Source organism: Pseudarthrobacter sp. NS4 (assembly GCF_024758005.1).
Classification (GTDB): domain Bacteria; phylum Actinomycetota; class Actinomycetes; order Actinomycetales; family Micrococcaceae; genus Arthrobacter.
Genome location: NZ_CP103288.1, coordinates 1,711,440 through 1,769,110 on the forward strand (window position 1 = coordinate 1,711,440; position 57,671 = coordinate 1,769,110).

Here is a 57,671-nt window from a genome sequence, read left to right on the forward strand (position 1 = left end):
GATTGAAGTCGAGATCGTAGGCGTTCGGATTGAACTGCCTTCCAACCAGCCCCTGGTCCTGCTCCGGGAAATGCATGGGGAACGGCACGTCCCCATTTGGATCGGCACTCCGGAAGCCAGCGCCATCGCGCTGGCCCAGCAGGGCGTGGTCCCGCCCCGGCCCATGACCCACGATCTCCTGGTGGATGTGGTGGAGTCCCTGGGCCACTCCGTGGTGAGCGTCAACATCGTGGCTGTTGAAGACAACATCTTCTATGGGCAGCTGCAGTTTGAAAACGGCACCACTGTGAGTTCCAGGGCATCCGATGCCCTGGCAATAGCACTCCGCGCGAAGTGCCGCATCTGGTGCGCAGATTCGGTTATGGATGAAGCCGGCGTCCGCATCACCGAGCACGACGAGGGTGAGGACGCGGAGCCGGGCCCCACCGTTGACGAGGAGCGCGAGTTGCGCCGGTTCCGGGAGTTCCTGGACGACGTCGAACCCGAGGATTTCGACGGCTAAGGTCACGTTAAGGTTAAAGTTGAGGATGAAAGTTTCGACACGCCTCAGTTAAGCCGTCAGGGTCTTTGACCTTGGGTCCCGCCGGGCCTAACGTCGAAGTATCAAGTTCCCATTGCTTACGGCAGCCGCGCAAGTCACACTGGAAAGTGCGCCCCGCGAAAATTACATGCATGGTCTTCATGCCAAGGCTGCTGCAGTTGTTAAACCGGGAGCTACGACAAGGAGGATCCAGGTGAGTCCCAAAGGCGAAGCAGGCGGGCTGAAACAGCCCACGGCTGGTGTTGCTGTGCCCGCGAGTGGTGCCCAGGGCCTCCTGTTTACCGAGGACCTCCCGGTGCTGGATGAGGACGCCGGCTACCGCGGACCCACTGCCTGCAAGGCTGCCGGCATCACGTACCGGCAGCTGGACTACTGGGCACGTACCGGACTGGTGGAACCCGCAGTCCGCGGCGCTGCCGGCTCCGGGTCCCAACGGTTGTACGGATTCCGCGACATCCTTGTCCTCAAGGTGGTGAAACGCCTCCTGGACACCGGAGTTTCCCTTCAGCAGATCCGCACCGCCGTCGAACACCTGCGTGAACGCGGTGTGGAGGACCTGGCCCAGATCACGCTCATGAGCGACGGCGCCAGCGTTTACGAATGCACCTCGGCTGATGAGGTTATCGACCTGGTCCAGGGCGGACAGGGCGTGTTCGGCATTGCTGTGGGCCGGGTGTGGCGCGAAGTTGAAGGCAGCCTCGCCTCCCTTCCCAGCGAGCATGCAGCGGAGCAGCCCTTTCCGGACGACGAACTGAGCAAGCGGCGGGCAGCACGAAAGATCAGCTGACGCCCTGGCAGACCTGACAGCAGAGGCCGCTCTCCCTAGGGGGAGCGGCCTCTGCTCTTAATCCAGGCTGCTTAGCGGGCACGGCTGCGCAACCCGCTGCCCACCGCCATCAGGTTGGTCAACAGGTCGTCGAAAAGCGCCGCAGCAGACTTGGCCGAATCACCGGGCCAATGGTGCACCGGGTGGGCGGCGCCCTGGATCTGCTGCCAGTTGGCCTGTTCGGGTATGCGTGGACTCAGGAGGAGTTCGCCGAACATGGACTCCATCTCAGCCAGCCGGTACGTGTGTTCGGATGAACCCGTCCGGACCCGGTTGGCCACGATGCCTGCAGGGGAAAGGTTGGGTGCAAATTCCTGCCGGAACAGCTGGATTGCCCTCATGGTGCGTTCCGTTCCGGCCACCGAAAACAAGCCGGGCTCGGCAACGAGTGCCACCTTGTCGCTCGCGGACCAGGCCATCCGGGTAAGCCCGTTGAGCGACGGCGGGCAGTCGATCAGGACGAGATCATAGGTGTCCGCGCCTGCCAGGACGGACGAGAGCCGCCGGAGGTCACGGCGGCCAAGGTCCGGGCGGTCGTAGATGCCCGTGTAGGCAGAGCCGACGGCGACGTCCAGGACAGCGGGCCCGGAACCGTTGGCCTGGGCGTACGCCGTCCAGCTGCTGCCCACGACGTTCTCGGCCAGCTTGGCGCGGCGGGGGCTCTTCAGCATCCTGCCGATATCGAGCTGGTCACCGGGCTGCACGCCGAGGGCCGTGGTCGCGTCCGCGTGGGGGTCAAGATCCACCACAAGCGTGCGGACGCCCGCGGCCAGCGCCGCAGACGCCAATCCTGTGGTGACGGAAGTCTTGCCGACTCCACCCTTAAGGCTGCTGATGCTGACTACTTGCACTTGAGAGACCAAAACCTAACGCCGGATGCCGTGTTGGGAGTAATGTTTGCTCCGGCAGAGCCGAAGCCGGACGGTCCTGCCGCCCTACTCATCATATGTGGATGCGCCGTTGAATCCTGCTTTCCGGGGACTCGGCATGGCATCGGCTGTGCTGCCGGGGCGGATTCCGCCGGGCCGGCTAAAGCAATCGGGACATGACGGGGAAATCTGTGACAGTCGACACAAAGATTTGTGTTTGTCCTTGTAGGTCCTAGACACTGTGACCACTCACCGATCCACCCGCAATGATGCAGGAGAAGTATGTTTTCCAAAGTTCTGGTGGCCAACCGCGGCGAAATCGCGATCAGGGCCTTCCGCGCCGGCTACGAGCTGGGCGCCAAGACCGTTGCCGTTTTTCCAAATGAGGATAGAAACTCGATCCACCGCCAGAAAGCGGACGAGGCCTACCTGATTGGCGAGGAAGGGCACCCCGTCCGGGCATACCTGGACGTCGCCGAGGTCATCCGGGTGGCGAAGGAGTCCGGTGCGGACGCCATCTACCCCGGTTACGGCTTCCTCTCCGAGAACCCCGACCTGGCACGCGCGGCCAAGGACGCCGGGATCACTTTCGTTGGGCCGCCGGCGGAAGTGCTGGAGCTTGCAGGCAATAAGGTTGCCGCGCTTAAGGCTGCCCGTGATGCCGGTGTTCCGGTCCTGAAATCCAGTCAGCCCTCCAAGGACCTGGACGAGCTGCTGGCAGCGGCAGACGAGATCGGCTTCCCCATTTTCGCCAAGGCCGTGGCCGGCGGCGGAGGCCGCGGCATGCGCCGGGTGGACACCCGCGAAGCACTTCCTGAGGCCCTGAAGTCAGCCATGCGCGAAGCGGACGCGGCGTTCGGTGACCCCACCATGTTCCTGGAACAGGCAGTACTGCGCCCGCGGCACATCGAGGTGCAGATTCTCGCGGATGCCGAAGGCAACGTCATGCACCTGTTCGAGCGCGACTGCTCCATTCAGCGCCGGCACCAGAAGGTCATTGAGATCGCCCCCGCCCCGAACCTGGACGAGAACATCCGGCAGGCCCTTTACCGGGACGCCGTCAAGTTCGCCCAGGCGCTGAACTACGTTAACGCGGGCACCGTCGAGTTCCTCGTGGACACTGTGGGTGAGCGGGCCGGGCAGCACGTGTTCATCGAGATGAACCCGCGCATCCAGGTGGAGCACACAGTCACGGAGGAAGTCACCGACGTCGACCTGGTGCAGGCACAGATGAGGATCGCCGCCGGTGAGACTTTGGCGGACCTTGGCCTTTCCCAGGAAACGGTGCACCTCAAGGGCGCAGCCCTGCAGAGCCGCATCACCACCGAGGACCCCGCCAACGGCTTCCGGCCCGACGTCGGAAAGATCAGCGGCTACCGGTCCGCCGGTGGTGCAGGCGTACGGCTCGACGGCGGTACGGTCTACTCGGGTGCCGAGATCAGCCCGCACTTCGACTCCATGCTGGTCAAGCTCACCTGCCGGGGCAGGGACTACCCTGCGGCAGTGGCACGGGCCCGCCGCGCCCTCGCGGAGTTCCGCATTCGCGGGGTGTCCACTAACATCTCCTTCCTGCAGGCGGTGCTTGACGATCCGGACTTCATCGCCGGCAACGTTGCCACCAACTTCATCGATGAGCGCCCGCAGCTGCTGAAGGCGAGGGTGTCCGCGGACCGTGGCACCAAACTCCTGACCTGGCTGGCAGAGGTCACCGTCAACAAGCCCAACGGCGAGTTGACAGTCCACTCCAACCCGGCGGACAAGCTTCCGTCCGTGAAGGGAAAGCAGGCGGCCCCCGGTTCGCGGCAGAAGCTCCTTGAGCTGGGACCCGAAGGGTTTGCCAGGGCGCTCCGCGAACAGAACCCCGTGGCGGTTACGGACACCACGTTCCGGGACGCACACCAGTCGCTCCTGGCTACCCGTGTCCGCACCCGCGACCTTGTGGCCGCCGGCCCGGCCGTCAGTGCGCTGATGCCGGAGCTGCTGTCCGTCGAAGCCTGGGGCGGTGCCACGTATGACGTCGCACTTCGCTTCCTGGGCGAAGATCCCTGGGACCGTCTGGCGGCGCTGCGCAAGGCTCTGCCGAATGTCTGCCTGCAGATGCTGCTCCGCGGCCGCAACACCGTCGGTTACACGCCTTACCCCGAAGAGGTCACCGAGGCATTCGTCAACGAGGCCGCAGCGACCGGCATCGATATCTTCCGCATCTTCGATGCGCTCAACGACGTCAGCCAGATGGCGCCCGCCATCCGCGCTGTCCGGGCTACGGGCACCGCCGTCGCAGAAGTGGCGCTCTGCTACACCGGGGACATGCTGGACCCCGAAGAGACGCTGTACACGCTGGACTACTACCTGGAGCTCGCGCAGAAGATCGTCGACGCCGGCGCGCACATCCTCGCCATCAAGGACATGGCAGGCCTGCTGCGTCCCGCCGCTGCCGCCAAGCTAGTTGCGGCCCTCCGGGAACGCTTCGACCTGCCGGTCCACCTGCACACCCATGACACCGCAGGCGGCCAGCTGGCCACCTTGCTCGCGGCTGTGGACGCCGGTGTCGATGCCGTGGATGTGGCCGCCGCATCCCTGGCCGGAACCACCAGCCAGCCGTCGGCGTCGGCCCTGGTCGCAGCACTGGCACACACCCCCCGGGACACCGGCCTCAGCCTCGCTGCTGTCAGCTCCATGGAGCCGTACTGGGAGGCTGTCCGCCGCGTCTACGCGCCGTTCGAGTCGGGGCTCCCGGGCCCAACAGGCCGTGTCTACCAGCACGAGATCCCGGGTGGCCAGCTGTCCAACCTCCGCCAGCAGGCAATGGCGCTGGGGCTGGGGGAGCGGTTCGAGGCAATCGAGGACATGTACACGGCCGCTGACCGCATCCTGGGCCGCCTGGTGAAGGTGACACCGTCCTCCAAGGTGGTGGGCGACCTCGCCCTGCACCTGGTGGGCCTTAACGCAGACCCGGCGGACTTCAACGAGAACCCCCAGAACTACGACATCCCCGATTCAGTTATCGGTTTCCTGTCCGGTGAACTGGGTGACCCTCCCGGCGGCTGGCCGGAACCCTTCCGTACCAAGGCGCTCCAGGGCAGGAGCGTGAAGGTCCGCGACGCAGAGCTCAGCGCCGAGGACAGCGCTGCGCTGAAGGCTGACTCCAAGACCCGCCAGCACACGCTGAACCGGCTGCTTTTCGACGGGCCCACGAAGGACTACCTCAAGAGCGTCGAAACCTACGGCAACATCTCTGTCCTGGATACCCGCGACTACCTCTACGGCCTCCAGCGCGGCATGGAGCACGAAATCCAGCTGGAGCGCGGCGTCCGGCTGATCGCTTCGCTGGAAGCCGTCTCCGAGCCGGATGAAAAGGGCATGCGCACCGTCATGTGTACGCTCAACGGCCAGTCCCGGCCCGTGGTGGTGCGCGACCGCTCCGTGGTCAGCAACGTCAAGGCCGCCGAAAAGGCAGATCCGGCGCAGCCGGGACACGTGGCTGCCCCGTTTGCCGGCGCCGTTACGGTCACCGTCAAGGCCGGCGACACCGTCAGCGCCGGCGACACCGTGGCCACCATCGAGGCCATGAAGATGGAGGCATCCATCACGACGCCGGTGGACGGCAAGGTTTCCCGGCTCGCCATCTCCTCAGTGGAGCAGGTGCAGGGCGGGGACCTGCTCCTCGTCGTGGAGCAATAGCCGCAAGGCATTAGCGACAACGAAAGGGTCCTCCCGGCGGGAGGACCCTTTCGTTGTCTCTGGCCTAGGACCGGGGAGCGGCGTACATTTCCTCGATGACGGTCTCGAAGTCCTTCATCACCTGTGCCCGCTTCACCTTCATGGAGGGGGTCAGGTGACCGGAGGCTTCAGTGAAGTCCGCGGGGACGATCCGGAACGACTTGATGGCCTCGGCCTGGGACACGGACCCATTTGCGGCGGTGATCAGGTCCTGGACCGCTGCCTTGACCACCGGGTTGGCGGCAGCGTCAGCGAGGGATGTGTCGGCGGGGAGGCCGTGGCGCTGAAGCCACCCCGGCAGGGCCTCCTGGTCCAGCGTGACAAGGGCACCGATGAACGGCCGGTTGTCACCGACCACCAGGACCTGCGAGACGAGGGCGTCAGCGCGGATCTGGTCCTCAAGCAGGGCGGGGATAACGTTCTTGCCGCCGGCGGTGACGATGATCTCCTTCTTGCGGCCCGTGATCCACACGAAGCCGTCCTCGTCCAGCCGGCCAATGTCGCCGGTGCGGAACCAGCCGTCGGAGAACGTTTCCGCTGTCAGGTCCTCCCGCTTGTAGTAGCCGCGCATGACGCAGACGCCCTTTGCCAGGATCTCGCCGTCGTCGGCAATCTTGACGGCGTTGCCGGGCAGGGGTTTGCCCACAGAACCGATCTTGATCCGGGATGGTGTGTTGACGGAGATGGGGGCTGTGGTTTCGGTCAGCCCATAGCCCTCCAGCACCTGCAGGCCGATGCCCTGGAAGAAGTGGCCCAAACGTTCGCCGAGGGGACCGCCGCCGGACACCGCGTGGGCAACCTGTCCACCCATTGCCGCGCGGAGCTTGCTGTAGACCAGCCTGTCGAACAGGGCGTGGCGCAGCTTCAGTCCAAGGCCTACATGTCCCGCCTGCCGTGCCTTGGAGTAGGCGATGGCGGTATCGGCTGCCTTGTGGAAGATGGCGCCCTTGCCGCCGTCCTCCGCCTTGGTCAGTGCCGAGTTGTACACCTTCTCGAACACCCTTGGTACGGCAAGGATGAACGTAGGCTCGTAGCTCTTCAGGTCGGCGAGCAGGTTCTTGATGTCCGGTGTATGCGCCACCGTGGTTCCGGCAGCCATGGCGAGGACCGAGATGAACCTGGCGAAGACGTGGGCCATGGGCAGGAACATGATGGTCCTGGCGTTCTCGTGGACGATCTCGCCGATGATGGCCAGGGCGTTGTCCGACAGCTCCACGAAGTTGCCGTGGGTCAGTTCACAGCCCTTTGGACGGCCCGTGGTTCCCGACGTGTAGATGATCGTGGCAATGTCCGTAAGCTTTGCCGATTTCCGCCGGGACTCCAGCTCGTCGTCGCTGACGCTGCGGCCGGCATCCCGAAGGGCATCCAGTCCTGCGCCCTCCAACTGCCAGACATGCTGGAGCGCGGTGAGGCCTTCAGCTGAGACCGCCTGGCGGATGACATTCTCGTGGTGGGCGGCCTCGCCGAAAGCGCCAACAGCGCCGGAGTCGCCGAGGTTCCACGCCACCTGCGACGGCGAGGAGGTTTCGTAGATGGGAACGGAGACGCCGCCGGCAAACCAGATGGCAAAGTCCACAAGCGCCCATTCATAACGGGTGCGGGACATAATGCCCACCCGGTCCCCGGCCCCAACGCCACTGGCCATCAGGCCCTTCGCCAGAGCCCTGACGTCCGCAAGGAATTCGGTGGCGGAAACGTCCTGCCAGGCGCCGGCTGGATCCAGCCGCGAAAACAATGCCGGGTTGCTGGCCTTTTCCGCCTGCCGCAGCACCAGGTCGGTGATATTGGTTTCCGGTGGAACAACAACGAGAGGCGGAACACTGAATTCGCGCACTATAGCTCCTTTGATATCCGAAGTCCCGCTCAGGGGTATGCCTAAAGACTAGTACGCCGCCGCGGGGTCATGCAGTATCTAAAGCTACTGATGGGTAACTTGGCCGTCAATGGCGCTTCTGCCCGGGACGCGGCGAACGTCCCGCCACCGGTGCGGCTGAAAACCTAGAATGGGGAATTATGTACGCACAGCCCTCCGGCGAGCAGGCCGGTTCCCTCAGAAGACCCGCCCCGTGGAGGCGGCGGTCCGCCTCCTACCGGGCCGGAATAAGGCAGGGCAACGGCTTTCGCGAACAGATTCGCCTTGGCCGCAAAGGGCTCGCCATCGGAATCGATATCGGCGGCACCAAGGTGGCGGCCGGTGTGGTCGATGGCGACGGCAGGATCCTGAGCGAATCCCGCCGGTCCACTCCAGGCACGGACCCCCGGGCTGTGGAACAGGTCATCGTGGAACTGGTTGAAGAGCTTGGCAGGGGGCACCGGATCCGGTCTGTGGGAATCGGCGCGGCCGGCTGGATGGACCTCGACGGCGGCACCGTGCTTTTCAGTCCGCACCTGGCCTGGCGCAATGAACCTTTGAGGGCCAACCTGCAGCAACTCCTCCGGCGGCCGGTGCTGCTGGCCAACGATGCCGACGCAGCTGCCTGGGCGGAATGGCGCTTCGGGGCAGGGCAGCGCGAGGACCGGCTGGTCTGCATCACCCTGGGCACAGGGATCGGCGGGGCGATGGTCATGGACGGCAGGGTGGAGCGCGGGCGGTTCGGCGTGGCCGGCGAGTTCGGGCACCAGGTCATCATGCCAGGCGGGCACCGCTGCGAGTGCGGCAACCGCGGGTGCTGGGAGCAATATGCATCGGGCAACGCCTTGGGGCGTGAGGCGAGGATTCTCGCCAGGAGCAACTCGCCGATGGCCCAGGACCTGCTGGCCGCTGTGGCCGGGCATACCGAGACCATCACCGGGACTGTTGTCACCGAACTTGCGTTGGCGGGCGACGCCGCCTCCCGGGAACTGATTGAGGAAGTGGGCGAATGGCTCGGCCTCGGGCTCGCCAATCTGGCCGCAGCGCTGGACCCGGGACTATTCGTTATCGGTGGCGGGCTGTGCTCGGCGGGAGACCTTCTGGTGGAACCGGCACGGAAGGCGTTCGCCCGGAACCTTACCGGCCGCGGCTTCCGTCCGGCGGCCGGCATCCAGCTTGCCGCCCTCGGACCCAACGCCGGCCTGATTGGTGCGGCAGACCTGTCCAGGGTGAGCAGCAGGGTCCGCAGCTGACAGATCCGCCATTCCGCGCCGGCCGGCAGGAAGGGTGCCCGGCCGGGCTGGAACCGGTGGGCCCGCGCTAAACCCTGGCCCCGTCGTCGTCCTCGTCTTTTTCCTGCGGAAGCTTCATGATGAGGTACACCGTTCCCAGCACGAACGCAGCCACAATGCCCAGGACGGCCAGCAGCGGCGCGGAGCGCCAGAACATCGCTGAGAGCAGCAGCGCCACCGGGCCGCCCACCGCAGCCAGCCAGGCGAGCATGGTCAGCGGGTCCGTACCGGCCAGGCTGGGCGGTTCCTCCGGCACGAAGGTGCCCTCGTCGTCGTCCACCTCATAATCCCGCGGACCCGCCGGTGGTCCGTCCGCATCAGCGCCACGGGCGCTTGCGCCGGCTGTCCGGGAAGCCTCACGGTCCGCCGCGGACAGTTCGGTGGGCGCCGCGGAGGCCAGGCCCAGCGGGTCGAAGTCCCGGAATGAAGCCCCCTGCCCCGGGCGGGCTGCCGGTATACCGGGTTCAGCGGTCACGCCGGGTTCCGTTGTGCCGGAGCGGGGGTCAGTTGTTCGGGCGCGCGGTTCAGTGAACGGGGGTTCCGATTCCAGGCGCGCCACCAGGTCCAGCCATACGGCATCGTCGTGGTTCGAGCCCTGGTCGGGGGAGTCGGAGGGGCCGGAGTCATGCCTGTTCATGCCGGACCTCCTGCCCTGTCACTGCCGGCGCTCCGGTGCCCAATGGTGCGGAATCAGAAAGCACCCGGCGAATGAACTCCAGCGATCCCTGAAAGATCTGTTCGGCGTCGTTGTCCATAGTGGCCACATGGTAGCTGTTTTCGAGCCGGACCAGCTCCAACGGTGCGTGCGTCAACCCGCGCCGCAGCGCCGCGATACTCGAATCGGAGACCACGTGGTCCACCGTGGACCGGTAAACCTGCACGGGGGCGGTGACCCGGGGGAGAAGCCGGATGGTGTCCCTGAACATTTTGTTCAGCTCATGGGCGGCGGCTACCGGGGTGCGCGGGTAGGCGCCCTCGTCCATTCCCGCCTTCAGGATGTCATTGGCGATGGCAGGCGTGCTTTTCATGACCAGCTTCAGGATCCCGGCCAAGGGTGCGCGGGGATCGTCAATGACCAGTCCCGGATTTACCAGGAGCACCCCGGCGACCGGCCTCGTGGCCCCGATCCGCAGTGCGAGTGCGCCGCCCATGCTCAGCCCGGCAGAGAAGACGTGGTCGCACTCGGCCTCTAGTTCGAGGTACGCGTCATCCAGGGCGCCGTGCCACTGCTGCCACCGGGTCCTGGCAAGGTCCTCCCAGCTGGTGCCGTGGCCGGGCAGCAGGGGCATCCGCACCGCGAAGCCAGCGGCGGCAAAGGCGTGGGCCCAGGTGCGGAGTCCGTGCGGGCTGCCGGTGAACCCGTGGGAGAGGACCACGCCAGTCCGGGGCCCTTCGCCACTGGACACGCTGCTGAAGGGACTGTGGTCCGGGCTGGAGGTCATGGGGTCTCCGAAGTGCTGGTCTGGCGTGCATGGGCACGAACGAATGCGCTGGACCTGGCGAAAATTTCCGGCGCGTCAACGTCAAGCGTAGCCACATGGCCGCTGCTATCAAGGTCAACTACTTCCACAAGGTTGGCACCCAGCCGTTTTCGAAGCATTTCCAGGGAAGTTGGTGGGACAACGGCATCCGTCCGCGACTTGAACACCTGGACCGGGGCTGTGACGCGTGGCAGTCCACGGATGGCGGCCCCAAACAGCTTCTTGAGTTCGTGCACTGCGGAGAGGGGAGTCCGGGAGTAGTCGCCGTCCTCGGTGACGGCCGCCGTCGGCTGTTCTTCCTGGATGGGGACGGTGGTCCGCTGGAAGTACTTCAGTACCCCAATGACACGGACCCGGCGGTCATAGAAACTCAAACCCGGGTTAACTACGGATACGCCTGCCACATTGTGCCGGGACGCGGCAAGCAATGCCACTGCGCCGCCCATGGACAGTCCGGCCACAAAGCAGGTCTCGGTGCGCCCCTGAAGTTCCAGGAAGGCCGCCTCAAAGCTGCTGTACCAATCTCCCCAACCGGTGCGCGCGAGTTGCCGCCAATCAGTTCCGTGCCCGGGCAACAGCGGGACGGTCACGGCATATCCCTGTCCGGCAAGGTGCTCCGCCCACGGCATGACACTCAGGGGACTGCCAGTGAAGCCGTGGCAGATGGCCACGCCAATCGTGGCATTGGCCCCGTGGCCGGGATAGCTGAAAGCAGCAGGACGGGGCGGGATACTGCTTTCAGTCATGCCTCCATCGTGTCACTGTTCCCGGCAAATCTCACTAGAGTAGGGTTGCATTGAACTGCTGACCAGGCCCGGTGCGGAGCCTGGGAGCCGCCTTCCGGAGAGGTTCACCACGTGTTTTATTGGGTCATGAAAAGGATCTTCCTCGGTCCGGTTCTGAAGCTTCTTTTCCGCCCCTGGGTCAAGGGCCTGGACAATATTCCGCTCCAGGGTGCGGCAATTATCGCCTCCAACCACCTGTCTTTCTCCGACTCCATCTTCATGCCGCTTATGGTCCGCCGTCCCGTGGTCTTTTTGGCCAAATCGGAATACTTCACCGGCACCGGGATCAAGGGCAGGCTGACGGCCCTGTTCTTCCGCCTGACCAATCAACTGCCCATGGACAGGTCCGGTGGCGCCGCGTCCGCACTTTCCCTCAACGCCGGTATGGAGGTCCTGAACCACGGGGGTCTGCTGGGGATTTACCCGGAGGGCACCCGAAGCCCTGACTCCAGGCTGTACCGGGGCAAAGTAGGCGTCGCCCGGCTGGCGCTGCAGGCCGGGGTCCCCGTCATCCCGGTGGCCATGATCGGCACCGACAAAGTGCAGCCCATCGGGAAGCGGCTGCCCAACATCCGCCGCATCGGCATGATCTTCGGTGAGCCGCTGGACTTCAGCAAGTACCGGGACCAGGCCGAGGACCGTGACGTCCAGCGGAAGGTTACGGACCAGATCATGTTCGAACTGATGCGGCTCTCCGGGCAGGAATATGTGGACGAGTACGCAGCCGTTGTGAAGCTTCGGTTGGCGGGCAAACCGGTGGAACCGGCCGCAGCCGCGGAACCCCTGGCTTCCCCGGCGCCGACGGATGGCGGCTTTCCGGATTCCGGTGCCGGCGGTCCCGGCACCGACCGGGCCCGGCATGGCGACGGCGGCGCTGCCGCTGCCGGATAAGCGGCCACACCTTCCGGCCTGCAGTTGTGACGCCGACCGGAGTTACCGTGACGGTCCGGTGTCCAGCGCACGTGCGCTGCCGTTAGTCTTAGAGGGTGACTGAGCTATCTGCAAAACCCGCCTTTTCGCTGTCCAGCACCGCCCAGAGCGGAGCGGCCAACTATCCCGGACTTGACGACTGGCGGGACCTTCCCATTTCCCAGCAGCCCAGCTGGCAGAGCCGGGAGGTGTTCGACGCCTCGGTGAAGGAACTCTCCGTGCTGCCCCCGCTGGTGTTTGCCGGCGAGGTCGACGTGCTGCGCGAACGCCTTGCGGCTGCGGCACAGGGAAAGGCGTTCCTCCTGCAGGGCGGCGACTGTGCCGAAACCTTCGAGGCCGCCACGGCCGACAAGATCAGCGCCCGCGTGAAGACCATCCTCCAGATGGCGGTAGTGCTCACCTACGGTGCGGCGATGCCGGTCATCAAAATGGGCCGGATGGCCGGGCAGTTCGCCAAGCCCCGCTCGTCCAATGACGAAACACGTGAGGGCGTTACACTTCCCGCCTACCGCGGCGACATCGTCAACGGGTACGACTTCACGCCTGAGTCCCGTGGCCACGATGCCGCACGCATGCTCCGCGCGTACCACACGTCCGCTTCCACACTGAACCTCATCCGGGCGTTCACCCAGGGCGGTTTCGCGGACCTGCGCTCGGTGCACCAGTGGAACAAGGGCTTCACCGAAAACCCGGCCCATGCCCGCTACGAGTCGCTGGCCCGCGACATCGACCGTGCCATCCAGTTCATGGCTTCCTGCGGTGCCGACTTCGAGGCCCTCAAGCGCGTCGAATTCTTCGCGAGCCATGAGGCCCTCCTGCTGGACTACGAGCGCGCACTGACCCGGATCGACTCCCGTACCGGCTTCCCGTACGACACGTCGGCCCACTTCCTGTGGATCGGCGAGCGGACCCGGGAACTGGACCACGCCCATGTGGACTTCCTGTCGCGCGTACGTAACCCCATCGGCGTCAAGCTGGGTCCGTCCACCACCGGTGACGATGCCCTGCGCCTGATCGACAGGCTGGATCCGGAACGCGAGCCGGGCCGCCTGACGTTCATTACCCGCATGGGTGCGGGCAACATCCGCGAAAAGCTGCCCGCCATCGTCGAGAAGGTCACCGCGTCCGGCGCCCAGGTGCTGTGGGTTACCGACCCCATGCACGGCAACACGGTTACGTCCCCCAACGGTTACAAGACGCGGAACTTCGACGACGTCATCGACGAGGTGCGCGGCTTCTTCGAGGTGCACCACGCGCTGGGAACAGTCCCCGGCGGGCTTCACGTCGAAATGACCGGCGACGACGTGGCGGAATGCCTGGGCGGTGCCGATCCGATTGACCAGGACGCTTTCCTCGACCGCTACGAGTCGGTCTGCGATCCGCGGCTGAACCACATGCAGTCGCTGGAAATGGCCTTCCTGGTAGCCGGCGCGCTCGCCCGGCACTGATCCTGGCAGGTGGTGTGGGCGGTGCCTCCGCCTACACCACCGTCAGGGTAACCACTGAACCTTCGGGCACCTCGGTGTCCACCGGATCCTGGGCCCGCACAGTTCCAAAGAAGCCGCCCAGCACGTTGTTGACCCGCACCTCGAAGCCCAGGGCCTCCAGGGCCCTTCGGGCCTCCGTGGCCTGCCGGCCGATGTAGCTGGGCACTTCCACCATCCTGGGACCCTTTGAGATGGTCAGCGTTACTGTCCCGCCACGGGTCAGTGTCCCACTGGCCGGTGTCTGGCTGACGACCGCCCCCTCTGGAATGTTCCTGTGGAACACCTCCTCGCGCGCCACCTCCGCCGTCAGGCCAACACCCTCGATGGCGTCCACGGCGGCGGCCTCGTCCTGCCCAACCACGGAAGGAACCTGGATGGGCTGGGGTCCCTTGGAAACCGCCATTCCCACAGGTGTGCCGCGGCGGGCAGGGGTGCCGGCGGCCGGCTCCTGGGACAGGACAACGCCTGCTGCGGCTTCCTCGTTAAACTCTTCCGTGACGGCGCCAAGGGCCATGCCGGCAGCGTTAAGGGAGTCCTTGGCTTCCTCAAGAGTGCCGCCTGTCAGCTCCGGCAGGGGGAAGAGCTGGGGCCCTTTCGAGACAAACAGGGACACCGGCTGATATTTACGGATTTCCGTCCCGGCCTCCGGTTCGCTGCCCACCACCAGACCGGTCGGGACGTCGTCGTCGAACACATCGCTGGTAGTGGACCTGTACCCGGCGTCGCTCAGGAGCTGCTGGGCCTGGGCCACGGTCTTGTTTGCTACCTCGGGAATAGTGGCGGCAGCACCCGGACCCATGCCGAAGAACCATCCGGCTCCCGTGGCCAGCAGGGCCGCGAGGACCAGGACAACCACCCATAGGGCGCCCCGCCGGCGGGGATTGCCCTCGCGAAGGGTGCGGGCCGGCGTGGCGGCAGCCCGGGCGCGGGCTTTCCCGTCTTCCTTCTCGGCTTTTCGCTGCGCCCTCTTGCTGGGCAGCTTCGGCGGGGGAGACCACGGCTCTTCCACGTCCTCACCCGGCGGTGTGAGAACGTGGCTTCCACTTCCACGCACGGCTGCAGGGCCTTCGCTCCGCACGTCCTCCCCGCGCCCTTGCCCGGGGACGTAAGGAGGTGGGGCCGGCCGGCCGGAAGGCATTATGGTGGTCGGATTGTTGCTCCGTGCAATGAACTCCGTGCGGTTCCGGGACCCCGCACCGTCCTGGACGGCGGCCATGGCCCCGGGGTCACCGTGAACCATTGCGCTGCCGGCCACAGCCCCCGGAGGATGCAGATCCAGTTCGGAGTCCGTCAGGTTGGTTCGGATGTGGCGCAGCTCCTGAAGCAGCGCATTCGCGTCCACCGGCCGGTTTTCCGGATCATTCGCAGTGCACCACTGCACGAGCTCGTCAACTTCGCCGGCCAAACCAGGGACCAGGGCGGAAGGTGGCCCCACGGTCCCGTTGACGTGCTGGTAGGCAACCTGGATGGGGACCTCGCCGTCGAACGGCTGTTGTCCGGTGAGCATTTCGAACAGCATGATGCCAACGGAGTAAACGTCGCTCCGGGCGTCCGCGGGCTTGCCCAGGACAAGTTCGGGGGAGACGTACGCAACTGTTCCCAGCAGGGTTCCGGAGCTCGTGGACGTCGAGACCGCACGAGCCAGGCCAAAGTCCCCGATTTTGATCCTGCCATCGTCCGCGATCAGGACGTTTTCGGGTTTCACATCGCGGTGGATGAAGCCTGCGGCATGGGCAGCAGCCAGGCCTTCAACCACGGGGTCAATGAGTGCCAGGGCCAACCGGGGCGGAAGGGCGCCTTTGTCGTTAATAACGTCACGGAGGGTATGGCCCTTGATGTATTCCATGACCAGGTATGCCGTATTGCCGTCGTTGCCCTGGTCCAGAACACCCACTACGTGCGGATGCGACAACCGGGCTGCGGCCTTGGCCTCGCGCCCCAGCCGGCCCAGGAAGCTCTCATCGGCGGCGAGGTGCGGGTGGAGCACCTTCAGCGCAACCTCCCGCTCCAGCCGCTGGTCCACCGCCAGGTAGACCGTGGACATGCCGCCGCGCGCCAGCCGGGACCGGACGGCGTAGCGGTTGTCCACCAGCGTTCCTGCAAAAGGGTCAGACACGTGATCCTGCACCCTTCGATCCTAAGCCCGCAACGAAACGGGTCCGAAACCGGTAACCGGTTCGGACCCGTGCCCAAAATGTCTCGATGGCCTCGGCCGTTTCAGGCGGGCAGGGACTAGCGGAAGTTCTTCTGGTGTGCCTTGATGGCGGCGACGTAGGCCTTGGTGTCGTCGTACATGCCGTACTTGCTGACCGAATACTGGCCCTGGTAGTAGCCGGCGATTGCCGTGTCCTGGTCCTTGCTGGTAGCCAGGAGCTGGCGGATGATCGCCACGCCCGCGGTCGCGTTGTCATACGGGTCCAGGAGGTTCAATTTCCGTCCCACCAAGTCAGACGCCCACTGGCCGGACGTGGGGATCACCTGCATGGTGCCGATGGCGTTGGCGGGGGAGACCGCGCGCTGGTCGAAGCCTGACTCCTGGTGTGCAAAGGCGAGGGCCAGCGAGGGATCCACGCCCATGCGGCGGGCCGTGTCGCCCACGATGTTCCGCATTTCGGCGCGGGACGGCACCGGCGACGCGTTCAGCAGCGCTTTGTTCGCATTGGCCGAGCTGACCACGGCCGCGGGGTAGCTGAACCCAAGGAACGTACTGGGCACGAGCGGAGTGACGGTGGCTGCCGGCTGCGGGGCGGCGCCCTGGCCCGATGCGCCTGGGATAACCAGTTTGTTGCCCGGGTAGATAACAGAGGTCATGCTCATCCGGTTGGCAGACAGCAGCTCGGAGAGCTTGACGCCGTGACGTGACGCGATGGCGGAGAGTGTGTCACCGGCCTTGACGGTGTAAGACCCGGTGGAGGGTGCGGGCGTAGCGGAAGAGTTCGCCAATGGAGCCGGTGCTGCTGCAGCGGGCGCAGCCGGCGCGGGCTGCCCTCCACCAACCTTGATCTTCTGCCCCGGATAGATGATGGAGCGCATGTTGAGGTTGTTCCAGCTGAAGACATCGGAGAGGCTCACGTTGTGGCGGGCAGCAATGGCCCCCAGCGTGTCGCCGGACTTCACAGTGTAGGTTGCGCCTCCGGCAGGTGCAGCTGCAGGTGCCGGAGCTGCGGCAGGGGCTGCGGGCGCGGCAGGGGCACCGGAAAGTTTAATCTTTTGTCCGGGATAAATGATGGTGTTCGGCTGGAGGTTGTTCAGCTTGAGGACTTCGCCGGTGTTCAGCCCGAACTTCCCGGCAATGCCGCTGATCGTATCGCCGCGGGCGATGGTGTACTCCGCAGGCGCGGAAGGCTGTGCCGGCTTGAAGGCGGCAGGGACGGTGGTGGATACGGAAGACGCCGGAATGACTGTCGCAGTGGCCTGGGCAGCCTGTGCCTTCATTGCCGCGGCCAGGGTTGCAGGAACGGCGCGGGCCGGTTGTTCTGCTGCCGCAGGCTGGGCGAGGGCCAGGGATGACATCACGACCGCGGGCAGCGCCGCAGTGGTGGCGGCAATCATCGGCAGACTCGGCCTCGGGGGCTGCTTGGGCGAGCGGGACATCGTCATGGAAAGAATCCTCTTCTCAACTGCGGGTGCGGACGGGGATGCCGCTGACATTCCTGATACTACTGTTACTTAAGTTATTGCTGTTACGAGGGTGAACAATGTGAATCTCTCACGAATTCGGAAATAGCACAAGAATTCATCGATCGGCTGCAAGGAAACATATGCGGAGTGTCTGCAGGTCAGGGGCGGGGTAAGCCGCATCGACTAGGCGGCAGGGTGCACGCCATGGCAACCTTGATCCGTGAGTAATGTAGAAAACCTTGTGGGCGAATGGCTGCCCCTGCCCGACGTCGCCCGCCTTTTGAATGTTTCCATCACCAGGGTCCATAGCCTTATTGATGAACGCGCATTGGCGGCGGTACGGGTAGGAGAACGCAATATCCGGTCCGTGCCCGCGGAATTCATCCAGGACGGCCAGGTCGTAGACAGCCTGAAGGGCACCATAGTGGTGCTGGCTGACGCAGGGTATTCCGATGAGGACCTTATTGTCTGGCTGTTTACGGCAGACGAATCATTGCGCGGCCGGCCCATCGACGCCCTGCGTGAGGGGCGCAAGACCGAGATCAGGCGCCGGGCCCAGACCCTGGCCTGGTAGCAGAGCCTTAGGAGGCTCGGCTGACTGTCGCCTCAGCCAGCCTCCGCAGGGCGGTTTTCGGCAGTTCGTCGAGCGGCAGGGCCTTGAGGGCCTCGAACGCCGCCGAACCGAACTCGTTAATAAGGACCTCCGTGGCCTGCAGCGCCCCGGATTCCTCGATAATCCGCCGGATCTCCCGGATGTCTTCGTCCGACAGGTCCTGACGGCCCAGCCTCGCATCGACGAACCCGGACTCAGCAGCCGAGGCCTGGTCAAGCGCCAGGGCGATCAGGACGGTCCTCTTGCCTTCGCGCAGATCGTCCCCGGCCGGCTTTCCGGTGGTGAGCGGGTCGCCAAAGACGCCCAGCACATCATCGCGAAGCTGGAAAGCCTCGCCCAGGGGGAGCGCGAACGCGGAGTAGCCGCGAAGCAGTTCATTGGAAGCTCCCGCCAGGGCTCCGCCCAGGGCCAGCGGATGCTCAGTGGAATACTTGGCGCTCTTGAAGCGGATGATCGACTGGGCCCGGCTGACGGCGCCTGCCCGGTCCCGCACCGGGCCCGCCACCTCCTCAAGGATGTCGAGGTACTGCCCGGCCATGACCTCCGCCCGCATGAGGTTGAAGATCAGCCTCGCCCTGCTGCCGGAGGCTGCCCGCTCCCCGATGTCCGTGAAGGCCTCCTCGCTGAACGACAGGCAGAGGTCGCCCGCGAGGATTGCTGCCGCCTGGCCGAACCGTTCGCTGTCCAGGGCCCAGCCCTGGGATCCATGCAACTGGCTGAACCGGCGGTGGACACTCGGTCCTCCCCGTCGGGTGTCTGACCGGTCGATGATGTCGTCATGAATCAGTGCGGCCGCCTGGAACAGTTCAAGGGCGGCCCCTGCGGTGACCACTTCCGTGGCATCTGGCTCGCCGCCTGCGCCGCGCCAGCCCCAGTAGCACATAAGTGCCCGAAGGCGCTTGCCTCCGGTCACCAGGTTGGAGATGGAACCCATGATGGGATCAATGTCAGGAGAAATGGCAGACATGACGGACTGCCGCGACGCCAGGAACGCAGTCAATTCACCGGCCACCGCGGCAACGAAGTCCGCCTGTTCGTGCCTCAGTTGCTCCGCGGGGGTCACTTGGCTGACTCAGCTGCCACGTTGGCGCCGATGGTGTACGTGGCGACTCCCGCTGCTTCCACGACGGAGAGGTTCACTGTCTCGTTGTCGCCGCGGACAAAGTCCTTGGAAGCCACTGCCCCAACAGCGTCGCCGGGCACCGCCTTGAAGCCTTGGGACTCAAGGGTTTTGGTGTAGAAATCGATGACGGCAGAGGTGGGGGCCGCCACCGTGGCCACGAGGGCAGCCGTTGCGGGCGCCGACGCTTTGTCGAAGCTGCTCGAAACGACCGTGCCCCCCGGCATGAGCGGCAACAGTTGCTGGGGGAACCCCTCCACCACGGCGCCCACGGTGGCGGAGATGTTGGGCGAAGCTGAGGGGCTGGCCGAGGCAGTCATGGTGGCCTGGGTGGCCGCCGGCGTGGAAGCGGAGGAACCGGACCCGGATGTCGCTGACGGGGTGGGGCTGCAAGCCGCCATGGCCAGGGCTGCGCCGGCAGCGAGAGCGGCCAAGCCAGCGGGCTTGAGGTTTCCAAAGACCGTCACAGGGACTTTCCTCCTGGTATTGATGCCGGATGCAGCCTCCAGTTTAGACAGTCCCAACGGATAGGATTGCAGCCGTGGGGCCCGAAGGTAAGAACCAGCCAGCCGCAGCGCGCCTCCCGGGCCGCCGGCGCAGATGCATCATGCACGTGGACATGGATGCCTTTTTCGTCTCGGTCGAGCTTCGGACGAGGCCTGAACTCCGTGGCAAACCGGTCATCGTTGGTTTTCCGGGGGAGCGTTCAGTTGTCCTGTCCGCTTCCTACGAAGCCAGGGCTTTTGGCGTCAAATCCGCCATGCCCATGGCGGTCGCAACCAGGATTTGCCCGCAGGCGGTCATTATTGAACCGCGCCACAAGGTGTACTACGAGGTGTCGGGTCAGCTGATGGCGATCTTCGAATCGGTTACTGAACTCGTCGAGCCGCTGAGCGTGGACGAAGCGTTCCTCGACGTTACCGGCGCCATTCGCCGGCTGGGTCCCCCCAAGGGAATTGGTGAGCTGATCCGCCGGCAGGTCGTCTCTGAGCTGGGCATCACCGCCTCAGTAGGCATAGCCGAGACCAAGTTTGTGGCCAAGATCGCCTCAACCCGCTGCAAGCCTGACGGCCTGCTCCTGATTGGGCCTGACGAGACCGTGCCCTATCTTCACAGCCTGCCGGTGGGTGCGCTCTGGGGCGTTGGCGCGAAGACCGGGGAGGCTCTGGCCAAGATGGGCATCCGGACTGTGGCGGACGTAGCGGCAACACCGGTTTCTGCCCTTCGAAGAATGCTGGGGGCCACCGGAGAGCATGTTTACCAGCTTTCCTGGGGAATCGATGCGCGGCCGGTGACTCCGGTGCGGCTGGAGAAGAGCATCGGGGCTGAGGAAACCTTCGCCGTGGATACCACGGACGATGCCCTTCTCCACCGGGAACTGCTTCGCCTGTCCCACCGCACCGCCGCCCGGCTGCGCAGCTCAGGAATGGTGGCGCGGACCATTGCCCTGAAGCTCCGTTTCGCCGATTTTTCCACGATCACCCGCAGCCGCACAGTGCAGACTCCGGTGGACAGTGCCCAGCTCATCTATGCCGTGGTTCTTCAGCTGCTGGATTCTGTCGGCGCCCGTGCCATGTCGGTGCGCCTGGTGGGGGTGAGGGCGGAGCAGCTTGAAGACGCTGCCAGGACGTCGCTCCAGTTGAGCATCGATCGGCGGGATGATAACTGGCGTGCGGCAGAGCAGGCGCTGGATGAAGTCACGCGCAAATTCGGCAGTAAGTCCGTCCTGCCTGCAAGGCTGATGGAGCCCGGAAGTGGTGGCGGTCAAACGGCCTGACAGCCGTCCTGGAGGCTGCCTCGAAAGTCATTGCCGTCTTTCAGAACGGCCGTGAACAAACTATCCTTAGAGGTACATAGTTTTTGAGTGACTGGACTTACTGCCGGACCCTCTTGGACATGCTCCCGCTCCGGTGACTGCATGCCAGGTTCCAGCTTTTGCCGATGTTGGCGGAGCGGGAACCTCAAAGGCATAACGGTCGTTAACGGTGCAGAAGTTGTGGCTGGGAATCAGCCCGGACGTTGGCCTACAAAAGGAGGTCGTGATGCCGCTGTCGGAGCACGAACAGAAGCTGCTTGAGCAGCTGGAGAAGCAGCTTCACGAGGACGACCCGAAGTTTGCGAGTTCCATGGGGTCCGACCCCGGACGTTCATGGTCCACCAGGCATGTGGTGATAGGCGTCCTCTGCGCCCTTGCAGGCGTCTTCCTGTTATTGGTCGGAGTGACGCTGCAGAACATATTTGTTGGGGTCCTGGGATTTATCGTCATGGGCGGCGGTGTGTACTTTGCCACCATGCGCAGTTCAACGACGGCAAAACCGGGCGCCAAGGCCGGCAACGGCAAGTCCGGCAAACCACGGAGTTCATTTATGAACAGCCTTGAGGAGCGTTGGGACGAGAGGCGCAGGGGCGAACAGTAGCTCCACGCTCCAGCCGGATCCGGCCCCTCCACTTTGCACCCCCCGGCAGGGGAGCGTTGCGAAAAGACCCCCTTTGGGGGTCTTTTCGCATTTAATCCCCGCTTTCATCCCATTCCTGCCTCAATCGTCCCGGCGCAACCGCTGCCAGTTGCGTGGGCTGAACGTTGGGTGTTCCTTCCAGGACCCGGGACACGCCAAACTCCTCCACTCTCCACCACCCCCGCGTTTTAGCGCGTTTTCCAGCCTTCGTTCCCACAACGGACCTTCCGAAGGGGCCGCTATGCGTTGACTGTGGGGGAAAGTGGAGTAATGTGGAGGACATAAGAGGGTGGTTGCAACATAGGGGATGTGCAGTTCCTGACGGCGGACAGGCGGTGGGCCAGTGTTTCTGGGCACTCACTCGCCGCGTCTGGATGAAAAGGGGCGGATCATTCTCCCCGCGAAGTTCCGGGAGGAGCTTGCCAGCGGGCTGGTGCTTACGAGGGGCCAGGAACGTTGCATCTACGTCTTCAGCGAGAAGGAATTTGCACGGGTCCATGAGCAAATGCGGGAGGCGCCAATCTCCTCCAAGCAGGCCCGTGACTACATCCGCGTTTTTCTCTCTGGAGCCTCTGATGAGGTACCTGACAAGCAGGGGCGCGTGACAATTCCACCGGCGCTCCGGGAGTACGCAGGCCTCGGTAGGGAGCTTGCCGTCATTGGCGCAGGATCCCGGGCCGAGATCTGGGACGCCCAGGCCTGGAATGAATACCTCGCTGAGAAGGAAACAGCCTTCTCGGAAACTGATGATCCTATTCCGGGCATTCTCTGAATACCGGAAAGGCCAACAGGGAGCTTCTTGGACGAGATCTCCAGCCGGCCCATCGGCTGGCCAACCTGGCTCACTTCCCCGGAGCCAGGCGGGCGGGACGATAGGCGCGGATGGGGATCTGGCCTAAGAAGCAAGCACGGTGACCACGACGGCGAGAAAGGACGAGGCGTGAACGAACAACCCAAGCCCACGTCCGAACGCCATGTACCGGTTCTTCGGGACCGGTGCATCAATTTATTGGCCCCCGGATTCGAGGCGGCCAGGCTCCGCGGTGAAACCCCCGTGGCAATCGATGCAACCTTGGGAATGGGGGGACACTCGGAAGCGATGCTCCAGCGGTTTCCCGACCTCCACCTCATCGGGATTGACCGGGATGAAGAAGCCCTTGCACTCGCTGGAGAACGCCTGGCTCCGTTCAACGCACGTACCGATTTGGTCCATGCCGTCTACGACGAAATCCAGGACGTCCTTGCCGACCTCGGCGTGCAGGAAGCCCATGGAATCCTGATGGACCTCGGGGTCTCCTCACTCCAGCTCGATGAACGTGGACGCGGCTTTGCCTACTCTTTTGATGCGCCCCTGGACATGCGCATGGACACAAGCCGTGGCCAGACTGCCGCTGACATTGTCAACAACTACAGCGAAGAAGAGCTGGTCAGGATCATCCGTAAATGGGGTGAAGAAAAGTTCGCCGGACGCATCGCGAACAGGATCGTTGCCTCCCGCGCCGTCAAGCCGTTCACTACAACTGGCGAGCTGGTGGAACAGATCCGTTCGGTGGTACCGGCCGGAGCAGCCAAGTCCGGAGGGCATCCGGCCAAGCGGACCTTCCAGGCCTTGCGGATAGAGGTCAATGAAGAACTCGACGTGCTCGAACGCGCCGTGCCCGCAGCCGTGGATTCCACGGCCATGGGTGGACGCATCGTGGTGATGTCCTACCACTCACTGGAGGACAAAATCGTCAAAAGCGTTTTCCAGGCGCGTTCCAAGTCCTCCGCTCCGCTCGGATTCCCCGTAGAGCTGGAAGAACATAAGCCGGAGCTGAAGACCCTGACTAAGGGCACTGAGGTGCCAACCGCCGTCGAAATCGCCGAAAATCCGCGTGCAGCCTCAGCAAGGCTGCGTGCGGCAGAACGAATCAGAGCCAGGAGAGCTGCATGAGCACCGCTGCCGTCAAGAACTTTCCCGTCGTTGAAGGCAGTTCGGCGGTCCGGGGGACCCTTCCCGCAGGTGCTCCGGGTGCAGGCCGGAAGAGCCGCACCCCGCTCTCGGTGGTACGTACAGCACCCCGGAAGCGCCGCGCCCCCTTCGTTGTGCTCTGCTTTGCCATGCTTGCCGTGGCCTTGGTCGCTGTGCTGGTCCTGAATATCTCGGTCTCCACCGCGCAGTACCAGTTGGTGGAACTGCGCGCGCGGCAAAGCACGCTGACCAAGCAGAACCAGGACCTTACCCAGCAGGTCCAGAACTTCGAGGCTCCGCAGAACCTGGCTGCGAAGGCGAAGGATCTGGGCATGGTGGCATCCACCGTCAAAGGCCAGATCGACCTTTCCACCCTGTCCGTCACGGGCAAGGCAACGCCGGCAGTTAAGGGAGGCTCCGAAGGCGCCGTTATCCCTGCTCCGGCAGTGGCCGGGCAGCTCATCGTGGTTCCGCCGGCAACCAAAGGTGAGCCCCTTGCGAACCGCCGGCCTGCCGCGGAAGCTTCCACGGCGGCTCCCGCCGCTGGAACTCCCGCCCCCAAGACTCCAGCCGACGGCGCTTCCGGCCAGGGACCGGCCACACCAGCTGCGCCGGGCGGGACGCCGGCAGCGGCAGCGGCCGCCCCGCAGGTGCCCCCTGCTGAACTCCACGGCGGAACCGTGCCCGTGCCCCAGCAAAGGGTGCCCGGGCAGTAGTAAGCAGGTCTGACGGGCAACAGGGTCGAGCAGCAAGGAATTCCAGGGTGACGCAGAGGACCGGCAAGGCAGCAAACGGCAGGGTGCCCAACCCCACCAAGCGGTTGCGCCTCGGGCTGGGCATTATGCTCACCCTCCTGCTGGTGGTGGGCGGCAAGCTGTTCCTTGTGCAGGGCCTGGATGTCGGGGGAATGGCCGAGGCAGCCCTAAACAAGCGGATGACCCAGACGGTCCTTCCCGCCGAACGCGGCAGCATCCTGGATTCCAGCGGAACAGTCCTGGCGAACAGCGTTATCCGCTACAACGTGGTGGTTGACCAAAGGCTGAACACCAAGACCGAAACGTTCAAGCGGCTGGATGAGTCCAAAGAAAAACTGGTGGACGTTTCCCGAGACCAGGGGCTCACGGAACTGGCGGCGGTCCTGGGGATGGACAAGGACGCCATCGAAGAAGCCGTTACGGGCGACTCGCGCTACTACATCGTGGCCAAGGACGTGAAGCCCGATGTTGAGGACCGTATCTCGAAGCTCCAGATTCCCGGAATCGTCACCGAGGGCATCAGCAAGCGCGTCTACCCGAACGGGTCGGTGGCCGGCGGAATTATCGGCTTCCTGAAGGACGGCACCACCGGCCAGGCAGGCATCGAACAGACCCAGGACGAACTGCTGAGAGGCAAGGACGGTGAGCGGCTGTTCGAGATCGGCGCCGACGGCCTCAGGATTCCGGTCGGTGTGGACGAGTTGACCCCGCCGGAAGACGGCAAGGATGTGAAGCTCACCATCAACTCCGACCTGCAGTACTTCGCCCAGCAGGCGATCCAAAGCCAGTCGGACAAACTGGGTGCCGAATGGGGCGTCATCATCGTGATGGACGCCAAGACGGGCGACCTGGTAGCGATGGCAGACACCAATTCCCCCGACCCCAACGATCCAGGCCGGGTGGCAGCCAAGGACCGCGGCGTACGCGCCGTTACCGCTGCATACGAACCCGGCTCCGTGCAAAAGATGATGACGGTGGCTGCGCTGATCGAAGAAGGCAAGGCCGGCCCCCTGGACACCTTCACCCTGGGGCCCACCTACACGGTGAACGGGCAGACTTTCAGCGACTCCTTTGCCCACGGGACGGAGGAGCGCACCCTCGCCGGGATCCTGGGCTATTCGATGAACACCGGCACGGTGATGGCCGGGCAACGGCTGAGCAAGGAACAGCGCTATGAGTGGCTGAAGAAATTTGGAATCGGCGAGGCGCCGGATGTCGGGCTTCCGGCTACCGCGTCAGGCATCCTGACGCCGTGGGAGCAGTGGGACGGGCGCCAGGAATACACTGTCCTGTTCGGCCAGGGCGTCTCCCAGTCCACCCTGCAGACCGTGCGGGCGTTCCAGTCGGTTGCCAACAACGGCGTGATGCTCCAGCCGCGCCTGATCGACTCCTACATTTCTCCTGACGGGACCGAGGAAAAAGTACCGGCCGCGCCCTCCCGGCAGGTCGTCTCGGACAGTACAGCCCAACAGGTCCAGGACATCCTGGAAAGCGCCGTTACCGAAGGCCAGATCAAGGATGCGGCCATCGACGGCTACCGGGTGGGCGCAAAGACAGGCACCTCGGAGTCCCCGTGCGACGACGGTGCGGGGTTCTGCGGGTACACCGCCTCCATCGTGGGCATGGCACCGATGGACGATCCGCGGTTTATTGTGGAGGTGGTACTCCAGCGGCCGAAAGGCAGCATCTACGGGATTACCCAGGGGCCGGTCTTCCGGTCGGTCATGAGCCAGGCACTGCGGACCTACAACGTCCAGCCATCCACCGGCGAACCGGCCAGACTGCCCCAGTTCGCCAAGTAACACCCCGGCATCAACGGCAGCAACAGCCTTGGCTGTTGCTGCCCATCCATGCCGGACACGATCCACTAGCACCATCGGAGATCCCTTGTCAGAGTTCAACACGTCCGGGAGCGGCGCCGCGCCCACGGCTCCTGCCAGCAAGACCCGGTTCCGGCCATCGGCCGTTAACGCAGTCCGGCTGGACAGCATCGGCGACGCAATCGGCGTCCCTGTTCCCGGGGCTGCTGCCGGCACGGTAGTGACCGGCATCTCCTTGAACTCCCGGACGGTGGAACCCGGTGACCTGTATGTTGCCCTCCCCGGCGCTGTCCGGCACGGCGCCGATTTTGCAGCCCAGGCAATCGAGGCCGGTGCCGTTGCAATTCTGACGGACGAGGCCGGTGCCCGCTTGTTGGCGCCGTCTACTGACACTTCGGTGCCGGTGCTGATCGTGGAGGCCCCGCGGAACGTCGTGGGCCCGTTATCGGCCATGATCTACGGCAGCCGTGCCGGTGGAGACGGTGCGCTGCGGCTGTTCGGGGTGACCGGCACCAACGGCAAAACCACCACCACCTACTTCATCAGGTCGCTCCTGAATGCCCTCGGCAACCGGGCCGGGCTGATTGGCACGATCGAAATACTCGCCGGAGGCGACCCCGTGCCGAGCCTGCTCACCACGCCGGAGTCTCCCGACGTGCACGGCCTGCTCGCCCTGATGCGGGAGAGGGGACTGGCCGCGGCCGCCATGGAAGTCTCCTCCCATGCCATCTCGTTCCAGCGGGTGGACGGGCTGGCGTTCGACGTCGCCGGCTTCACCAACCTGACCCAGGACCACCTGGACCTCCACCACACCATGGACGACTACTTCGCCACCAAGGCAGAGCTCTTCACCCCGTCCCGCGCGCACAAGGCAGTGGTAACGGTCGACGACGAGTGGGGGCGCCGCCTCGCCGCCGGAGCGGAAGTGCCGGTCACCACCCTCAGCACGGCGCCGGGTACGGCAGCAGACTGGACGGTCATTGCGACGGCCCCCCGCGGGCTGGGTACGGAGTTTACGCTCAGGGGACCCGAAGGCAGGGAACTCAACATCCACACCGGTCTCCCCGGCAGCTTCAACGTCGCCAACGCCGCACTGGCTGTGGTCATGGTGATCGTCTCCGGCGTGGATGTGCGAACACTGCAGGCGGCACTGGACTCGGCAGACCCCTTTACGGTTGCAGTGCCGGGACGCATGCAACTGGTTTCCGAAGAACCCGCGGCCGTGGTGGATTTTGCCCACAACACGGACGCGCTGGCGCGTGCGCTGGAGGCAGTGCGTTCCCCGGAGCCCGGCTCCAGGCTCATTGCCGTCTTCGGTGCAACCGGCCAGCGCGACCAAGGCAAACGCCCCGCCATGGGTGCCATCGCAGCCCGCCTTGCCGACACCGTCATCATCACCGACGACGACCCCCACGACGAAGATGCGGCCGCCATCCGCGCGGGCGTCCTGGCCGGAGCACAGGCAGCCCGGGAAAAGGAAGCCCTTCCGTGCGAGGTGCTGGAGGTGTTCCCGCGGGATGAGGCGATCCGCCGCGCCGTGGAACTGGCGCGGCCGCAGGACACCATCCTGGTGGCAGGCCGGGGGCATGAGGTCTGGCAGGAAGTAAAGGGCGTGAACCTCGCCCTCGATGACAGGGTTGAACTGCGCACCGCCTTGACAGCCAGGGGATTCAACGTTCTCCAAGACGACCGGATAGAGTCCTAGACCGAGATGATTGCATTTACTGCGGCGGAGATCGCCGAAATCACTAGCGGGCGCCTGGACGCCGATCCCGGAATCACGCCCCTTTCGGTGGTTACGGATTCACGCGAAGCCACGCCGGGTTCGCTCTACGTCGCAAAACCGGGCGAACAGGCGGACGGCCACGACTTCATCGCGGCCGCCTTCGAGGCCGGAGCTGTCCTGGCCATGGTCGAGCGCCCCCTAGCCGGACCTGACGGAACGCCCTACCCCTCCGTGGTGGTCACCGACGCCGTCCTGGCCATGGGTGCCCTGGCAGCCGAAGCAGTGCGCCGGATCCGCGCCATCCGCGCAGAAGCCGGTGAAGACCTTACCGTGGTGGGCATCACCGGTTCAGCCGGGAAGACGACCACGAAGGACCTGCTGGCAGGAATATTTTCCGCCCAGGGAAAGACAGTCGCCCCGCGCGGCTCCTACAACGGCGAAGTCGGCGTGCCTTTAACAGTCTTCCAGGCGGGCGCCGACACCCGGTACCTGGTGATCGAGATGGGTGCCACCGGCATCGGACACATCCGCTACCTGGTTGAGATGGTCAAGCCTGACATTGGCGTGGTGCTTGGTGTTGGAACGGCACACGCCGGTGAATTCGGGGGAGTGGAGAACATCGCCCGTGCCAAGGGCGAACTTGTGGAAGGCCTCGCCGCGACAGGAACAGCCATCATCAACCTCGACGACGACAGGGTGGCCGCCATGCGCGGCCGCACCACCGCGGCAGTGCTCGGTTTCTCGGCGGAAGGCCGCCCGGACGCGGCGGTGCAGGCACTCAACGCCGACACCAACGGCGGGGGTAACCCTGAATTCGACCTTTTGCTGCCCGGCGCCGACACAACCCACCACGTCTCCAGCCGCCTCATAGGCGCCCATCACATGGGCAACCTGCTTGCCGCAGCTGCCGCCGCGTTCGCTGCGGGTGTTCCCGGCACGGACATTGCTGCCGGCCTGAGCAGCCAGGCTGCTGCCAGCCGCTGGCGCATGGAACGCACAGAGCGTGCCGATGGCGTCACCATCATCAACGACGCCTACAACGCAAACCCGGAATCCATGAGGGCCGCACTCCGGACCCTGGCGGACCTGGGTCAGGGCCGGCGGACCTGGGCCGTCCTGGGTGCCATGCTGGAACTCGGCGAGGACACCATCCGTGAGCACACCGCCGTAGGCACCCAGGTAGTGCGCCTCAATATTTCCCGGCTGGTGGTGGTAGGCCGCGAGGCACGTGCCCTCTACGTCTCCGCCATCCAGGAAGGCTCCTGGGGAGACGAGTGCATCTTCACGGAGACGGCGGATGAGGCCTACGAACTGCTGAATGCCGAACTCCAGCCGGGCGACCTGGTGCTGTTCAAGTCCTCCAACAGCGTTGGACTGCGCCACTTGGGTGATCGGATAGCATTACCCCCACAAACCCCGCAACCCGCCGATGAAAGGAGCAGTCTGCTGTGATTGCACTTTTGATCGGCGCCGGGCTGGCACTACTCTGCGCCCTGGTGGGCACGCCGCTTTTCATCCGGCTCCTGGTCCGCCGCGGCTACGGCCAGTTCATCCGCGACGATGGACCCACCTCGCACCACACGAAACGCGGCACGCCCACGATGGGCGGGACCGTGGTTGTGGCGGCAGTGCTCCTGAGCTACGGGCTGACCCACCTCATCATGCTGATGATGAATCCGGACTCGCCCGGGCCCTCCGCTTCCGCCCTCATCCTGCTGTTCCTGATGGTTGGAATGGGGCTCGTTGGCTTCCTGGACGACTTCATCAAGATCTCGCGGCAGCGCAGCCTGGGGCTTGACGCCAAGGCAAAACTCATCCTGCAGGCCGCAGTAGGCATTATCTTTGCCGTGCTGGCCCTGAACTTCCCCAACGAGGACGGCGTCACGCCGGCCTCCACCAAAATATCCCTGGTCCGCGACCTGCCCTGGCTGGACCTCGCCTTCGCCGGAACTGTCCTTGGCGCCATCCTGTTCGTCGTCTGGTCCAACCTGATCGTGACGGCAGCCACCAACGGCGTGAACCTGACGGACGGGCTCGACGGTCTCGCCGCCGGCGCCTCGGTAATGGTTTTCGGCGCCTATACGCTGATGGGGATCTGGCAAAGCAACCAGGCCTGCGGGTCACCGCGCCAAGCCGGCGGCGGCTGCTACTCCGTCAGGGATCCCCTGGACCTCGCGTTGCTCGCAGCCATCATGAGCGCTGCGCTGGTGGGCTTCCTTTGGTGGAACACCTCACCGGCCAAGATCTTCATGGGAGATACCGGATCGCTTGCCATCGGCGGTGCGATCGCGGGCTTCGCCATCCTGTCCAGGACGGAGCTGCTGCTCGGAATCATCGGTGGCCTGTTCGTCCTGATCACCCTGTCCGTCATCATCCAGGTGGGCTACTTCAAGGTCACCGGCGGTAAACGCGTCTTCAAGATGGCACCGCTGCAGCATCACTTCGAGCTGCAGGGCTGGGCTGAAGTGACAGTTGTGGTCCGGTTCTGGATCCTGGGCGGACTCTTCGTGGCCGTGGGCCTGGGCATTTTCTACGCTGAATGGGTTGTGCTGCTGTGACCGTTTCCCCCCGCTTGAAAAACCTCGTCTCCTGGGACTCCGACTGGGCCGGGCTGCGTGTGGCAGTCACGGGCATTGGAGTGTCCGGCTTTGCAGCGGCAGACACACTGATTGAACTGGGTGCCCGTGTGGTGGTGGTGGACGCTGCCACCAGCGACACGGCCAGGGCGCACGCGGATACGCTGAAGATCGTGGGCGCGGCCGATGTCCTGCTGGGTGAGGACGCCGTGGCCCGGATACCCCGGATCGACGGCGAGCTGCCGGAACTGATCGTTACGTCCCCCGGCTGGCGCCCGGACCAGGCACTCCTCGCCGCGGCTGCCCGCGCCCACATCCCGGTGTGGGGCGACGTCGAACTCGCCTGGCGGGTACGGATCCGGGAAGGCCGGAAAACCGCCGACTGGCTGGCCATCACCGGCACCAACGGCAAGACCACCACGGTGGGGCTCACTGAATCCATGCTCCGCGCTGCCGGCCTGAAAGCGATTGCCGTCGGCAACGTGGGCACGCCCATACTGGATGCCATCCGGGACCCGGTGGAGTATGACGTCTTCGCCGTTGAACTCTCCAGCTTCCAGCTGCACTGGGCGGAATCCCTGTCGCCGGTGGCCAGCGTCTGCCTGAACGTTGCAGAGGACCACGTGGACTGGCACGGCTCCTACGAGTCGTACCTCGCGGACAAGGCCAAGGTTTACGAGCGCACCCAAAAAGCCTGCATCTACAACGCGGAGCAGTTTGAAACCGAACGCATGGTCGAGAACGCCGACGTCGTGGAAGGATGCCGTGCGATCGGATTCACCACCGTCACGCCTGCCATCAGCATGCTCGGAGTGGTGGAGGGGCTCCTGGTGGACCGTGCGTTCATAGAAGAGCGCAGGGACAGTGCAGCTGAGCTCGCCGCCATGAACGACCTCGGCGCCTTCGCTCCCCGCCACATGGTGGCCAATGCCCTGGCTGCTGCCGGTCTGGTCCGCGCCTACGGAGTGGAGCCGGCTGCGGTCCGGCAGGGTATCCAGGACTACATCCCCGGCGACCACCGCATCCAGCCCGTGGCCCGCCACAACGGCGTGCTCTGGGTCAACGACTCAAAAGCAACCAACCCCCACGCAGCCGCCGCCTCGCTGGCGGCCTTCAGCAACGTAGTCTGGATCGCCGGCGGCTTGTCCAAGGGCGTGACCTATGACGACCTGGTACGCGAGCATGCCCACCGGCTCAAGGCCGTGGTATTGATTGGCAGCGACGCGTCGGTGCTGGCCGGCGCCCTCCAGCGACACGCGCCCGATGTCCCGATGATCAGCGCGCTGCCGGGTGACACTGAAGGGGTGCAGACTGCTGCAGCGCTTGGTGCCATCGATGCCGGTTCCACCGTATCGGGGGAACAGGTGATGTCGCTGGCCGTTGCGTCAGCAGCCCAGTTGGCCGAAGCCGGTGACACTGTGCTGATGGCTCCGGCAGCTGCATCCATGGATCAGTTCTCTTCCTATGCTCACCGTGGTGACACTTTCATCGAAGCTGTCCGCGAGCTGGTGGAAGGGCAGGCCCAGACCGGCGAGGAGTAACAATGGTCAGCACGCCCACCCGGCCGCAGCCAGAAAAACAACAGGCCCGCAAGCAGGGCCCTGGCTCCTCAGCAACGCCCGTCCGGCCACCGGCCACCCTTCCGGTGAGGCTGCGGACCATGTACCGCAGGTTCTGGTCCGCCCTTGAGGGCAATGGAACCTCCAAGAACGGCTCCACGTACTACCTCATCCTGGGATCCACCCTTGCCCTGACAGCCATCGGCATCATGATGGTGCTCTCAGCATCCAGCGTTGAATCCATCGCGGCCGGAAAATCGCCCTACGGCGACGCGCTGAAGCAAGGAATGTTTGCCGGCATAGGCATCTTCACCATGTTCGCGCTGTCGCGCATCAACGTGGTGTGGCTGAAGCGCCTCGCCTGGCCCGCGATCATCGCCGCCGTGGTTCTCCTGGGCCTGGTACAGCTGGTGGGCGCGGAAGTCAACGGCAACAAGAACTGGATCGACCTGGGCGGCATCACCTTCCAGCCGTCCGAGGCGTCAAAACTGGCACTCGCGCTCTGGATGGCCACGGTGCTCGCCATGAAGGGAAAGCTGCTCAGCCGCTGGCAACACGTTGCGGTCCCTGCCGTCCCAATGGCCATCATCATCGTTGGCCTGGTCCTGATCGGCAATGACCTCGGAACAGCCATGATCATCATGATGGTTACTGCTGCCGCACTCTTCTTTGCCGGGGCACCCCTCTATCTTTTCGGCGTTGCAGGCCTCATGGCAGCCGCCGGAACGGCTGTCATGGCGGTCACCAGTTCCAACCGCATGTGCCGCATCACCTCGTGGTGGACCGGGCAGTCCTGTGCAGACGGCGTCGACGCCAACTACCAGGCAACCAACGGACTCTACGGACTGGCGTCAGGCGGCTGGTTCGGAGTGGGATTGGGGCAGAGCCGGCAGAAGTACAGCTGGATTCCCGAAGCGCACAACGACTTCATCTTCGCCATCATCGGCGAGGAACTCGGCCTGGTGGGAACCGTCGTCGTCCTGATCCTCTTTGCCATTCTGGGCGCTGCCATCTACCGCGTGGTAGTGGCGCAGGCCAGCATGTTCCACCGGGTCCTGGCTGGAACCATCATGGTGTGGCTGCTCGGTCAGGCCACCGTCAACATGTCCGTGGTGACCGGCCTGATGCCCGTCATCGGCGTTCCGCTGCCGTTTATTTCGTATGGCGGGTCCGCGCTGCTGATGTCGCTGTGCGCGGTCGGCGTGGTGCTGTCACTGGCCCGGGAGCAAATGGCTCCGGCCATCCGGCCGAAGAAGATGCTGAAGTTCAAGGCCAAGGGGCGCGGAACCGTCCCCAAGAAAAAGACTGCAAGAAAGCGTGCCTAACCCGAGATGACCTCGAAAAACCCTTCCATCGTCCTGGCGGGCGGCGGAACAGCCGGCCACATCAGTCCCCTCCTGGCCATCGCCGTGGCCCTGCGCAGCGCGTCGCCGGATGCCGCGCTCCTCGCGGTCGGAACACCTGCAGGAATGGAGACCCGGCTTGTCCCCGCAGCGGGGGTCAAACTTGCCACCATCGACCGGGTGCCGTTCCCCCGGAAGCCGTCTGCCGACCTGGTCCGGCTGCCTGCCCGGTTGGCCGGTGCTGTGCGGCAGGCCGGCTCCGTCCTGGATGAGGCAGCGGCCGACGTGCTGGTAGGCGTGGGCGGTTACGTGTGCACCCCGATGTACCTGGCGGCCCGGAAACGGCGCATCCCCATCGTCATTCACGAGGCCAACACCCGGCCCGGACTGGCCAACAGGGTTGGGGCCCTGTTTACCAAGCGGGTAGCCGTGGCCTTCGAGAACACCCCGTTGAAGGGCGCCCTGCACGTAGGCATGCCCATGCGCACCGAGATCTCGCACCTTGACCGGACCGCTGCACGCACCGCCGCGCGGGAGGCACTTGGCTTGGACGCGGCCAAGCCCACGCTGATCGTGACAGGCGGGTCATCGGGCGCTCAGAGCATTAACCGCACCATCGCGGCCTCGCTTGGGCAGCTGGCCGATGCCGGCATCCAGACCCTGCACATCACCGGCCGCGGCAAGTCCGTCCTTGACGGGGACGGCAGGCCGCTGGCAGCAGACGGCTACCGGCAGGTGGAGTATATCGACGGCATGGAACTCGCCTACGCCGCGGCCGACGTGCTCCTGGCCCGCTCCGGCGCCGCGACGGTGTGCGAGATTGCCGCCGTTGGGGTGCCCGCCGTCCTGGTGCCGCTTCCCATCGGCAACGGAGAACAGGCGATGAACGCTGCAGGACTCGTCGCAGCAGGGGGCGCATTGCTGGTCGCTGACCGCGACTTCAACGCCGGGTGGGTGGCAGCGGAGCTGATTCCGCTGGTCACGGATAAAACGCGGCTGGCCACCATGGAAGCCAATTCCTACCGGCTTGGTATCCGAAACGCCGACCAGCGCATGGCTGGTCTTGTCCTGGAAGCGGTATCCGCATGAATTCCCATAACGCCGGCAGCCTGGAGTCTCTGGGCAAGGTCCACTTCATCGGTATCGGAGGTGTCGGGATGTCCGCCGTTGCAAGGATAATGGTGGCCCGCGGCGTACCCGTCAGCGGTTCGGACGCCAAGGACCTGCCGGTCATGGCGGACCTCGCTGCCGCCGGCGCGCGCATCGCCGTCGGTTACGACGCCGCCAACCTGGGCGACGCGCATACCGTGGTGGCCGGCTCGGCAATCCGGGCGGACAACCCGGAGTTGGCCGCCGCCAGGCAGGCGGGGCTGCCGGTACTTCACCGGTCGGAGGCGCTGGCAGCCACCATGGGGGAGGACCTGGTGGTCACCGTGGCAGGAACGCACGGAAAATCCACCACGACCTCCATGGTGACAGTCCTCCTGCAGGGGGCAGGCTTGGACCCTTCGTTCGCCATCGGCGCCAACGTTCCTGCCCTCGGCGTCAATGCTGCGCACGGAAGTTCGGGGATCTTCGTGGCGGAAGCAGACGAGTCGGACGGGTCCTTCCTCAACTACCGCCCCCGGGTAGCGGTGGTCACCAACGTGGAGCCTGACCACCTGGACCACTACGGCACGGCGGAGGCCGTGTATGAATCCTTCGACCGGTTCACCGCGCTGCTTCCCGCCGACGGGGTGCTGATTGCCTGTGCGGACGACGCCGGAGCCCTGGCGCTGGCCGAGCGGACGCGGGCCCGGGGAAACACTCGCGTGGTCCTTTACGGGACGGGCCAGGGGGCAGGGCTGAAGCTGCACGACGGCGGCCCCGGCCGGGTAGCGGTGTCCGGCCCGGCGGGGCGCTTCAACCTGTCCCTGCAGGTACCGGGCCGGCATAACGCCCTGAACGCCACAGCCGCCTTCGCGGTTGCCCTCGAACTGGGCGTCGAACCCGCTGCCGCTGCTGCTGCCCTGGCGGATTTCTCGGGCGCTTCCCGGCGCTTCGAACTCAAGGGGGAGGCCAGGGGAGTCCGCGTTTTTGATGACTACGCACACCACCCCACGGAAGTCCGCGCGGCACTGACGGCAGCCCGGTCAGTGGCCGGCGACCACAAAGTGCACGTACTCTTCCAGCCGCACCTGTTTTCCCGGACACGGGAGTTCGCGCAGGATTTTGCGGCAGCACTGAACCTCGCTGACACCGCCCTGGTCCTTGATATCTACCCGGCCCGTGAGGATCCGATTCCCGGCGTCACCAGCGGACTCATTGCCGAACATCTGGACACAGGCGGAAAGTTGATTTCCGCCGCTGACGCTGTGGCGGCCTTGACGGATGCCGCTTCCGAGGGGGACATCGTGCTGACTGCCGGCGCGGGGGATGTTACGGCCTACGGACCGCTGATCGTTGAGGCCCTGCGTGGCTAGCACCCGTCGTCCCACCTACAAGCCGCCAAGCAGGAGCGGGAGTACCGCAACCAGTGCCGGCAGCGGAAATCCGGACACCCCCGGGCGCACTATGGGCGGGGAGGACGTCATTTCCGCTTCCCGCAGTGTTCCGGAAGCAGCACCGGGGCAAACGGCGGCTTCCAAAAAGCCCGCAGCATCCAAAAAGCCCGCAGCATCCCGAAAGGCCGCAGCGCACGGGAAGCGGGGCTTCCCCGGGCGCAAGAAGGACCAGCAGGCGGAACTGTCCAATGAGTCAACCGCCACCGTACTGACGTTTCCGGAGCCCAAGGGCAAGCGCCGCAAAAGGAATCTGCTCATGGTGGCAGCGGCCGTGGCTGCGCTGGTGGCCGGGTTGCTGGCGGGAGCCGTTTACTCGCCTGTCCTTGCCCTGGACACCATTTCGGTTTCCGGCACACGGCTGCTCACCCCTGCACAGGTGCAGGCTGCACTGGAACCCCTGCACGGCAAGCCGCTGCCCCAGATCACGGATGAGGAAGTGGGCAGGCTGCTCGAACCGCTGGTCCAGGTCAAATCGGTATCTGCCGAGGCCCGGCCGCCAACCGGCCTGGCCGTGGCCGTGCGGGAGCGGGTGCCGGTGGCACTGGTCAAGCAGGGGGAGCAGTACCAGCTGGTGGATGTGGACGGGGTGCAGCTGGCAGCTACGGCTGATCCTGCCTCAGTGTCCCTGCCGGTTATCGACGGCGGCGCGGGAACCATCGGCCAGGACCTTTTCAAGGCCACTGCCGCGGTTCTGGGCGCCCTGCCCGCCGACGTCCTGGCCAGGCTGTCCAATGCGTCCGCGCAGTCAGTGGACGCCGTCGAGCTCAAGCTTGTGGACGGCCAGACCATCGTCTGGGGCAACGCTTCGGAGAGGGAATTAAAGGCCAAGGTCCTGGAGGCCCTCCTGAAGGTTCCCGCCGACCCGAAGAACCCGGTGATGGTGTATGACGTCAGTGTGCCGAGGCATCCCGTGACCCGGTGACGGCATTCTTTCCCGGTATTAATCCGACACGCGGACCCGGTTATTGAATGTCGGAACCATAGGAAATACCGTCACAGACATGAGTTACTTGACATAACTATAACCTTCAACTCGAGGGTTAAGGTTGCAGGCTTCAAGCTCTCCATCAGTTTTCGCAATAAGACACGAACAAGGGACACGTAACGTGGCAGCTCCGCAGAATTACTTGGCCGTCATCAAAGTCGTCGGCATCGGCGGCGGTGGCGTGAACGCAGTCAACCGCATGATCGAGGTCGGCCTCCGAGGTGTTGAATTCATCGCCATCAATACCGACGCCCAGGCCCTGCTGATGAGCGACGCCGACGTCAAGCTGGACGTCGGACGGGAGCTGACCCGTGGCCTTGGGGCAGGTGCAAATCCTGAGGTGGGCAAGCAGGCAGCCGAGGATCACGCGGATGAGATCGAGGAAGTGCTTCGCGGCGCTGACATGGTATTCGTGACCGCCGGTGAAGGCGGCGGAACTGGCACGGGCGGCGCGCCCGTCGTCGCACGGATCGCACGTTCCCTTGGTGCGCTGACCATCGGTGTTGTCACCCGCCCGTTCACATTCGAGGGCCGCCGCCGCGCGGGCTCCGCAGAGGCCGGGATCGACGCCCTCCGCGACGAAGTCGACACCTTGATCGTGATCCCCAACGACCGGCTGCTGTCCATCAGCGACCGGAACGTGTCCGTCCTGGACGCCTTCCGCTCCGCAGACCAGGTGCTGCTCTCCGGTGTCCAGGGCATCACGGACCTCATCACCACCCCCGGCCTCATCAACCTTGACTTCGCTGACGTGAAGTCAGTCATGCAGGGCGCCGGCTCCGCCCTGATGGGCATCGGCTCCGCCCGTGGCGAGGACCGGGCCGTCAAGGCTGCAGAACTGGCCATCGCTTCGCCGTTGCTGGAAGCGTCCATTGACGGCGCCCACGGCGTGCTGCTGTCCATCCAGGGCGGTTCCGACCTTGGCCTGTTTGAAATCAATGAGGCGGCCCGCCTGGTCCAGGAAGTGGCCCATCCCGAAGCCAACATCATCTTTGGCGCCGTCATCGACGACGCCTTGGGCGACGAGGCGCGCGTCACCGTCATCGCTGCCGGGTTCGACGACGTCAAGGCCACCTCGCCGTCCATGGACCAGTCCCAGCCCCAGGCTGCCCCGCAGAGGCCCGCCGCCCCTGCCGCAGCTCCGGCGCAGGCGCCGTCCGCAGGGAACCACCAGGTAAACGTCCAGCCGGTCCACGCAGGTGTGGGCGCGGCAGGGCTCAGCAACTGGGGACAGCAGCGTCCCTCCGCCGTTCCGGCTGACTCCGGCTTTGACGTCGACCTCCCCTCCGTGGTGGAGCCCGACCTCACGGGCAACCACTCGGATGACCTGGATGTCCCCGACTTCCTGAAGTAGGCCCCGGCTTGTTCCATTGGTGTGCCGACATCCTGCCCGGGGTGTCGGCCGCATTTACTGACACCGGTGCTGGAAACCTCGCCCTGCACGTAGGGGACGATCCAGCCCAGGTGGAGTTGCGCCGTGCGGAACTGGAGCAGCGCATCGGCGTGGCCCGGCAGGGCCTGCGGTTCATGAACCAGGTTCACGGCGCCACCGTGGCCGTGATGGAAGCGGACACTCCGGCGCCGAAGGCGGACGCCATGGTGTCCCGTGGGCTGCCATTGGCCGTTATGGTGGCAGACTGCATTCCCGTGCTGCTCGCAGGGGAAGCCGTGGACGGTCCTGTCCTGGCCGCCGTCCATGCCGGACGCCCCGGCATAGCCCACGGTGTGATTCCTGCGGCAGTGGAGAGGATGAAGTCTCTGGGCGCGTCCGGCATCCGGGCGTGGCTGGGACCGTCCATCTGCGGAAACTGCTACGAGGTGCCGGCCGCCCTGCAGGACGAAGTGGCGGCGGCAGTGCCGACCACCAGGAGCACCACCTCATGGGGTACCCCTGGGCTGGATCTTCCAGCCGGTGCGCGGAGCCAGTTGGAGGACGCCGGCGTGGAAGTGGCGTATACCGGCGTCTGCACACTTGAGACGGAGTCCCTCTACTCGTACCGCCGCAACAAGGAAACGGGCCGCTTTGCAGGCCTGGTGTGGTGCCATGAGTGACGTGATTCCGCCCCGCGAAGAACCACTGCACAGCCAGGACCCACGGCTCAGCCGGGACGAACCGGGCAGCGCCGATCCGCGGACTGCTGAACTGGCCGGCCGGCTTGCTGCCGTCCACCGCCGGATTGCTGCCGCGGCAGCATCGGCGGGCCGCCGGGAGCGGTTGCCCAGGCTGATCGTGGTCACCAAGTTCCACCCTGCCGAAGACATCCGCCGCCTCGCCGGGCTTGGCGTGACGGACGTCGGCGAAAACAGGGACCAGGAAGCCGCCGGCAAGGCGGCTGAGCTGGAGGACTGCCGGCTCGCCTGGCACTTTGTGGGCCAGTTGCAAACCAAAAAGGCGAAATCGGTGGTCCGTTATGCCGCCGCCGTTCACTCAGTGGACAGGCCGCAGCTTGTGGACGCCCTGGCAAAGGCAGCAGGGGCTGAGCGCGGGAACACCGGGCGGGCGCCCTTGGACTGTTTCATCCAGGTCAGCCTGGAGGACGACGCCGGGACGCACCGCGGCGGGGCCAGCCCGGCCGACGTCCCGCTGCTGGCGGACCGGATAGCATCTGCAGACGGCCTTCGCCTGGCGGGCGTGATGGCCGTGGCGCCACTCGATGCGCCACCGGAGCCTGCCTTCGAAAAGCTTGCGGGAGTATCGGGGAGGCTCGTAGCCGACCACCCTGCGGCCACCGCCATTTCCGCAGGCATGAGCCAGGACCTCGAAGCAGCGATCATGTTCGGGGCGACACACCTGCGAATCGGTTCCGATATTCTCGGATCACGTCCTGCCGTGGGGTAGCGTCGGTCCTGTTGGAAGTGATGGGCGGGGGACTCCAGTGCTGTCAAGTCATTGGGCGGCCCGCTTACGGGACACGATTAGGAGTCGACCATGGCCGGCGCTCTGCGCAAGACAATGATCTATCTTGGGCTCGCCGACGGCGATGAGCATTACGAGTCCGAGCAACAGACCACACGTAAGGATGAGGACGAAACGATGGAAGCTGACCGCGAGGAGCGCCGTGCACCTGCACCCGTCCGCGAGGTCAGCCGCGAAGCGTCCTACACCCCTGAAGAGGAATACCGCGCCCCAGTGACCCCCATCAAGCGTGCGGCCTCGAGCCGCGAAGAAACCACTGGCCTTCGCCAGATCACCACCATCCACCCACGCTCCTACAACGATGCCAAGCTCATCGGCGAGAGCTTCCGGGACGGTATTCCGGTGATCATGAACGTCACGGACATGGGCGAGGCCGACGCAAAGCGGCTGGTCGACTTTTCCGCGGGGCTCGTGTTCGGCCTGCGGGGGAGCATTGAGCGGGTCACCAACAAGGTATTCCTTCTGTCGCCGTCGTACGTTGAAGTCATCGGCGATGACAAGAAGGTCAGCGATACCCAGGCCAGCTTCTTCAACCAAAGCTGACCATCAGGCAGGATTCGGATGCCAGGCAGGGACACCTGTCTGGCATCTGTGCTGAAATAGACGAGAAGCATCGGCAGGAGCCGCGGCATCCACAATGGACATGGAGATATGAATTAAGTCATGGGAATCGTTTTCGGACTTGTCTATCTCGCGCTCATGCTGTTTTTTGTAGCCCTCATCATCCGCCTGGTTTTCGACTGGGTCCAGATGTTCGCCAGGGAGTGGCGGCCGCGCGGCGTCGCCCTGGTGGCAGCCCATGCCGTGTACTCCATCACCGATCCGCCCCTCAAGGTTTTGCGCCGGGTGATTCCGCCGCTTCGTTTGGGCGGCATCTCCCTTGACCTGGGATTCCTGGTCCTTTTCATCGCCGTCAGCATCGCGATGGGGATCACCCGGGGGCTCGCCTGATTCACCCATTAGACCTAGCAGTGCAGCACTGACCTCCGGGAACAGTTACTGTGAAGCGAAGAAACTCCCGTTTGACACCGCAGTGTTGAATTAGAGTAAGCAGACCAAATTTAGGTACCGTAGTTTTGACGGCCGGAAGGCCTACTGACTAACCAGACCAGTGAGGTGACCAGATGGCTTTGACGCCAGAAGACGTTGTCAACAAGCGCTTTCAGCCGACCAAGTTCCGCGAGGGCTACGACCAGGACGAAGTTGACGACTTCCTGGACGAAATCGTCGTTGAACTCCGCCGCCTGAACCAGGAGAACGACGAGCTTCGGAAGAAGCTTGCCGAAGCAGGATCCAGCGTTCCGGCCAGCGCCGCTGCCGCCCCCGTGGTGGAGAAGGTCCCCGGGCCCGTCAAGGCAGACAAGGACGAGGCACGCGAGAAGGCAGAGGCGGAAGCCAAGGCTGCCGAAGCGAACAAGAAGAAGGACGTCCAGCCGTCCGCACCGGTTGCTGCCGCCCCCGCGGCTCCCAGCCAGGCCGCCGTCGCCACTCCTTCCGCTGAGTCCGCTGCAGGCCTGCTGGCCATGGCCCAGCAGATGCACGACCGCCACGTCGCTGACGGCCAGGCGCTGAAGGACAAGATCATCGCCGAAGCGCAGATCGAAGCCAGCAGCCTTGTCAACGATGCCCAGGAGAAGTCCCGCAAGATCCTCGGTGCCCTGGAACAGCAGCGGTCCGTCCTGGAGCGCAAGGTGGAGCAGCTTCGCGGCTTCGAGCGCGACTACCGCTCACGCCTGAAGGCCTACATCGAAGGCCAGCTGCGCGACCTCGACGCCCGCGGTTCAGTTGCTACGCCAGAAGTGAGCGAAGCCAACTAGTCCGTCAAGCACGTATTCTGAAAGCCGGTGGCTGAGGATTCCTCGGCCACCGGCTTTCGGCATTGCCACCGGTTTTACGAATGAAAGCACCATGACTGACGAACTTGCCGCAGGCGCTGCACGCCCTGTCCCGCCTACGCCGCGCCCACCCCGGGCCGTGCTGCTGTCCCTTTTTGCCGGTTTCGCGGTTTTTGCCTACGTCCTGGACCAGCTGACCAAGTTCTGGGTCACGTCCTCCATGGTGGAAGGCGAGCGGATCCCGGTATTTCCGCCCCTCCTGCACTGGTACTTCATCCGGAACTCCGGGGCAGCATTCTCCATTGGTGAGAATGTCACCTGGGTGTTCTCCATCATCATGGCCGTCGTGGCCGTGGCCATCCTCTTCCAGGTCCGCAAGCTGGGTTCCAAGTGGTGGTCCCTGGCGCTGGGCCTGCTGCTCGGCGGCGCACTGGGCAACCTCACGGACCGGCTCTTCCGGGAACCGTCCTTCGGCATGGGTCACGTGGTGGACTTCATCCAGCTCCCCAATTTTGCAATCTTCAACATCGCCGATTCAGCCGTGGTGTCGGCTGTAGCCATCATCTGCATCCTCACCCTGCGGGGCATCGCCCTGGACGGCACGCGCCTGACCTCTGAACGCAAGGAAAAGTCCGGCGATGCCTGAGCGCTATGTCGTTGCCGAAGAGTACGGCGGAACCCGGGCAGATGCCGGACTTGCCGGAATCCTGGGAATTTCCCGGTCGCTGGCGGCAACCCTGATCGCCGAGGGACACGTGGTGAGCCGGGGCAAAGCCCTGGGCAAGTCCGCCAAGCTGGTTGTTGGGGACGTCCTGCAGGTCAGCATGCCGGAGCGGCGGGACCCGCTGGAAGTCGTGGAGGAAGTTGTGGAAGGCCTGAAGATCCTGCTGGACGACGACGATTTCGTTGTCGTCGACAAACCCGTGGGCGTCGCCGCCCACCCTTCCCCGGGCTGGGTGGGGCCCACCGTGGTCGGCGGCCTTGCCGGCGCCGGATACCGCATCTCCACGTCCGGCTCGCCGGAACGGGCCGGAATCGTCCACCGGCTCGACGTCGGCACGTCCGGTGTGATGGTGGTGGCAAAATCCGAACGGGCTTACACCGCGCTGAAGCGGGCATTCAAGGAGCGGACCGTGGACAAGGTGTACCACGCCGTGGTGCAGGGCCTGCCCGACCCGCTGACGGGAACCATCGACGCACCTATCGGCCGCCACCCGGGCCATGACTGGCGATTTGCCGTCATTGAAGACGGCCGTCCGTCTGTCACGCATTACGAAGTGATCGAGGCATTCGGTAAGGCCAGCCTCGTGGAAGTCCACCTTGAAACCGGACGGACGCACCAGATCCGCGTGCACTTTTCCGCCCTCCGGCACCCTTGCGCAGGCGACCTGACCTATGGCGCCGACCCCCGCCTCGCCGCTACTTTGGGCCTGACCCGGCAGTGGCTGCACGCGCGCGAACTCGGCTTCGACCACCCGGTCACGGGGGAGCCTGTGCGGGTGACGAGCGACTACCCGCAGGACCTGGCATTCGCCCTGGATGTGCTGGGATCGGGCCAGGCCTGACGCAGCCCGCCGCCGCCCAGCACGTAGAATAGTGCGGTGACTTCCAGCAATGATTCGTTTGTCCACCTGCACACCCACACCGAATACTCCATGCTGGATGGAGCAGCCCGCCTGGGAGAGCTGTTCGACGAAACCGAGCGCCTGGGCATGCCGGCACTCGCCACCACCGACCACGGCTACCTGTTCGGCGCCTTCGACTTCTGGCGCAAGGCCACGGACAAGGGCATTAAGCCGATTATTGGCGTAGAGGCCTACGTAACACCCGGCACCGCCCGCACTGACAAGGAACGCGTGCGCTGGGGCGATGAATCCCAGCGCAAGGACGACGTCTCCGGCGGTGGCTCGTACACCCACATGACGCTCCTGAGCTACAACAACGTGGGGATGCGGAACCTGTTCAGGGCCTCCTCCATCGCTTCGCTGGACTCCGTCTTTGGCAAGTGGCCACGGCTGGACCGGGAGCTCCTCAACACCTATTCCGAGGGCCTCATCGCCACCACCGGATGTCCGTCCGGCGAGGTCCAGACGCGGCTCCGCCTCGGCCAGTACCGGGAAGCCCTCGAGGCGGCGGCCGAGTTCCGCGATATCTTCGGCGCGGAAAACTACTTCTGTGAACTGATGGACCACGGCCTGGACATCGAGCGCCGGGTCACGGGCGACCTGCTGCGGCTTGCAAAGGACCTGAACCTCCCGCTGGTGGCCACCAATGACCTCCATTACACGCACGAACACGATGCCAAGGCGCACGAGGCCCTGCTGGCCATCCAGTCCGGATCGACGCTGCTGGAGCCCACCTACGACAACGGTGGCTCGCGTTTTGCCTTCTCCGGAAGCGGCTACTACCTCAAGTCCCCGCGGGAGATGCGGGAGTTGTTCCGGGACCACCCGGACGCCTGTGACAACACCCTGCTCATCGCCGAGCGCTGTGAGGTGTCCTTCAACACTGACGCCAACTACATGCCACGGTTTCCCTGCCCGCCGGGGGAGGACGAGACGTCCTGGCTGGTCAAGGAAGTCGACAAGGGGCTGCAGTACCGTTACCCGGCCGGGATCCCGGACGATGTCCGCAAGCAGGCCGACTATGAGCTCGGAGTCATCACTTCGATGGGCTTCCCCGGCTACTTCCTGGTGGTGGCCGACTTCATCAACTGGGCGAAAAACAACGGCATCCGGGTAGGCCCGGGCCGTGGCTCGGGTGCAGGCTCCATGGTGGCCTACGCCATGCGCATTACCGACCTTGATCCGCTCCGGCACGGCCTGATCTTCGAACGCTTCCTCAACCCGGACCGTGTCTCGATGCCCGACTTCGACGTCGACTTCGATGACCGGCGCCGCTCCGAGGTCATCGACTACGTCACCCGGAAGTACGGTGACGAGCGCGTGGCCATGATCGTCACATACGGCACCATCAAGACCAAGCAGGCCCTCAAGGACTCCTCCCGCGTGCTGGGCTACCCCTTCAGCATGGGCGAGCAGCTCACCAAGGCACTGCCGCCGGCGGTCATGGCCAAGGACATTCCCCTGGCGGACATCCAAAACCCGGAAGCAAAGCGCTACAGCGAGGCCGGTGACTTCCGGCAGCTGATCAGCACCGACCCGGAAGCCGCCAAGGTGTTCGAAACGGCACTCGGCATCGAGGGACTGAAGCGCCAGTGGGGCGTCCACGCCGCCGGCGTGATTATGTCCTCGGACCCCATCATCGACGTCATCCCCATCATGCGCCGTTTCCAGGACGGCCAGGTCATCACGCAGTTCGACTACCCGACGTCCGAGGGCCTTGGCTTGATCAAGATGGACTTCCTGGGCCTCCGGAACCTGACGATCATTTCCGATGCCCTCGAGAACATCAAGATGAACCGCGGAATCGACCTGGACCTCGAAAACCTCGAACTCGATGACGCCGCGTCCTACGAATTGCTGGCACGCGGCGACACCCTGGGCGTCTTCCAGCTCGACGGCGGGCCCATGCGGTCACTGCTCAAGCTCATGAAGCCTGACAACTTCGAAGACATCTCCGCCGTGCTGGCGCTTTATCGGCCCGGTCCCATGGGCGCCAACGCCCACACCGACTATGCGCTCCGGAAGAACGGGATCCAGGAAGTTATCCCGATCCACCCGGAACTCAAGGAACCTCTCTCGGAGATCCTTGGTGGCACCTACGGCCTGATTGTGTACCAGGAACAGGTCATGGCCGTGGCGCAGAAGCTTGCCGGGTACTCCCTGGGCCAGGCCGATATCCTCCGCCGTGCCATGGGTAAAAAGAAGAAGTCCGAGCTGGACAAGCAGTTCGCCGGCTTCTCCCAGGGCATGCAGGACAACGGATACTCGATGGCGGCCGTGAAGACCCTCTGGGACATCCTGCTGCCGTTCTCCGACTACGCCTTCAACAAGGCCCACTCTGCTGCCTATGGAGTTATCTCCTACTGGACCGCGTACCTCAAGGCCCACTACGCCCCGGAATACATGGCCGCGCTGCTCACGTCAGTGGGCGATGACAAGGACAAGTCGGCGATCTACCTGAACGAGTGCCGCCGCATGGGCATTACCGTGCTGCCGCCGGACGTTAATGAGTCCGCGCTGAACTTCACCCCGGTGGGCAACGACATCCGCTTCGGCATGGGCGCCATCCGCAACGTGGGCGTGAACGTAGTGGAAGCCATGGTGGCTGCCCGTGAAAGCGAGGGCGCCTTCACGTCGTTCAAGGACTACCTGATGAAGGTCCCGGCCGTGGTGTGCAACAAGCGCACCGTCGAATCGCTCATCAAGTCGGGCGCTTTTGATTCACTGGGCCATCACCGCCGCGCCCTGGCGATGATCCACGAGGAGGCCATCGACTCCGTCATCACGCTTAAGCGGAACGAAGCGATTGGCCAGTTCGACCTTTTCGCCGGCTTCGAGGAAGCCGAATCCGAGTCCTCGCTCAGCATCGAAATCCCCGACCTGCCGGAGTGGGAGAAGAAGGACAAGCTCTCCTTCGAACGGGACATGCTGGGGTTGTATGTCTCGGACCACCCGCTGCAGGGCCTTGAAGGCGTGCTGAGCCAGCACGCTGAAATGAGCATCACATCTGTGCTGGGCGAGGACGGTCCCCAGGACGGCGCCATCATCACCATCGCCGGCATGATCACGTCACTGAGCCGGCGCATCGCGAAGGCCAGCGGCAACGCCTACGCCCGGGCCGAGGTGGAAGACCTGGGCGGTTCCATGGAAGTGATGTTCTTCGGCCAGGTCTACGGACCCATTGCCTCGGTTCTCGCCGAGGACCTGATCGTGGTGGTCAAGGGGCGCCTGCAGAAGCGTGACGACGGCGCCATCACGCTCAACTGCATGGAGCTTTCCGTTCCCGACCTGAGTGAGGGCCTCAACGGGCCGCTGGTGATCACCATGCCCACCCACAAGGCCACTGAAGCCGTGGTCACGGAGCTGGGCGACGTGCTGCGCACGCACCGCGGGAACTCGGAAGTCCGCCTGCACCTGCAGGGCGACACCAGGACCGAAATCATGGGACTGCCGGTCCACCTGCGGGTGAACCCAAGCCCGTCATTGTTCGGCGACCTGAAAGTACTGCTCGGCCCGGCCTGCCTGGACGCCTGAGGGGCGCAGGGGAGGGGCACCAAACAGCAGCCGACGGCGGGAGCAGGTACCGCCGTCGGCTGCTGCTTGGTTGGGGGAAGACTCTCAGATCTCGTAGTCAAGCGGGACCGGCTGGCTGTATCCGCCGCCGTGGTACAGCAGCGGCGAACCATCCCCGCCCACCTGGCCATCCACCACCTGCACCACCACCACGGCGTTGTTCTCAAAGGACAGGCGCATCTGCACCTCGCCAATGAGCCAGCCTGCCACGTCCTTGAGGACAGGCACGCCGTGCGGTCCCACCTCCCAGTGATCCCCCTCAAAGCGGTTGCTGGTGCCGGCGAAGCGCTGGGCAAGTCCCTGGTTCTCGAGGCCCAGCATATGGACGCCCAGGTAGGTGGTGTTGGCCACCGCAGGCCAGGACCTGGAACTGCGGGCCATGTTGAACGTGAAGCGCGGAGGCTTGGCCGAAAGCGAAGCCACGGATGTTGCCGTAAACCCGAAGGGCTCGTCCTGGTAGTTCACTGTAATGATGGCAACCCCGGCGGCATGGCGGCGGAACATTTCCCGAAACGTCCGCTCGAAAGGCGCGCTATTGTCGGTCACCGGAACTCCTGACAGCTGAATGGCTTCGTGCTTCCTCCAAGCGTATTGTCCGCCGGCCTCCGTGGGGAAACTCCAGACGCACCACGTCACCGGATTGCCGCCCTGAACATTTGTTAAGGTTTGTTGCATGATGAAACTCTCCCGCCGTACTCCGTCACGGCTGCCGTGGACCGTGCTGGCGGTTCCGGCGGTGGCGGGGATTCCCGCAGGCATTCTGTGGTGGCTGCTCGCGCCGGGGGGCCTCAACCTCATTACCAGGGACCAGGCCCTCGGCAGCGGCGGCAACCCTGCGGTCTGGCTTCCGCGTGACCTGACCCTTGCCGGGCTTATGCTCTTCGCCGGCTGCCTGCTGGCCGTGTTCCTGGCCGACAAAAAGCGCTCGGATCCGCAGGCAGCACTGCTGATGGGGCTGGCCGGTGCCCTCGTGGGGAACCTTCTCGCCTGGCAGACAGGCATGCTGGCCGCCCGGTTGTGGGGAGCACCCGTGGATGCATCAGCCAATGCCAGTATCGCTTTTTCGCTGCGCGCCCTGCCGGTGCTGCTGATGTGGCCAGCGGCAACGGCGGTGGCCGTCTTCGTCATGGAACTGCTGCACCTGCTCGGGAAGAAACCCGACGGTGGCGGGCCCGGTTCCCCGCACGCCGCCGGGCAGGCCGGAACCGGTGACTGGGCAGGCCCCGGCGTTTCCGAGCGGGGCACCCGTCCGGCCCCGTAAAATAGCCGGGTGACCATTTCTTCGGAGTTTCCTGCCACGCCCGCCACTGACGCCCTGAACTTTCGCACCGTTGACCTGCGGGGACAGAGCCTTGGCCTCGCGGGCCTCCGGGCAGCCGTGCCGCGGGCCCAGGGCCACACGGTCGCCAGTGCGGAAGAAAAAGTCCTGGAGATCATTTCGGCGGTCCGGGAGCGGGGCTTCGAGGCCCTTGCCGAGCTGGCACTCCGGTTCGACGGCGTCGCCCAGGACCACCCCCGGGTTCCGCAGGAAGCCCTGGCCGCTGCGCTGGACCAGCTGGATCCGGCGGTCAGGGGGGCACTGGAGGAATCCATCAGCCGGGCACGCAGATTCGCTGATGGGCAGCGCCCCCGCAACATCGACGTCGAACTCGGCGACGGCGCAGTAGTCAGCCAGAACTGGGTCCCGGTGGCGCGTGTGGGGCTCTACGTGCCGGGCGGCCTGGCTGTTTACCCGTCCTCCGTGATCATGAACGTGGTTCCCGCCCTGGCAGCGGGCGTGCAGTCCATCGCGCTGGCCTCACCGCCGCAAAAGGAGTTCGGCGGCCTCCCGCACCCCACCATCCTCGCCGCGGCGGCACTGCTGGGAATCAGCGAGGTGTACGCGATCGGTGGAGCACAGGCCATCGCCGCGTTCGCCTACGGCGTTGCAGGAACGGCGGCCGGGCCCGTGCTTGAGCCCGTGGACGTGGTTACGGGCCCGGGCAACATCTTCGTGGCAACGGCCAAGCGCCTGGTGAAAGGCGTGGTCGGCATCGACTCGGAAGCCGGCACCACCGAGATCGCCATCCTGGCTGATTCCTCGGCCCAGCCGGCCCTCGTAGCGGCGGACCTGATCAGCCAGGCCGAACACGACCCCCAGGCCGCCTCGGTGCTCATCACCGATTCCGAGGACCTGGCCGCCGCAGTCCGCGCAGAGCTGGACCGCCAGGCGGCATCCACCAAACACTCGGCCCGGGTCAAGGAAGCCCTGTCCGGGCCGCAGTCGGGCGTGGTGCTGGTGGAGGACCTGGAGCAAGGCATCGCCGCCTGCGACGCGTATGCGGCAGAACACCTTGAGATCATGACGAGGGATGCTGCTGCCGTGGCAGCGCGGATCCGGAACGCCGGGGCCATCTTTGTCGGGGACTACAGCCCCGTCAGCCTGGGCGACTACTGCGCAGGCTCCAACCACGTACTCCCCACCAGCGGTACAGCGGCCTTCTCATCCGGGCTCAACGTCAACACGTTCCTGCGGGCCATCCAGGTGGTCAACTACAGCAGGGCAGCGCTTGAGGAAGTCAGCAGCCACATCGTGAACCTGTCACGCGCGGAGGATCTGCCGGCCCACGGTGACGCGGTGACCGCGCGTTTCCCGGACTCCTGAGCACTACATGTAGTAATTACAGGGTTGTTATTACGCAAGATGTGCCCGTAAACTGGAAGACGCCACGGCGCGGCCTGACTGCGCCGTTCATTGGGAAGTCCCGGCACCGGGACCATGCGAGAGAGGGACGCCATGTACTGTCCGTTCTGCCGCAATCCTGATTCCCGCGTTGTGGACAGCCGCATGGCGGACGACGGCTCGGCCATCCGGCGGCGCCGGCAGTGCCCCGAGTGCGGCCGCCGCTTCACGACCGTTGAAACCACCAGCCTGTCCGTGATCAAGCGTTCCGGCGTGGGCGAGCCCTTCAGCCGAAGCAAAGTGATCAACGGGGTGCGCAAGGCATGCCAGGGACGGCCGGTCAGCGAGGACGACCTGGCGCTGCTGGCGCAGGAAGTTGAAGAGCAGATCCGGTCCTCCGGGGCCGCCGAAATCGACGCCCACGAGGTGGGGCTCGTCATCCTGGGTCCGCTGCAGAAACTGGACAAGGTGGCATACCTGCGCTTTGCCAGCGTTTACCAGGCGTTCGAATCCCTGGAGGACTTCGAAACGGCGATTTCCCTGCTGCGCCACGAGGCCGATGAAGAGGCCAAGGGAACTTCAGCCAAGAGCGCCAAGGGCTCCGAGAAGAGTCCACTGTAATCTCCGGTGGCGGTAGTGGAGGGGAAGCCACAGCCGCCACCGGCACCACTTTTATCGCACGGTTGTTGAAGCGCGGGCTCCGTTACCGGCCACCGGAAACCGGCAGCACCGCGCCGGTAATATAGTCTGCTTCGCCGGACACGAGCCACAGGACTGCAGCGGCCACTTCCTCCGGCTCCGCGCCCCGCCCCATAGGGATGGTCGAGTTAAGCCGTTCCACCCGGTCCGGCATACCCGCCGCAGCATGCAGTCCGGTGTTGGTGCTTCCCGGCGCCACCGCATTGACCCGGATTCCCTGACCGGCCACTTCGGACGCCAGGCCGACGGTCAGGACGTCCACTGCCCCCTTCGAAGCTGCGTAGTGTGCCCAGGTCCCCGGCGAACCTGCCTTGGTGGCTGTCGATGAAATGTTGATGATCGATCCGCCGGGGCCATCGGACAGAGCGCTCAGCTGCCGCACAGCCTCCTGGCAGACAAAGATGGTCCCGCTGATGTTGACATCCATGACCCTGCGCACGTTTTCTGCGGTCATGTCCACGAGACTGCCGATCCGGTTCCCGGTAATGCCGGCGTTGTTCACCACAGCCGCCAGGGGTCCCAGCCCCGAGGCGGCATCAAACAGGGACCGGACCGCGGCAGGATCGCTGACGTCAGCCTGCACGGGGACGGCCGTGCCGCCGTCGTGCTGTATCTCCTGCACCACTGAGGCAGCACCGGCGGCATCAACCGAATAATTGACGACGACGGCATAGCCGTGGCGGGCAGCCAGGCGGGCGACGGCGGCACCTATGCCCCGGCTGGCACCGGTGACCACCATAACCCCGCGCCCGGACGGCATGGGAGTGCGCACCGCCTACTTCGCGAGCTTGTGCTTCAGGGCGATCTCAATGGCGGCGCCCACGATGCCGGCCTCGTTCCGAAGGACAGCCGGTACGATCCGCGTGCGGAGCTTCAGGTTGGGCAGGTACTCGTCAGCCCGCTTGGAGATGCCGCCGCCAACGATGAACAGTTCCGGGGAGAACAGGAACTCCACGTGGGAGAAGTAGCGCTGCAGCAGCACACTGTATTCGTCCCAGGTCAGGCCATCCCGTTCCCGGGCTACCGCGGAGGCCTTGGTTTCCGCGTCGAAACCGTCAATCTCCAGGTGGCCGAGTTCGGCGTTGGGGACAAGCTTTCCGTCAAAGATGAAGGCCGAACCGATGCCGGTTCCGAGGGTGATCACCAGGACGGTTCCGGCAACGCCGGCGCCGGCACCGTAGCGCGCCTCCGCCAGGCCCGCGGCGTCGGCGTCGTTGATGACCTCTACGGGCCTGGCGAGGCGGGCCGTGAGGAGTGCGTCGATGTCGAGGTCCAGCCAGCTCTTGTCCACGTTTGCGGCCGAGTGCACCACGCCATGCTGGATGATGCCCGGGAAGGTCACTCCCACGGGGGAATCGGCGGCAGGAGCCTCAGGGCGGGCCGACAACTCAGCCACCACCAGGGCCACCGCTTCCGCCACAGCTTCGGGCGTGGCCGGCTGCGGGGTAGGCACCCGGAAGCGGTCGCCCAGAAGCTTGCCCTTCTTGAGGTCGACGATGCCGCCCTTGATTCCCGTTCCTCCGATGTCGATGCCGATCAGCGGGGCGTTCTTGTGCGACTTCTCGTCCTTCTTGGCCAATGGGTTTCCGTTCGTGGCAGGTGCGGGCAGGGGAAGGGCGGCCGGTGGCCGGCCCGGATGGATGTCCGGTCAGGAACCGGACATGATGGTCAGTGCATGAAGCTAGGGCAGGGTGAGGATCTCGGCGCCCGTTTCGGTCACCAGCAGCGTGTGCTCAAACTGGGCGGTCCGCTTGCGGTCCCTGGTCACCACGGTCCAGTCGTCGGCCCACATGTCCCATTCGACGGTGCCCAGGGTGAGCATCGGCTCGATGGTGAAGACCATTCCGGCCTCGATGACTGTGTTGTATGCCGGGGCCGCATCGTAGTGCGGGATGATGAGGCCGGTGTGGAAGGCCTCGCCCACGCCGTGTCCGGTGAAGTCGCGGACCACACCGTAGCCGAACCGCTTGGCGTACGACTGGATGGCACGGCCGATGACGTTGATTTCGCGTCCGGGTGCCACGGCTTTGATGGCCCGGTTCAGCGATTCCTGCGTCCGCTCCACCAGCAGGCGGGATTCCTCGTCCACGTCGCCCACCAGGAAGGTGTAGTTGGTGTCGCCGTGGACGCCGTTAATGTAGGCGGTGATGTCGATGTTGATGATGTCGCCGTCCTGGATCACCGTGCTGTCAGGGATGCCGTGGCAGATGACCTCGTTCAGCGAGGAACACAGGGACTTCGGAAAACCCCGGTAGCCGAGGGTGGACGGGTAGGCGTTGTGGTCGAGGAGGAATTCGTGGCCCACTTTGTCCAGCTGGTCCGTGGTGACGCCGGGCTGAATGTGTTTGCCCACCTCCACGATGGCCTGGGCCGCTATTTTTCCGGCGACGCGGATCTTCTCGATGGTCCCGGCGGACTTGACCTCAGAGCCTGTGAACTTCGCGGGCGCGGGCTTGCCGACGTACTCCGGACGGGGGATGGAGACCGGGACAGGACGCTGCGGGCCCACGGTACCGGGGGTGAGGGTGCCGATGGGTGCAGTCGAGGCAAGGGAAGGCATAGATTGATCATATAAGGCACCACAGAACGCCTAACAACCGGAAGCCGCGGAGTACCTGCGTAAGAATTTAAGTTACGCGGATCACGCTGCAGCTTCCCTGTCTGCCGGAACGGGGAGCAACGATGACTGAGTACTGGTACAACATCAAAACCCATGAGGTGGAAGAGGATCGGCTCTCGGACTGGAGCCAGCTGATCGGCCCCTACAAGACCAGGGAAGAAGCCGAACACGCCCTTGAGAAGGTCAGGGCCCGCAACGAGGCCTGGGAAAAGGACGACGACGACGACTGACGGGCCGTGCGCCGGCCCGCCTTTGGTCCGGGCCGGCAGCAAAGTCCGGGCTGGACCCGTGGTTCGGTACCTTTGGTCCGGAACCTTTGCGTGCCGACCTTTGGGCCGGACGCCAGGCTAGAACGAGTGTTCGGGCCCGGGAAACTGTCCTGACCGCACATCGTCGCCGTAGGCCGTGGCAGCGTCCAGGAGGGTGCTGCGCAGGTCCGCGTATTGCTTGACGAACTTGGCCATCCGGCCGCCGCGGAGTCCGGCCATGTCCTGCCAGACGAGTACCTGTCCCGTGGTTTCCTTGCCGGCGCCGATGCCCACGGTGGGAACAGTGACGGCCGCATCCACCGCGGCTGCGGTTTCCGCCGGCACCATTTCCATGAGCACGCAGAACGCGCCGGCGTCTGCCAGTGCAACCGCATCGTCAATCAGCCGCTGGGCGTCACCGCCGCGGCCCTGCACCCGGTATCCACCCAGCGCGTGCTCGCTTTGCGGCGTAAAGCCGATGTGGGCCATGACCGGGATTCCAGCCTGGACCATGGCCCGCACGGTAGGCGCATAGTACGCCCCGCCCTCGATCTTGACGGCGTGCGCCAGGCCTTCCTTGAGGAACCGGACGCCCGCGGACACGGCCTGCTCCGCAGAAACCTCATAGCTGCCAAAGGGCAGGTCGGCCACCACCATGGCGCGTTTGGCGGACCTGGAGACGGCACGGCACAGGGGGAGCAGTTCGTCCACGGTGACCGGAAGGCTGGTTTCGTTGCCGAAGACATTGTTGGAGGCGGAATCACCCACCAGGAGCACCTCAATGCCGGCGGCGTCGAAAATCTCCGCCGTGTACTGTTCGTAGGCCGTCAGCATCGCGAACCTGGTGCCGTCCTTCTTGGCCTGCTGCAGATGGTGGACGCGCACCTTGGCCGGCTTCGTCCCCGAAGTGGGCGTGGCTGCCGGTCCGGGCCCGCTGCCATAGGCGGCGGGGACGTCGGCGGACACGCTTGAGTCAGAGTTGTTGCTTGAAGCCATGGCATGAGCGTAGTGCGGTACCGGCCGTCCTAGCTACCGCCCGCAGCGCCGCGCGCTGGTGATTAGCGTCATAAAGGGGCCCGCCGCTCACCGCAGCAGGGGGCCCCAAACAGCGCGCGCGGGGCCATGATGGGGGTGGAAGGTGTTAACGGTGTGTTACGGGCGGCGCCGGCTCCAGCATCGGCGTCGAATGCTTAGTACAGTGTTTGTGAACTGCTGCCGGCATCCCCCATCCTGCGGACCCCGGAGCATGGACGTTGACCGGAGAAGAGGCCATCATGGACCGCCAGCAAGAGTTTGTCCTGCGCACAATCGAAGAGCGCGACGTACGTTTCGTGCGCCTGTGGTTCACCGACGTCGTGGGTTCGCTCAAGTCTGTGGCCCTGGCGCCCGCCGAGGTTGAAGGCGCCTTCGAAGAAGGGCTCGGTTTCGACGGGTCCGCCATCGAGGGCCTGGCCCGTGTCTTCGAGTCGGACATGCTGGCGCAGCCGGATCCGTCCACCTTCCAGATCCTGCCCTGGCGTGGCGAGACGGAACAGACGTCGCGCATGTTCTGCGACATTCTTACGCCCGACGGCGAGCCCTCCGCCGCAGACCCGCGCAACGTCCTCAAACGGGCCCTGGCCAAGGCTGCGGACATGGGCTTCACCTGCTACACGCACCCGGAGATCGAGTTCTACCTGCTGAAGTCAAAGGAGCTTGGTCCGGACGGTGCACCGGTGCCGGTGGACGAGGGCGGCTACTTCGACCACGTCCCCGGTGGCGTGGCCCAGGATTTCCGCCGCACCGCCGTCACCATGCTGGAGTCCGTGGGCATCTCTGTCGAGTTCAGCCACCACGAGGGTGGACCCGGCCAGAACGAGATCGACCTGCGCTACGCTGATGCCCTGCAGACGGCAGACAACATCATGACCTTCCGCACTGTGATCAAGGAAGTTGCGCTGCAGCAGGGTACCTACGCCACGTTCATGCCAAAGCCGTTCACGGCGCACCCGGGCTCCGGCATGCACACCCACTTTTCCCTCTTTGAGGGCGACACCAACGCCTTCTACGAGGCCGGCGCGGAGTTCCAGCTGTCCAAGACCGCCCGCCAGTTCATCGCAGGCATCCTCAAGCACGCACCGGAATTCACGGCCGTCACCAACCAGTTCGTGAACTCCTACAAGCGGCTCTGGGGCGGCGGCGAAGCACCGAGCTACCTGAGCTGGGGCCACAACAACCGCTCCGCCCTGGTCCGCGTGCCCCTGTACAAGCCCGGCAAGGGCCAGTCGGCCCGGATCGAGTACCGCGGCATCGACTCGGCCGCGAACCCCTACCTGGCCTACGCCGTGCTCCTCGGGGCCGGCCTGAAGGGCATCGAGGAAGGCTACGACCTCCCCGCAGCTGCCGAGGACGACGTCTGGTCGCTGAGCTCGGCCGAACGCCGCGCCATGGGACACGATCCGCTGCCGGCAAGCCTGCACGATGCGATCCGTTCGATGGAAGATTCGGAACTGATGCCCCAGATCCTGGGAGAGCAGGTTTTCGAGCACTTCCTGCGGAACAAGCGTGCGGAATGGCAGGACTACCGGCTGCAGGTGACGCCCTACGAACTGCAGCGCAACCTCGGTATTCTTTAGGCTGCGGGCGTGAGCCTGGCACGCCGCCTCATCGCGGCCGGTTTCAGTGACCTGGAAAAGGGCGAGCGGTTCCTCGCTGCCCCGGAACTGGAAGGGCTTGACCAGGACACGCTGTTCGCCGGGCTGCAGATGGCGGCCAGCCCGGACACCGCCCTCCAGTGCCTGGTCCGTTTGATCGAAAAACATCCCGACCTGCGGACGCTGGCTGCCGCCGACCCGGAAACCAGCGAACCGCTGTACCGGGTGCTGGGCGCATCGGAGGCGCTGGGGGAGTTCCTGATCCGGCATCCCGAGCACCTCGAAGCCCTCAGCGTCCGTGCCAGCCCCGAGCCCCTGCCGGCGGATCCGGCGGAGCTGCGCGCCACCCTCCTGCAGACAGTGGGCGCGGATCCGCGGGCCGCCCGCCCGGTTGCAACTACCACCGGCGCAGAGGCGTACGCAGCGCTGCGCACTGCCTACCGCAGGGGAGTGGTGGACCTTGCCGTCAAGGACCTGTGCGCCGCTGATCCGCTCGACTTCCTGCCCGCTGTGGGCGGGGAACTTGCCGACCTCGCCGGGGCAGCCATCGAGGCGGCCCTGGCGGTATCGCGCGCCGAAGCGGCGGACCAGTACAGCGCCGCCGACGTGGCCAACGTCGGACTGGCTGTCATTGGGATGGGCAAATGCGGGGCCCGGGAGCTGAACTACATCTCCGACGTCGACGTCATCTACGTCGTGGACGGCGGGGACCTGGAGGACACCAAAGCCAACACCATTGGCACAGCCCTGGCCAGCGGCATTTCCCGCGCCATCTCTTCCGTGGCGCGCGAACCCGGCCTCTGGGAAGTGGACGCGAACCTGCGGCCCGAGGGCAAGTCCGGACCCCTGGTACGCACCCTTGCCTCGCACGAGACCTACTACGCGCGCTGGGCTGAAAGCTGGGAATTCCAGGCGCTGCTGAAAGCCCGTACCATCGCCGGCGACGCCGACCTTGGCGGCCGGTACGAAAACGCGGTGGCACCGCTCATTTGGAGTTCCGCGGGCCGCGACGGTTTCGTGGAATCGGTACAGGCGATGCGGCGGCGGGTTACCGAGCACATTCCACCTGCGGAGGAGCAGCGGCAGATCAAGCTGGGGCGCGGCGGACTTCGGGATGTCGAGTTCACGGTCCAGCTGCTGCAGCTGGTGCACGGCAAAGCGGATGAAGCATTGCGGCGGCGGGACACCACCTCCGCTATCGCCGCCCTGTCCGCAGGCGGCTACATAGGCCGGGCAGACGCCGCCGCTTTTGACAATGCCTACCGCTACCTGCGGCTGCTGGAGCACCGGATCCAGCTTTTCCAGCTGCGCAGGACGCACCTCATGCCCGTTGCCGAACCAGCATTGCGGGCGCTGGCCAAAGCAGTCCTGGGCCCATTCTCCAATGAGCGGCCCCACCCTGACGCGCTGCTGGCCGCCTGGCAGAAGACCAAACGCTCGGTCCGTGAACTGCATGAACGCATTTTCTACCGGCCGCTGCTGAACACGGCCGCCAAACTCAGCACCGAGGACGCGAAGCTGTCGCCGGAAGCCGCCCAGGGCCGGCTTGCAGCCCTGGGATACCGCGACCCCCAAGGCGCCATGCGCCATATCGAAGCCCTCACCGCAGGGGTCAGCCGGCGCGCCGCGCTGCAGCGGCAGCTGCTGCCCATCCTCCTGGACTGGCTGGCTGAAGGAGTGGACCCTGACGCCGGGCTGCTCGCATTCCGGCGGGTCAGCGAGGCCTTGGGCACCACCCACTGGTACCTGGGGATGCTGCGGGACTCCAACGCTGCCGCAGAGCGCCTGTGCCATATGCTTTCGAATTCGCGGCTGATTGCCGACCTGCTGGAAGTGTCCCCTGAATCGGTGGCATGGCTGGGCCAGGACAAGGATCTCGTTCCCGTGACGTTCCAGGCGCAGTGGCAGGAAATCACCTCCAAGATGTCCCGCCACGCCGATCCCGGGAGTGCCATGCGTCTTATCCGGCTGATCCGCCGGCGTGAGATCCTGCGGGTGGCGATCGCTG

The 57,671-nt window shown here is 65.1% G+C and carries 50 protein-coding genes (2 of these 50 cut by a window edge); 36 read left to right on the plus strand and 14 right to left on the minus strand.

Annotation, left to right across the window (positions count from 1 at the left end; translation table 11 throughout):
* Positions 1 to 502, plus strand: the 3' portion of a protein-coding gene (locus tag NXY83_RS08010) for a bifunctional nuclease family protein (protein WP_190988956.1). The gene continues 2 nt to the left of window position 1, outside the view; only the last 502 of its 504 coding nucleotides appear in the window; only part of the start codon is in view: it crosses the left edge, with 1 base visible at position 1; it ends in the stop codon at positions 500 to 502.
* 232 nt (positions 503 to 734) lie between these two features.
* The gene (locus NXY83_RS08015) at positions 735 to 1,328 is read left to right on the plus strand and encodes a MerR family transcriptional regulator (protein WP_102977332.1); all 594 of its coding nucleotides are present in this window, start codon (positions 735 to 737) and stop codon (positions 1,326 to 1,328) included.
* A 71-nt stretch (positions 1,329 to 1,399) separates the two neighbouring features.
* On the opposite strand, the gene NXY83_RS08020 is transcribed toward NXY83_RS08015, so the two are convergent.
* Positions 1,400 to 2,218, minus strand: a complete 819-nt coding sequence (locus NXY83_RS08020) for a ParA family protein (RefSeq protein ID WP_258805554.1) — start codon at positions 2,216 to 2,218, stop codon at positions 1,400 to 1,402.
* 300 nt (positions 2,219 to 2,518) lie between these two features.
* On the opposite strand from NXY83_RS08020, the gene NXY83_RS08025 reads away from it, so the two are divergent.
* Positions 2,519 to 5,917 (plus strand): pyruvate carboxylase, encoded by a 3,399-nt coding sequence (locus tag NXY83_RS08025; protein ID WP_258805556.1) that lies wholly within the window; start codon positions 2,519 to 2,521, stop codon positions 5,915 to 5,917.
* A gap of 64 nt (positions 5,918 to 5,981) precedes the next feature.
* On the opposite strand, the gene NXY83_RS08030 is transcribed toward NXY83_RS08025, so the two are convergent.
* Positions 5,982 to 7,790 carry an AMP-dependent synthetase/ligase gene (locus tag NXY83_RS08030; RefSeq protein ID WP_258805557.1) on the minus strand — a complete coding sequence of 603 codons (1,809 nt, stop codon included), beginning with the start codon at positions 7,788 to 7,790 and terminating at the stop codon, positions 5,982 to 5,984.
* 179 nt (positions 7,791 to 7,969) lie between these two features.
* Between NXY83_RS08030 and NXY83_RS08035 the strand changes: the two genes are divergently transcribed.
* Positions 7,970 to 9,061: an ROK family glucokinase gene (locus NXY83_RS08035; RefSeq protein WP_258805558.1), complete on the plus strand. Its 1,092-nt coding sequence runs from the start codon at positions 7,970 to 7,972 to the stop codon at positions 9,059 to 9,061.
* A gap of 67 nt (positions 9,062 to 9,128) precedes the next feature.
* Here NXY83_RS08035 and NXY83_RS08040 read toward each other — a convergent pair whose 3' ends face one another.
* The 3 genes from NXY83_RS08040 to NXY83_RS08050 are packed head-to-tail and all read right to left on the minus strand — an operon-like array spanning position 9,129 to position 11,327.
* Positions 9,129 to 9,737 carry a hypothetical protein gene (locus NXY83_RS08040; RefSeq protein ID WP_258805559.1) on the minus strand — a complete coding sequence of 203 codons (609 nt, stop codon included), beginning with the start codon at positions 9,735 to 9,737 and terminating at the stop codon, positions 9,129 to 9,131.
* On the minus strand, positions 9,724 to 10,542 hold the full coding sequence (locus NXY83_RS08045; protein ID WP_258805560.1) for an alpha/beta hydrolase: 819 nt from the start codon (positions 10,540 to 10,542) through the stop codon (positions 9,724 to 9,726). Before NXY83_RS08045 ends, NXY83_RS08040 begins: the two co-directional genes overlap by 14 nt.
* The gene (locus tag NXY83_RS08050) at positions 10,539 to 11,327 is read right to left on the minus strand and encodes an alpha/beta hydrolase (protein ID WP_258805561.1); all 789 of its coding nucleotides are present in this window, start codon (positions 11,325 to 11,327) and stop codon (positions 10,539 to 10,541) included. Before NXY83_RS08050 ends, NXY83_RS08045 begins: the two co-directional genes overlap by 4 nt.
* Positions 11,328 to 11,438: 111 nt before the next feature.
* Between NXY83_RS08050 and NXY83_RS08055 the strand changes: the two genes are divergently transcribed.
* Positions 11,439 to 12,257 (plus strand): lysophospholipid acyltransferase family protein, encoded by an 819-nt coding sequence (locus tag NXY83_RS08055; protein ID WP_258805562.1) that lies wholly within the window; start codon positions 11,439 to 11,441, stop codon positions 12,255 to 12,257.
* A 95-nt stretch (positions 12,258 to 12,352) separates the two neighbouring features.
* Positions 12,353 to 13,744, plus strand: a complete 1,392-nt coding sequence (locus NXY83_RS08060; RefSeq protein ID WP_258805563.1) for a class II 3-deoxy-7-phosphoheptulonate synthase — start codon at positions 12,353 to 12,355, stop codon at positions 13,742 to 13,744.
* Positions 13,745 to 13,775: 31 nt separating this feature from the next.
* Here the strand turns inward: NXY83_RS08060 and NXY83_RS08065 are convergent, their stop codons facing one another.
* Both NXY83_RS08065 and NXY83_RS08070 read right to left on the minus strand, forming a co-directional pair.
* The gene (locus tag NXY83_RS08065; protein ID WP_397427574.1) at positions 13,776 to 15,911 is read right to left on the minus strand and encodes a protein kinase domain-containing protein; all 2,136 of its coding nucleotides are present in this window, start codon (positions 15,909 to 15,911) and stop codon (positions 13,776 to 13,778) included.
* A gap of 104 nt (positions 15,912 to 16,015) precedes the next feature.
* Positions 16,016 to 17,383 (minus strand): lytic transglycosylase domain-containing protein, encoded by a 1,368-nt coding sequence (locus NXY83_RS08070; RefSeq protein WP_258805564.1) that lies wholly within the window; start codon positions 17,381 to 17,383, stop codon positions 16,016 to 16,018.
* A 241-nt stretch (positions 17,384 to 17,624) separates the two neighbouring features.
* Between NXY83_RS08070 and NXY83_RS08075 the strand changes: the two genes are divergently transcribed.
* Positions 17,625 to 17,978 carry an Rv2175c family DNA-binding protein gene (locus NXY83_RS08075; RefSeq protein WP_258805565.1) on the plus strand — a complete coding sequence of 118 codons (354 nt, stop codon included), beginning with the start codon at positions 17,625 to 17,627 and terminating at the stop codon, positions 17,976 to 17,978.
* 7 nt (positions 17,979 to 17,985) lie between these two features.
* Here the strand turns inward: NXY83_RS08075 and NXY83_RS08080 are convergent, their stop codons facing one another.
* Together NXY83_RS08080 and NXY83_RS08085 are read right to left on the minus strand one after the other, a co-directional pair.
* On the minus strand, positions 17,986 to 19,080 hold the full coding sequence (locus tag NXY83_RS08080; RefSeq protein ID WP_258805566.1) for a polyprenyl synthetase family protein: 1,095 nt from the start codon (positions 19,078 to 19,080) through the stop codon (positions 17,986 to 17,988).
* Positions 19,077 to 19,604 carry a hypothetical protein gene (locus NXY83_RS08085; protein WP_258805567.1) on the minus strand — a complete coding sequence of 176 codons (528 nt, stop codon included), beginning with the start codon at positions 19,602 to 19,604 and terminating at the stop codon, positions 19,077 to 19,079. Before NXY83_RS08085 ends, NXY83_RS08080 begins: the two co-directional genes overlap by 4 nt.
* A 74-nt stretch (positions 19,605 to 19,678) precedes the next feature.
* Between NXY83_RS08085 and dinB the strand changes: the two genes are divergently transcribed.
* The 23 genes from dinB to dnaE all read left to right on the plus strand — a co-directional run bounded on the left by dinB (position 19,679) and on the right by dnaE (position 46,762).
* On the plus strand, positions 19,679 to 20,914 hold the full coding sequence (gene dinB, locus NXY83_RS08090; RefSeq protein ID WP_258805568.1) for a DNA polymerase IV: 1,236 nt from the start codon (positions 19,679 to 19,681) through the stop codon (positions 20,912 to 20,914).
* A 265-nt stretch (positions 20,915 to 21,179) separates the two neighbouring features.
* Complete coding sequence (locus NXY83_RS08095; RefSeq protein WP_258805569.1) at positions 21,180 to 21,554, plus strand: DUF3040 domain-containing protein; 375 nt, start codon at positions 21,180 to 21,182, stop codon at positions 21,552 to 21,554.
* 382 nt (positions 21,555 to 21,936) lie between these two features.
* Positions 21,937 to 22,365: a division/cell wall cluster transcriptional repressor MraZ gene (gene mraZ / locus NXY83_RS08100; protein WP_009358613.1), complete on the plus strand. Its 429-nt coding sequence runs from the start codon at positions 21,937 to 21,939 to the stop codon at positions 22,363 to 22,365.
* A 168-nt stretch (positions 22,366 to 22,533) separates the two neighbouring features.
* Positions 22,534 to 23,526, plus strand: coding sequence for a 16S rRNA (cytosine(1402)-N(4))-methyltransferase RsmH (rsmH, locus tag NXY83_RS08105; protein WP_258805571.1), 993 nt, complete (start codon positions 22,534 to 22,536; stop codon positions 23,524 to 23,526).
* Positions 23,523 to 24,260: a hypothetical protein gene (locus NXY83_RS08110; RefSeq protein ID WP_258805572.1), complete on the plus strand. Its 738-nt coding sequence runs from the start codon at positions 23,523 to 23,525 to the stop codon at positions 24,258 to 24,260. Before rsmH ends, NXY83_RS08110 begins: the two co-directional genes overlap by 4 nt.
* 47 nt (positions 24,261 to 24,307) lie before the next feature.
* Positions 24,308 to 26,101, plus strand: coding sequence for a peptidoglycan D,D-transpeptidase FtsI family protein (locus tag NXY83_RS08115; protein WP_258805573.1), 1,794 nt, complete (start codon positions 24,308 to 24,310; stop codon positions 26,099 to 26,101).
* 85 nt (positions 26,102 to 26,186) lie between these two features.
* The gene (locus tag NXY83_RS08120; RefSeq protein ID WP_258805574.1) at positions 26,187 to 27,824 is read left to right on the plus strand and encodes a UDP-N-acetylmuramoyl-L-alanyl-D-glutamate--2,6-diaminopimelate ligase; all 1,638 of its coding nucleotides are present in this window, start codon (positions 26,187 to 26,189) and stop codon (positions 27,822 to 27,824) included.
* 6 nt (positions 27,825 to 27,830) lie between these two features.
* A complete protein-coding gene (locus tag NXY83_RS08125; RefSeq protein WP_258805575.1) occupies positions 27,831 to 29,297 on the plus strand; it encodes a UDP-N-acetylmuramoyl-tripeptide--D-alanyl-D-alanine ligase in 1,467 nt (488 codons plus the stop codon).
* A complete protein-coding gene (mraY, locus tag NXY83_RS08130) occupies positions 29,294 to 30,403 on the plus strand; it encodes a phospho-N-acetylmuramoyl-pentapeptide-transferase (protein ID WP_258805576.1) in 1,110 nt (369 codons plus the stop codon). Before NXY83_RS08125 ends, mraY begins: the two co-directional genes overlap by 4 nt.
* The gene (gene murD / locus NXY83_RS08135; protein ID WP_258805577.1) at positions 30,385 to 31,962 is read left to right on the plus strand and encodes a UDP-N-acetylmuramoyl-L-alanine--D-glutamate ligase; all 1,578 of its coding nucleotides are present in this window, start codon (positions 30,385 to 30,387) and stop codon (positions 31,960 to 31,962) included. The genes mraY and murD overlap by 19 nt, the downstream gene beginning before the upstream one ends.
* A gap of 2 nt (positions 31,963 to 31,964) precedes the next feature.
* Positions 31,965 to 33,305 (plus strand): putative lipid II flippase FtsW, encoded by a 1,341-nt coding sequence (gene ftsW / locus NXY83_RS08140; RefSeq protein WP_258805579.1) that lies wholly within the window; start codon positions 31,965 to 31,967, stop codon positions 33,303 to 33,305.
* A gap of 6 nt (positions 33,306 to 33,311) precedes the next feature.
* Positions 33,312 to 34,412: an undecaprenyldiphospho-muramoylpentapeptide beta-N-acetylglucosaminyltransferase gene (gene murG, locus NXY83_RS08145; protein WP_258805580.1), complete on the plus strand. Its 1,101-nt coding sequence runs from the start codon at positions 33,312 to 33,314 to the stop codon at positions 34,410 to 34,412.
* Positions 34,409 to 35,785 carry a UDP-N-acetylmuramate--L-alanine ligase gene (gene murC / locus NXY83_RS08150; RefSeq protein WP_258805581.1) on the plus strand — a complete coding sequence of 459 codons (1,377 nt, stop codon included), beginning with the start codon at positions 34,409 to 34,411 and terminating at the stop codon, positions 35,783 to 35,785. The genes murG and murC overlap by 4 nt, the downstream gene beginning before the upstream one ends.
* A complete protein-coding gene (locus tag NXY83_RS08155) occupies positions 35,778 to 36,788 on the plus strand; it encodes a cell division protein FtsQ/DivIB (RefSeq protein ID WP_258805582.1) in 1,011 nt (336 codons plus the stop codon). Before murC ends, NXY83_RS08155 begins: the two co-directional genes overlap by 8 nt.
* Positions 36,789 to 36,972: 184 nt before the next feature.
* A complete protein-coding gene (gene ftsZ, locus NXY83_RS08160; protein ID WP_258805583.1) occupies positions 36,973 to 38,205 on the plus strand; it encodes a cell division protein FtsZ in 1,233 nt (410 codons plus the stop codon).
* A gap of 8 nt (positions 38,206 to 38,213) precedes the next feature.
* Positions 38,214 to 38,903, plus strand: coding sequence for a polyphenol oxidase family protein (locus tag NXY83_RS08165; protein WP_258805584.1), 690 nt, complete (start codon positions 38,214 to 38,216; stop codon positions 38,901 to 38,903).
* Positions 38,896 to 39,690, plus strand: a complete 795-nt coding sequence (locus tag NXY83_RS08170; protein WP_258805585.1) for a YggS family pyridoxal phosphate-dependent enzyme — start codon at positions 38,896 to 38,898, stop codon at positions 39,688 to 39,690. The genes NXY83_RS08165 and NXY83_RS08170 overlap by 8 nt, the downstream gene beginning before the upstream one ends.
* 90 nt (positions 39,691 to 39,780) lie before the next feature.
* The gene (locus tag NXY83_RS08175; protein ID WP_258805586.1) at positions 39,781 to 40,311 is read left to right on the plus strand and encodes a cell division protein SepF; all 531 of its coding nucleotides are present in this window, start codon (positions 39,781 to 39,783) and stop codon (positions 40,309 to 40,311) included.
* Between the two features lie 120 nt (positions 40,312 to 40,431).
* Complete coding sequence (locus NXY83_RS08180; protein WP_258805587.1) at positions 40,432 to 40,719, plus strand: YggT family protein; 288 nt, start codon at positions 40,432 to 40,434, stop codon at positions 40,717 to 40,719.
* 173 nt (positions 40,720 to 40,892) lie between these two features.
* Positions 40,893 to 41,585 carry a DivIVA domain-containing protein gene (locus NXY83_RS08185; protein ID WP_258805588.1) on the plus strand — a complete coding sequence of 231 codons (693 nt, stop codon included), beginning with the start codon at positions 40,893 to 40,895 and terminating at the stop codon, positions 41,583 to 41,585.
* A 91-nt stretch (positions 41,586 to 41,676) separates the two neighbouring features.
* Positions 41,677 to 42,249, plus strand: a complete 573-nt coding sequence (lspA, locus tag NXY83_RS08190) for a signal peptidase II (protein ID WP_258805589.1) — start codon at positions 41,677 to 41,679, stop codon at positions 42,247 to 42,249.
* Positions 42,242 to 43,168, plus strand: a complete 927-nt coding sequence (locus tag NXY83_RS08195; RefSeq protein ID WP_258805590.1) for an RluA family pseudouridine synthase — start codon at positions 42,242 to 42,244, stop codon at positions 43,166 to 43,168. The genes lspA and NXY83_RS08195 overlap by 8 nt, the downstream gene beginning before the upstream one ends.
* 36 nt (positions 43,169 to 43,204) lie before the next feature.
* On the plus strand, positions 43,205 to 46,762 hold the full coding sequence (gene dnaE / locus NXY83_RS08200) for a DNA polymerase III subunit alpha (protein ID WP_258805591.1): 3,558 nt from the start codon (positions 43,205 to 43,207) through the stop codon (positions 46,760 to 46,762).
* 84 nt (positions 46,763 to 46,846) lie between these two features.
* On the opposite strand, the gene NXY83_RS08205 is transcribed toward dnaE, so the two are convergent.
* On the minus strand, positions 46,847 to 47,347 hold the full coding sequence (locus tag NXY83_RS08205; protein WP_258805592.1) for a flavin reductase family protein: 501 nt from the start codon (positions 47,345 to 47,347) through the stop codon (positions 46,847 to 46,849).
* Between the two features lie 127 nt (positions 47,348 to 47,474).
* On the opposite strand from NXY83_RS08205, the gene NXY83_RS08210 reads away from it, so the two are divergent.
* The 3 genes from NXY83_RS08210 to nrdR all read left to right on the plus strand — a co-directional run bounded on the left by NXY83_RS08210 (position 47,475) and on the right by nrdR (position 50,084).
* Positions 47,475 to 48,062, plus strand: a complete 588-nt coding sequence (locus tag NXY83_RS08210; RefSeq protein WP_258805593.1) for a hypothetical protein — start codon at positions 47,475 to 47,477, stop codon at positions 48,060 to 48,062.
* Positions 48,063 to 48,071: 9 nt separating this feature from the next.
* The gene (gene hisD / locus NXY83_RS08215; RefSeq protein WP_258805594.1) at positions 48,072 to 49,445 is read left to right on the plus strand and encodes a histidinol dehydrogenase; all 1,374 of its coding nucleotides are present in this window, start codon (positions 48,072 to 48,074) and stop codon (positions 49,443 to 49,445) included.
* 132 nt (positions 49,446 to 49,577) lie between these two features.
* A complete protein-coding gene (gene nrdR / locus NXY83_RS08220; RefSeq protein WP_258806111.1) occupies positions 49,578 to 50,084 on the plus strand; it encodes a transcriptional regulator NrdR in 507 nt (168 codons plus the stop codon).
* A gap of 82 nt (positions 50,085 to 50,166) precedes the next feature.
* On the opposite strand, the gene NXY83_RS08225 is transcribed toward nrdR, so the two are convergent.
* The 3 genes from NXY83_RS08225 to map form a co-directional block, all read right to left on the minus strand.
* A complete protein-coding gene (locus NXY83_RS08225) occupies positions 50,167 to 50,934 on the minus strand; it encodes an SDR family oxidoreductase (protein WP_309484128.1) in 768 nt (255 codons plus the stop codon).
* 3 nt (positions 50,935 to 50,937) lie between these two features.
* A complete protein-coding gene (ppgK, locus tag NXY83_RS08230; protein ID WP_258805595.1) occupies positions 50,938 to 51,741 on the minus strand; it encodes a polyphosphate--glucose phosphotransferase in 804 nt (267 codons plus the stop codon).
* A gap of 102 nt (positions 51,742 to 51,843) precedes the next feature.
* On the minus strand, positions 51,844 to 52,722 hold the full coding sequence (gene map, locus NXY83_RS08235; RefSeq protein WP_258805596.1) for a type I methionyl aminopeptidase: 879 nt from the start codon (positions 52,720 to 52,722) through the stop codon (positions 51,844 to 51,846).
* Between the two features lie 122 nt (positions 52,723 to 52,844).
* Here map and NXY83_RS08240 point away from each other — a divergent pair, with 122 nt between their 5' ends.
* Positions 52,845 to 53,012, plus strand: a complete 168-nt coding sequence (locus tag NXY83_RS08240) for an SPOR domain-containing protein (RefSeq protein WP_258805597.1) — start codon at positions 52,845 to 52,847, stop codon at positions 53,010 to 53,012.
* A 117-nt stretch (positions 53,013 to 53,129) separates the two neighbouring features.
* Here NXY83_RS08240 and panB read toward each other — a convergent pair whose 3' ends face one another.
* Positions 53,130 to 54,026, minus strand: coding sequence for a 3-methyl-2-oxobutanoate hydroxymethyltransferase (gene panB / locus NXY83_RS08245; protein ID WP_258805598.1), 897 nt, complete (start codon positions 54,024 to 54,026; stop codon positions 53,130 to 53,132).
* A 278-nt stretch (positions 54,027 to 54,304) separates the two neighbouring features.
* Between panB and glnA the strand changes: the two genes are divergently transcribed.
* Entirely contained in the window at positions 54,305 to 55,645 is a 1,341-nt protein-coding gene (gene glnA, locus NXY83_RS08250) for a type I glutamate--ammonia ligase (protein ID WP_258805599.1), read from the plus strand.
* 9 nt (positions 55,646 to 55,654) lie between these two features.
* A protein-coding gene (locus NXY83_RS08255; protein WP_258805600.1) for a bifunctional [glutamine synthetase] adenylyltransferase/[glutamine synthetase]-adenylyl-L-tyrosine phosphorylase crosses the window boundary here: on the plus strand, positions 55,655 to 57,671 show its 5' portion. 995 nt of this gene lie beyond the right edge of the window; 2,017 of the gene's 3,012 nt are visible here — the first part of the coding sequence; it begins with the start codon at positions 55,655 to 55,657; its stop codon lies off the right edge, out of view.

Coding starts and splice junctions, on each gene's coding strand:
- NXY83_RS08025 (WP_258805556.1), top strand. CDS start 2,519: ATGTTTTCCAAAGTTCTGGTGGCCAACCGCGGCGAAATCGCGATCAGG.
- nrdR (WP_258806111.1), top strand. CDS start 49,578: ATGTACTGTCCGTTCTGCCGCAATCCTGATTCCCGCGTTGTGGACAGC.
- murC (WP_258805581.1), top strand. CDS start 34,409: ATGAATTCCCATAACGCCGGCAGCCTGGAGTCTCTGGGCAAGGTCCAC.
- NXY83_RS08170 (WP_258805585.1), top strand. CDS start 38,896: ATGAGTGACGTGATTCCGCCCCGCGAAGAACCACTGCACAGCCAGGAC.
- map (WP_258805596.1), bottom strand. CDS start 52,722: ATGCCTTCCCTTGCCTCGACTGCACCCATCGGCACCCTCACCCCCGGT.
- NXY83_RS08125 (WP_258805575.1), top strand. CDS start 27,831: ATGATTGCATTTACTGCGGCGGAGATCGCCGAAATCACTAGCGGGCGC.
- NXY83_RS08050 (WP_258805561.1), bottom strand. CDS start 11,327: ATGACTGAAAGCAGTATCCCGCCCCGTCCTGCTGCTTTCAGCTATCCC.
- NXY83_RS08035 (WP_258805558.1), top strand. CDS start 7,970: ATGTACGCACAGCCCTCCGGCGAGCAGGCCGGTTCCCTCAGAAGACCC.
- NXY83_RS08070 (WP_258805564.1), bottom strand. CDS start 17,383: ATGACGATGTCCCGCTCGCCCAAGCAGCCCCCGAGGCCGAGTCTGCCG.
- murD (WP_258805577.1), top strand. CDS start 30,385: ATGGGTTGTGCTGCTGTGACCGTTTCCCCCCGCTTGAAAAACCTCGTC.
- NXY83_RS08110 (WP_258805572.1), top strand. CDS start 23,523: ATGAGCACCGCTGCCGTCAAGAACTTTCCCGTCGTTGAAGGCAGTTCG.
- panB (WP_258805598.1), bottom strand. CDS start 54,026: ATGGCTTCAAGCAACAACTCTGACTCAAGCGTGTCCGCCGACGTCCCC.
- ftsW (WP_258805579.1), top strand. CDS start 31,965: ATGGTCAGCACGCCCACCCGGCCGCAGCCAGAAAAACAACAGGCCCGC.
- NXY83_RS08240 (WP_258805597.1), top strand. CDS start 52,845: ATGACTGAGTACTGGTACAACATCAAAACCCATGAGGTGGAAGAGGAT.
- NXY83_RS08040 (WP_258805559.1), bottom strand. CDS start 9,737: ATGAACAGGCATGACTCCGGCCCCTCCGACTCCCCCGACCAGGGCTCG.
- glnA (WP_258805599.1), top strand. CDS start 54,305: ATGGACCGCCAGCAAGAGTTTGTCCTGCGCACAATCGAAGAGCGCGAC.
- murG (WP_258805580.1), top strand. CDS start 33,312: ATGACCTCGAAAAACCCTTCCATCGTCCTGGCGGGCGGCGGAACAGCC.
- NXY83_RS08175 (WP_258805586.1), top strand. CDS start 39,781: ATGGCCGGCGCTCTGCGCAAGACAATGATCTATCTTGGGCTCGCCGAC.
- lspA (WP_258805589.1), top strand. CDS start 41,677: ATGACTGACGAACTTGCCGCAGGCGCTGCACGCCCTGTCCCGCCTACG.
- NXY83_RS08185 (WP_258805588.1), top strand. CDS start 40,893: ATGGCTTTGACGCCAGAAGACGTTGTCAACAAGCGCTTTCAGCCGACC.
- NXY83_RS08180 (WP_258805587.1), top strand. CDS start 40,432: ATGGGAATCGTTTTCGGACTTGTCTATCTCGCGCTCATGCTGTTTTTT.
- NXY83_RS08095 (WP_258805569.1), top strand. CDS start 21,180: ATGCCGCTGTCGGAGCACGAACAGAAGCTGCTTGAGCAGCTGGAGAAG.
- NXY83_RS08195 (WP_258805590.1), top strand. CDS start 42,242: ATGCCTGAGCGCTATGTCGTTGCCGAAGAGTACGGCGGAACCCGGGCA.
- NXY83_RS08210 (WP_258805593.1), top strand. CDS start 47,475: ATGATGAAACTCTCCCGCCGTACTCCGTCACGGCTGCCGTGGACCGTG.
- NXY83_RS08045 (WP_258805560.1), bottom strand. CDS start 10,542: ATGACCTCCAGCCCGGACCACAGTCCCTTCAGCAGCGTGTCCAGTGGC.